Here is a 53,871-nt window from a genome sequence, read left to right as displayed (position 1 = left end):
TCCGGACAGTGACGGCCGGCTGAGCGGACAGTAGCCAGCGAGAGGGGCGCCCTACGGGGCGCCCTTCGTTGTTCCCTGGGCCTCTCGCGTCCCTGTGCACCCCTCTCTCCGCTCAGTTCATGCAGGGACGTGCATACCCGCGTTCTTGGGTAGACGGCCGTGGGTGGCGCTCGTACGGTCGTTGTCGATGGGCCCGACAGGGGCCGACAGACCAGGGGGTTACGCATGTCTGAGCGTGCAGGGCTTACCCGACTCACCGGCAACGGGAACGGCGAGTGCGGGCAGGGTGACTGCCCGAACGTCTACCGCACAGAGAGTGGGTCGTTCGTCATGCAAGGCGACGTGTCCAACGCCTTCACGCCGCCGCAGGGCGAAGGGCTCGTAGAGATCCCCGAGAGCGTTCTTCGGGAGGCTGTCCGTGCTCTTGGATGGTGACGACTGGCAAGCCAAGTTCCGCGACTTCCAGACGGAAGCGTGGCGACTGGAGACCCTTCCGCAGTACCTCGTACCGCAGGAGGCCGAGGAGTTCGAGGCGTTCAAGGCAGGGGCCCGGTTCCCTGGCCCTTACTCGGACTCCTGGACAGACATGGTCCGCACTCGGAACGTGGGGCGTGTCCACATCGTCCGGCGCCCGTTGAGCGACTACCTGCGCTTCGAGTTCGAGCGGTACTACCAGCACCAAGCACCGGCAGGAGAGGACATCCGCATTCTCGACCTGACGGACCGACCCAACCCACTGCCTGACGACGTCGGCGACTACTGGATGTTCGACCGCTCGACGGTCGTCCTGATGCGCTACGAGGACGACGGTAGGCAGATCGGCCGAGAGCTGTACGAGGGCGACCCCGCCCCGTTCATCGAGTACCAGCGTCTCGCCGTGGCCGCGTCGGTCCCCTTCCTGGAGTACGTGAAGAGCGAGTGACCTTCGAGCCCGAGGAGCTCGGCAAGTCCCGGCAAGAGCTGGGCTCCATGCTTCGAGAACTGCGCAAGGCGGCCGGTCTCTCCGGGGACCGGCTCGCCGCGCGTTGCGCCATGTCGCAGTCCAAGGTGAGCCGCATCGAGAACGGCCAGACACGGCCGACCCTCGTCGACATCGAGGCTCTCCTGACGGCCCTTGAAGCTCCGCCGGAAGTGGTGGCGGAAGTGACCGCCCTCGCCCGTACGGCGAACACCGAATGGCAGGACGCACGGGGGCTCCGCAGGAAAGGACTCGACAAGAAGCAACGGGAGTTGGCAGGGCTCGAAGCGTCGTCGGCAGAGTTCCGGTTCTTCCTGCTTTCGATGATCACCGGCCTACTCTCGACGCCGGAATACATCAGGGCGAGTCTGGCCCACATCCCCGGCGATCACAGCAAGGCCATCGCCCGGAAGCTGGAGCGACAGGAAGTCCTGTACGACCGCTCGAAGCGGTTCGCGTTCCTGTTGACCGAGCAAGCGGCACGGTCCCCGTTCCTGGCCCCTCACGCCATGGCCGTACAGCTTGACCGGCTCGCCTCGCTCACGCACATTCCGAACGTGCGCCTCGGCGTGATCCCCCTGGACACCCCGTTGCCGGGGTGCCCCTTGAACACCTTCACCATCTACGACGACCGATTGGCCACGGCGGAGATGTCCACGGGCGTGATGGTGTTCCGCGACCCGAGGGACGTACGGGCGTACGTCGAGGAGTTCGCCGGGTACGAGGGGTGCGCGCTCTTCGGCGAGGAGGCGAGAGCGAAGCTCGCCGAGTGGTCCGCCGCCTGCCGTGCGTGAGTTCATGCCACAACGCGACTGAACCGCCACCCCGCCCGGATCTCAGGCGATGCTCATCCCGAGACATGGAGTCGGGGAGGTCGCGCAGGATGAGCACACCGAAGACCACGATGGCCGGGCCGGTACACCTCTCGGCTCCGATCCAGGAGCCGGACCCCGTAGGGGGTTGCCGTGAGTGCCTCGGCATCGCCGTGACCCGAGCCAACGCCCGATCGGTCGGCGACCACTCGAAGGCGTCGGACGCGAACGTCGTACTCCGTACGCACCTGCGGGAAGGGCACGGGGCCGAGTGATGGTCCGCTCCGTCATGCGGTACGTGACTCACCGGATCACGCAGCATCCGGAGACTGACGTCACCTTCGAGGCCGAGTGCCTGAAGTGCGAATGGCAGGCAACGCCATCAACGGACGGCGGAGCGGTCGACATCGAGTGCATGAGCCACACCGGCCGGACGGGACACGCAGGGTTCCGGCGCCTGTGTACGTCCTTCGCCTTCGTTGTGCGAGCTGAGTAAGGCAGATCTCCGCCCAACCCCAGACCGAGCCCCTGTCAGTCGTTCCCTCGCGACTGGCGGGGGCTCATCATGTGACCTGCGCCTCACTTCCGCGATCGACCGCGACAAACCAAGATCGTTCTCCGTATCAGTAAGTGAGGGGTGTTCACTCCCCAACTGGCGGGTGACCGGCGTCACTGCCTGATCTCGTTCCGAGAAGGGCTGCTCATCCGGGACTTGTAGGTAGAGGGTTCATCGCCCCTGGCCCGAACGGGTGACCGGCGTCACGCCGAGGTGATCCTGACCGACGGCCCGCGCGCTGCATCCTTACAAGTGAGGGTGCTTCGCCCCGCCTCTTTTTTGGCTCGCGCCCCAACGACGGCGCAGTCTCTCGAACCATCACGGCAGGCCCTACCTCCTACCTGCCTCCTCGGGTCGAGCTCCGGTCCGCTCCACCGGGACGCTCCCCACCGGCTTCGCCCTCGCCCTCCAGCGTCACGGGACGGCGGGGGCGAAGCCATCTCTCAGACTTCCGCATCTCGCGCGTGGATGCGGGCAAGCCCCGGTCGCCTACTCACTCCGGTAGGTGGTCGGGGTCCTCTCTTTCGCAACCAAGACAACGGCGGCGCAGTCCGCCGAGAAAGGACGGTGACCCCGTGCCGTACGAGTTCCGAGCCGATGACTGGCTGACCACCGCGCAGGCCGCCGAGCTCCTTGGGCTGTCCGCCGGTTCACTCCGTGCCCGACGCTCCGAGGGGCGCGAGCGCCTGCCTCACATCCGAGTCGGTAACACCGTGCTCTACCAGCGCGCCCTGGTCGAGCGTGCCGCCGAGCGTGGCCAGTGAGCCGACGCGACAACGGCGGGATCTGGATCAACACCAACCATGCCGCCGACTGGCTGAAGGAGCCTCGCGGACAGGTCCGGGCGTTCGCCTTCCATCTGCGCATGGAGGGCAAGTTGCCGGAAGCCTGGGACTACGACCCGAGCATGAGACCCGCAACGGTGCTCGACCAACAGTTCATCTTCGACCACTGGCCCGAGTGGTCTGAAGCCTGGTCCGCCTGGCGCTCTCGCGTAGGCCAGTAACCCCCCTCCCCGAACCGCACACAGCCTCTCTCGCAGACGTTCCGAGCCTCATGGTCCCGATGACCGTGGGGCTCTTCCTGTGCCCACACAGCGGCACACGGAGCCTCGCCGACAGACGGCCGGCTCGCGCGCGTGCGCGCTACCACTTCCCCAGGAGGTAACCCCAGATGGCTACTGCCAAGACCAAGTCCCTGTCCTTCGCTGACATCGTCGCCGCCGAGGAGCTGAAGGCCGCCGAGAAGGCGGCCAAGGCCCGTGGCGACCTGGCCGAGCTCCGCGACAACATCGAGCGTTGGGAAGACGAGTACCAGGAAGCGGCTGGCCGTGTGGCCGGGATGCGCAACCGCTACGCCCGAGGCATCGAGACGGCGACGGCGGCCGAGTTCGCCGAGGCCCTGGCCGCCGAGGAGCGCGCCAAGCTGCTCGCCCACAAGCACATCGAGAACACCGCCCCGGACGGCAAGGACCCTCGCGTCAAGCGCGCCGAGCGCGCCCTTCCCGCCTCTGACAAGAAGGTCGCCAAGGCTGTCGCCGAGGCCCTGCTGAAGGCGAACGTCTTCCCCGCCGCTCAGGTGTTCTCGACCTACGCCGACCCTCGCGGCCTGGTCCCGACCGAGGGTGACGCCCCGGTCCTGATCGTCTCGCAGCCCGAGAGCTCGTACGACGGCACGTTCAACGATCGCCAGTACAAGCGGCACCCGTCCATCTCCGGTGTCACGCTCTCTGCCGATGTCGTGCTCACCCTGTACCGGCGCCCCGAGCACCGCGACATCGTGCCCGAGCGGATCGTCAAGGCCCTGAGCGAAGCCAAGGGCGAGATCCTGCACCCGAACGCGATCAACGTCCTGTCCACAGTCGTCGGCGATGGTCTGGAGAAGGACGAGGTTCGCTTCACCATGTCGAAGATCGACAACCCGGACGCCAGTCCGGAGCTGAAGGCGCGACGTGACGAGTGGTACGCCTCGCGTCGGACGACCCTGACGGAGTCCGCCCCGCAGTCCGGCATGGACCTGTGGATTGGCGGTCGGAGCAGCTACGCGGGCGGGCGCATCTGACGGACCGCTGAGTGTCCGCCCTGGCAAGGTCCGCTGCCGGGGTGGGTGCTGAGCGGTTCGGATCACGGACCGCCCGTACAAGGAGCACACCCCATGACCGTCGTCGCCGCCCTGCTCTTCGCCGCCTTCCTCGTCGAGTCCATGGCCCTCGCCTCCCTCGCGACCCGCGCCCTCCTTCCTGCCGAGCTCACCCCCGCGCAGATCCGAGCCAAGGCGAAGCGGGACCGTATCCGCGCCATGCGTCAGGCCGCCTGAGCACCCGCCTCCCGCCCGCTGGCAACCCCACCCGACCAACTCCCCGACGACGCCCCTACGGCCCGCACTTGGGCTGTGGGGGCGTTTGTCGTCGTACCCCAAGGAGGTACCTCACCCGTGCACAGCGCCACCCCGGCAGCCAAGAGAGCCGCTGTCGTCACCCTCGCCGTTGCCCTGACCGTCGTCATGAGCGCCGCGTTCGTCGCTTCGTTCTCCGCCACCGTGGGCGCGTTCTCCGCCCTCGGCCTCCCGCCCATCCCCGCGTACTGCGCCGCGATCCTGCCGGACGGCGCGACCGTCGTAGCGATGCTGGCCGTACTCACCCTGAAGGCGGACCCCGTGGCGCGTCGCCTGGCCGTGGCCTCCGTCGCCCTCTTCGCCTTGTCGTCCGGACTGAGCAACGCGTCCGGCGCCCTCGGCGTCACCCCGCATCACGTCGTACCTGAGCGCGTCGAGGGTGTTCCGGTGTGGCTGGCCCTGGCGTTCTCCGCGATCCCCGTTGCAGCCCTGGCCCTCTCCGCCGAACTGACCGGCCGTACCGTCGTCGCCCTCTTCCCCGCCGTCGAGAGCGTGGCGATACCCGAGGCGAAGCAGCCCACCACCGGCAAGGGGAAGCGCAGGAAGGGGAAGGGCCCGGCCCTCCCGCCCCGGCGCACCGATGACCAGGTGATCGAGCAAGCCCGTGCCGTCGCCGCAGACTTCCGCCGCACCGGTCGACGAGTCACCGCCTCCGGGCTGCAAGAGTCCCTGCGTCTGTCGTGGGAGCGTGCCGTACGTGTTCAGGCCGCCCTCGAAACCGAGGGGCTGGCGTGAGCAAGAGGCAGTACGTCGAGGCGTCCAAGCTCACCCCCGAAGAGCTCGGCTCTCTCCCTGTCGGCACGGTCGTACAGATCAGCCTCGGCCTCGGTCAACGGCTCCTGATGAGGCATACCGCAGATGGCCGGTACTGCCCCGTGAAGGGGTCCGGCCTGAGCGTCGGGGCGCTCGTCGAGGTCTCCGAGCTACTGGCGCCATGCTCACTCTCCGCTCAGCCGGCCGTCGACAACGAGTGACGAAGTTGACGGCTGAACACCCGATCATGTAGAACCCTCTTCCCGCCTCTTCGTGAGGCGGACCGTAGCTCCCGCCGTTCAGCGGCGGTTGAGCTGGCCACTCCGCGAGGGGCCGCCATCCCGAGGGGCTGGCAGGGGAAGCCAAGGGCACCCCGAGCGCGAACGGACGCGCGATCTCCCACCATCACGCCGAGGCGTAGCTCTGCGCTGCCCTCGGCCTCCCAAGGAGGTCGTACACCCATGCCCAAGACCAACAACCCCGCCGCCCCTTCCTGGGTCGGCTACGAGTCTCAGTACCTCACGCTCCCCGCGAGCGAGCCGTTCCGGCTCTCCCCTCGGAAGCTGGCCCGGAAGTGCTCCATCCCCTCGGCCGAGTTCGAGTCCGGACTCCGGTCCCTCCAAGAGGAGGGGTTCCTCCGGCGCCTCGGTTACGACACCTGGCAGCTCTCTCGGCCGGTGCGGTGACCCGTGCTTGAAGACCTGTTCCCCAAGGTTGAGGAGAACCGAATCAGGCTGCGGAAGCGTGGATACGCCCTGGCTGCCGAGCACTACCCGCCGACCGGGCAGGCTGCCCAGTGGTACGCCGACGTCATCCAGTGCGTACCGCGCAGCGGCCAACTGGTAGCGAAGCAACTCGCCCGGCTCTGTGGCGAGGACTCCCGCGTGACCGTGCCGTGGCGCTCACTGGCCGATGCCGTGGGCGTCCGGGACAGTGCCGGTCGAGAGCGCGCCTACACCGAGCGAGGCGTTCAGGTGCTCGTCGAGTCCGGGTGGCTGACGGTCGAGACGATCGGCGTCAAGCGCGGAGCGAAGACGACGTTCAGCCTGGAGCCCGGAGACCGGGCCACGGAGTGGCTGGGCTGGCTCGACGCTGACGACTGGCTCGACGACGTGGCCTGAGAACTTTTGGCCAGAGTAAGAGTCCCGGCTCGGACCCCGAGCCCGCTCCTGCTCGTCGAGAACTTTTGGCCAGAGTAAGAGAGCTCGGCGTCAGCCGGTCCACTCCGAAGTTTTGGCCAGAGTAAGAGCCCTCCGCCTGTCGAGAACTTTTGGCCAGAGTAAGAGCACTGTCGTGCTCGACTCCTGGCGGAGTCTCCGCGCGGACAGACGTAGTCCGTCTCGGGCAACGGCGAGAGCAAGCAGTAAGTAGCTCTGCGCTCTGGCCGGGCTCCCGCCCGGCACCATCCGAAGACGTCTTGCAGCTCTGCTCTGTGGCGCCCTACGGGCGCCCCTGACGTATGCCCGCTTACTCACTGGGGGCGCTACCGCGCCCCACTTCCCGAAGACCCTCACGGCAAGCGACTTCACCTTGCCGTTGCAGCTCTACCCAAGTGGCGCCCGACAGGGCGCCCCATCGCAAGGAGGACTTACACAGTGGCACCCCGCAAGCTCGACCTGACCGGCCACCGTTACGGCGCTCTCGCCGTCGTCGCCGAAGCTGAGCCCATCACCTACCCCAGCGGCTCGAAGGCTGCCCGCTGGCAGTGCGCCTGTGACTGCGGCGCAACGGTCACCATCGTTGGCGCCAAGCTCCGCTCTGGCTCGACCGTCACCTGTGGCGACCGAGCCGCCCACCGCTCCGGCAAGGCTCACCCGATGTTCGGCAAGCTCCGCGAGCAGTCCGGCAACTGGCGAGGCGACGCCATCACCTACACGTCCGCACACCAGCGCGTGAAGGCCGAGCACGGCCCCGCCTCGGACTGGCGCTGCGCCTGCGGCTGCGGCCGACAGGCCGAAGAGTGGGCGTACCTGGGCACCGACCCCGAGCCGAAGGTGTCGACGCACGCCGACTCCGAGGGCTCCCTGTACTCCACCGATCCCGAGCACTACGCCCCGCTCGCCAAGCCCTGTCACCGCAACTTCGACGTCTGGCAGGCACAGCGCCGTACCGGCCTCACCCTGGGTGCCGCCATCGTCGGGGCGGTGGCCGCGTGAGCGACAGCCTGTTCTGTGAGCACATCGAGGACTTCGAGAAGCCGATGTACCCGCACGGCGCCGACTGCGCCGAGTGCGCGCCGTACGCCCCGGCTCCTCCGTTCATGTACGAGAGCGATGCACAGTGGCGCCGTCGCCTCGGCCTGCGTCCGCTCTTCGGCCCCGGCTCCTACGACCACTACGACTACGGCGCCGAGGAGCAGTCCGAGCCCGAGGTGAACGCTTGCCCCGAGTGCGGAACGGTCCTGCCCGAGGACTCCCGAGCTACGTACTGCGGGGGCACCTGTCAGAAGCGTGCCGCTCGACGTCGAGCCCGCTCCTGATCCTGTCCCCTGTCCGGTCGACCCCCTGGCCTACCCCCGAATTCTCGGGGCGGCTGGGGGTCTCCCTGCACATGGGCCCGGATCAAACCCCCCACCCCTGGCAGTCGGCCGGCTCACCCTTCGACCCAGCGCCAATCCCGCGTCTGACCTGCGGCTCTCTCTGTCCGAGGCTCGATGTCCGAGCATGGTACAAACCGTGGCACAAGGGCGGGCGGTAAGACACGGCGGTGAGGAAGCGTGCACTCAGGGGGTCATCCCCCACCCCTCCGGCCCGAGTCGACGCACGTCGACAGCCACTCGACCGGCCAGGGACGCACCGCGCGCCACGCTCGCGAGCGATCACGCAGCGTCGGGCCCAACTCCTCGCCGACTCACTGACAGGCTGCGAGCGAGGCGCACAACGGCTCGACGGCTCAGCCGGACGGCTTGGCTCTCGGGCTCAGCCGGTACGCCGAGACCGTTGAATCACCGGCAAGGTAGAAGCGATGCGGCCAGTCATGGGCCCTGCTCACGCCTACCCGAGGACCAACCCGGATGAGCGCAGGAGGTACCCGCTCACCCCCGGACAGCGTGACCGAGGTACCCGTCAGGAGGTCTGCGCCGTTGTGCTCTGCCGTGATGCCGAGTGCCTGGCAGAAGTTCCCCGGACCTCGGGCAAGGCGTGGGCTCTCGATCTTCCCCCCTCGTCGCTTGCGTGCCAGGTCTTCCCCTTCGACGACTCTGCCTGCCCGAAGGAGGACGGCCGAGGCGATGCCGTCTGTCCCGGTGACGATGTTGGCGCACCAGTGGAGACCGTGGGAGCGGTAGACGTACAGGTGCCCTGCCGGGCCGAACATCACAGCGTTACGTTCGTTGCGTCCCCGGTAGGCGTGCGAGGCAGGATCAGCCTCCCCCTCGTACGCCTCTACCTCTGTGATGCGCGCCACAACTTCACCCTCGTCGGTCTGCGTACGGAGCAGGCATCCGAGCAGGTCAGGAGCCACTTCCTCCACAGGGCGACTCAGGTCGGGAAGGGGAAGGTTCATGCTGATCGACTTGACATGCCGTAGGTGAAGTAGACGTACGCATGGCCGGGCGGGCCGAACATCACCTCGTTGCGCGCGGTCCGACCGCGGTAGGCGTGCGAGCCGGGGTCGGACTCGCCCGCGTACGCCTCCACCTCGGTGAGGCGTAGCTCTATCGGGCCGTCTTCCGTCATGCGGACCAATGTGTGGCCGAGCAGTTCGGGTGCCACCTCCAGGACCGGGCGGTCGAAGAAGGCACGGGGCAGCGGCGTACGGTCGGAACTCTCGATCATCGCTTCGAGCGTACCGGGGAACCGACTACGGTCGTCGGGCGTATGTAGGGGTCAGGACCTAGAAGGAGTGGACATGGGCTTCAAGAAGCTGCTCGCAAGCCTCGGCGCCGGTGGTGCGTCCGTCGAGACGGTGCTCACCGAGGAGAACGTCGTTCCGGGTGGTGTCGTCCAGGGCGAGGTGCGGATCCAGGGCGGCTCGGTCGACCAGCAGATCGAGGGGCTGTCCGTCGGTCTCCAGGCACGCGTCGAGGTCGAGGGCGGCGACCAGGAGGTCAGGCAGGACATCGAGTTCACCAAGCAGCGGCTCGGTGGCGCCTTCGAGGTCAAGGCCGGCGCGGTGCACGTGGTGCCGTTCGGCCTCGAGATCCCGTGGGAGACGCCGGTCACGGCGATCGCCGGGCAGCATCTGCGCGGGATGAACATCGGTGTGACGACGGAGCTGGAGATCGCGCGTGCCGTGGACTCGGGCGACCTCGACCCGATCAACGTGCACCCGCTGCCGTCGCAGCAAGCCATCCTCGACGCGTTCATCCAGCTGGGCTTCCGCTTCAAGAGCGCGGACATGGAGCGCGGTCACATACGGGGCACGCGGCAGCGGCTGCCGTTCTACCAGGAGATCGAGTTCTTCCCGCCGCAGCAGTACCGCGGGCTGAACCAGGTCGAGCTGACCTTCGTCGCGGACGACCACGAGATGGACGTCGTCCTGGAGATGGACAAGAAGCCGGGCCTGTTCAGCGAGAGCAGTGATTCGTACAAGGCGTTCAAGGTCGGCCACCACGACTTCGCGTCGACCGACTGGGCGGCGTACCTCAACCAGTGGCTCGCCGACGTCGGTGGCCGTCGCAACTGGCTCTAGGCTCGGGTCACAGACGCAGGACAGCCGAACCGGAGGTTTTGACGTGACCCAGCTGAAGCGGGCGCCTCTTCCGCACGACTTCCATCCGCCGGTGCCGTCGTTCACGGTGGTGAGTGACGACATCGAGCCGGGAGCGGTGCTGAAGGACGCTCAGGTCTATGCGGCGGGCAACACGTCTCCGCATCTGCGCTGGGAGGGCTTCCCGGCGGAGACCCAGAGCTTCGCCGTAACGTGTTTCGACCCGGACGCTCCGACGGGCAGCGGCTTTTGGCACTGGGTCCTCTTCGACATCCCGGCGTCGGTGACCGAGCTTCCCGCGGGGGTGGGCACCGGGAAGTTCGAGGGGCTTCCCGAAGGGGCGGTCCAGGTCCGTAACGACTACGGATCGAAGGACTTCGGCGGCGCCGCTCCCCCGGCCGGTGAGAAGCACCGGTATGTGTTCACGGTGTATGCGGTGGACAGCGAGAAGCTGGGGCCGGACGCGGATGTCTCGCCGGCCGTGGTGGGCTTCAATCTGCGCTTCCACACGATCGCCCGTGCACAGCTGATCGCCGAGTACGAGGGTCCCGCCGAGAGCTGATTGTTCGTTTTTCGTTTGCCCTGCCCTGGTCTTGGAGAGATCAGGGCAGGGCAGTTTTGTTGCCGGGGGCCGGGGGTCCCGGCCAGCCCCGTGGATACCGACCACCGGCATGGACCATCAACGGCCCCTGCCCCGGTCAGCCACGGACCTGGCTGCACGTCTTCCCGGCAGGCACAGATATTGCGTTGTCCATCTCGGCGCGCCCGGCCAGAGTTGATCCGAGCCCGATGCCCGCCGAAAGGGCCGGGCCGGCGAACGGGAGGTGGGCGAGATGCGGGACACGCTGGTGCTGAATGCGAGCTTCGAGCCGCTGTCGACGGTGACGCTCAACCGTGCGGTGGTGCTGGTGCTCCAGGACAAGGCGGTCGTCGAGCAGGCCCACCCCGGTCTCCGTGTGCGCGCGGCCGCCGTCGACCTCCCGGTGCCCCGGGTCATCAGGTTGTGCAGATACGTACGGGTGCCGTTCCGAAGACAGGCGCCGTGGTCGCGGCGGGGTGTGCTGGTCAGGGACCAGCACCGGTGCGCGTACTGCGGCAGGCGGGCGACGACCGTTGACCACGTGGTGCCGAGGTCGCACGGTGGCGCGGACTCCTGGCTGAACACGGTGGCCTCGTGTGCCGAGGACAATCACCGCAAGGCGGACCGTACGCCGGAGCAGGCGGGTATGCCGCTGCTGCACGAGCCGTTCGTGCCGTCGCCGGCGGAGGCGATGCTGCTCGGTCTGAGGTCGGGCGAGCGGGCGGCGTTGCCGGACTGGCTGGCGGCGGACACGGCCGCGTAGTCCGCGGGCGTCCGGTCGGTGGCGGGCAGCGCGTGTTGGGCTCGGTCCCACGCCATGCGCCGTGGTGTTTCGTGAGGGAGCCCGTCCCCGTACGGATCGGGGGCGGGCTCTTGCTCGTCTCAGCGCACGAGCAGCTTCTCAGCGCAGGAGCAGCTGCACGATGGCGAAGCTGCCGACGACCACGATGAACGCGCGCAGTGCGGTGGGGTGGAGTCTGCGGCCGATCCTGGCTCCGAACTGGCCGCCGATCGCCGAGCCGACGGCGATGAGGAGCACTGCGGTCCAGTCGAAGTCGGCGACGAAGAGGAAGAAGAGTGCGGCGATGCTGTTCACGATGGCCGCGAGGACGTTCTTGACGGCGTTGAGGCGCTGGATGGTGTCGTCGAGCAGCATGCCCATGAGGGAGAGGTAGATGATCCCCTGGGCCGCGGTGAAGTAGCCGCCGTAGACGCTGGCGAGCAGCATTCCGCCGAAGAGGACGGGGCCGCCATCGGTCTTGGTGTCGGTGCCGTTGCGTGCACGGCGGCGCTGGACGGCCGTGGAGATGCGGGGCTGGAGCACGACGAGCACCAGGGCAAGCCCGACGAGGACGGGCACGATCGTCTCGAAGGCGGTGGAGGGCAGCATCAGCAGCAGGACGGCTCCGCCGAGACCCCCGACGGCGGCGGCGACGCCGAGGCGCATCACCAGGGAGCGCTGGCCCTTCAGTTCCGCCCGGTAGCCTATTGCGCCGCTGATGGAGCCGGGGATCAGGCCGAGGGCGTTCGAGACCGTGGCGGTGACCGGCGGCAGCCCGGTGGCGAGCAGTACGGGGAAGGTGATCAGGGTCCCCGAGCCCACGATGGTGTTGATGGTGCCGGCACCCATTCCGGCAGCGAAGATCGCCAGTGACTCCCAGATGGACAACGCCATCTCCTCCATGGTCGGTGAGACGCCTCCCCGCCATCAAGGTCGAGGGGCCTCACCGATCATGCACGAAGAAGTCCCGGCTTCAGTCGATGGGGGGCTGTTCGCGGCGCTCGGTACCGCTGCCGTTGTCCGCCTTGGCCGATCCGCCGCCCATGCCTGCCATCGGGTTGAAGTTGCCCATGGCTCCGGAGAGTCCCTTGAGCGCGTCGCCGATCTCGCTGGGCACGATCCAGAGCTTGTTGGCGTCGCCCTCGGCGATCTTCGGGAGCATCTGGAGGTACTGGTAGGCGAGGAGCTTCTGGTCGGCGTCGCCCGCGTGGATGGACTCGAACACCGTACGAATGGCCTGAGCTTCGCCCTCGGCGCGGAGGGCAGCCGCCTTGGCCTCACCCTCGGCGCGCAGGATCGCGGACTGCTTCTCACCTTCGGCAGTGAGGATCTGCGACTGGCGGATACCTTCGGCGGTGAGGATGGCGGCCCGCTTGTCGCGGTCGGCGCGCATCTGCTTCTCCATCGAGTCCTGGATGGAGGTGGGCGGCTCGATCGCCTTGAGTTCGACGCGGTTGACGCGGATGCCCCACTTGCCGGTGGCCTCGTCGAGGACTCCGCGGAGCGCGGCGTTGATCTCCTCACGGGAGGTCAGGGTCCGCTCCAGGTCCATGCCGCCGATGATGTTCCTCAGGGTGGTGACGGTGAGCTGCTCGATCGCCTGGATGTAGCTGGCGACTTCGTATGTCGCGGCGCGGGCGTCGGTCACCTGGTAGTAGATGACCGTGTCGATGTTGACGACCAGGTTGTCCTGGGTGATCACCGGCTGGGGCGGGAAGGGGACGACCTGCTCACGGAGGTCGATGCGGTTGCGGATGGAGTCGATGAAGGGGACGACGATGTTGAGGCCCGCGTTGAGAGTGCGGGTGTAGCGTCCGAACCGCTCCACGATGGCGGCGCTGGCCTGCGGGATGACCTGGATCGTCTTGATCAGGGCGATGAAGACCAGCACCACCAGAATGATCAGGACGATGATGATCGGTTGCATCGCGTTCCCTGTGTCCTTCGCTGCCGGATGATTCTGCGGATTGAGCTGACGACGGTCTGACGGCGGATCTGACGATGGATCTGACGGCTGTTGGGACGGTCGTGATGATCAGTTTCCCAGAACAGGTGCTGTGCTGTGGGCAGTTCGGTCCGTTCGGTCCGTTCGGCCGGTTCGCTCGCTTTCGGTCCGGTCGGCTCGGGGGGGTGCCGTGGCGGGCGCTCACATCACCACGGCGGTGGCTCCGTCGATCTCGACCACATCGACCTGCTGGCCCTGCTCGTAGGACATAGACGCGTCGAGGGCGCGGGCGGACCAGACCTCGCCGGCCAGCTTGATGCGGCCGCCGTTGCCGTCGACCCGTTCGACGACGATCGCCTGACGGCCTTTCAGCGCGTCGACGCCGCTGGCGAAGCGCGGCCCTTGCTGGGCTCTGTGACGGGCCGCGATGGGGCGTACGACGGCGATGAGCGCGACGGACACCGCGGCGAAGACGAGCACTTGAGCCACCGATCCGCCGCCGACCGCCGCGACGACGGCCGCGGCCACGGCTCCGGCGGAGAACATTCCGAATTCGGGCATCGCGGTCAGCACGAGCGGAATGCCCAGTCCGACCGCGCCGATCAGCCACCACACCCATGCGTCGATGTCCACGTGGTCATGGTAGGTCCGCCAGTCGCGGTCGGGACAGGGGGCGATGCCAGATGGGCCCCGCTTTCCGGGGAGTTCAGCCGAGCGGGAGACCCTGCGCGGTCCAGCGCTCGCCGTTGCGCTCGACGATGAGCGGGAGGCCGAAGCAGAGGGACAGGTTGCGGGAGGTCAGTTCCGTCTCCATCGGGCCCGCGGCGAGAACCTTGCCCTGGCGGATCATCAGGACGTGGGTGAAGCCGGGCGCGATCTCCTCGACATGGTGGGTCACCATGATCATCGACGGTGCGTAAGGGTCGCGGGCGAGCCGCCCGAGACGGCGCACCAGGTCCTCGCGGCCGCCGAGGTCGAGACCGGCGGCGGGCTCGTCGAGGAGAAGCAGCTCGGGGTCGGTCATCATGGCGCGGGCGATCAGGGTGCGCTTGCGCTCGCCCTCGGAGAGGGTGCCGAACCTGCGGTCGAGGTACTCGGTCATGCCGAGGCGGTCGAGGAAGGCGCGGGCGCGCTGCTCGTCGACCTCGTCGTAGTCCTCGTGCCAGGTGGCGGTCATGCCGTACGCGGCGGTGAGAACGGTCTGGAGGACGGTCTGGCGCTTGGGGAGCTTCTCCGCCATGGCGATGCCGGCCATGCCGATGCGGGGGCGGAGCTCGAAGACGTCGACGCCGCCGAGGCGCTCGCCGAGGACGTCGGCCCGGCCGGTGGTCGGGAAGAGGTAGCTGGACGCGATGTTGAGCAGGGTGGTCTTACCGGCGCCGTTCGGACCGAGGATGACCCAGCGCTCCCCCTCCTTGACCGACCAGGAGACGTCGTCCACCAGAGCGCGTCCGTCGCGGACCACGGATACGTCCACCAGCTCCAGTACATCGCTCATGAGCGCGTTGTCTCCCCATGCAATCGTCGAGGTCTTCGGGTGCGTGTGGGCGGTTTGTGCTCCTGTGGGCACAGCACCCAGGGAAAACCTACGCCACCTGCCCGGGGCGACGGTCGCCCGGCCCCGCGCTAGGGGGTGGGCGCCGGAATCAGGGCCGGACAGGTCACGGCGTCCGGTGCGTCGGGCCTGCCGGGGCCGCAGCGACGTCTCCCCTGGCCCCCAGGGCCGAGGAACCGGGCCACCCCGGACCACCAGGGCCGAGAGATCAGGGCTGGTGTGCCCACCAGGGCCGAGGAACCGGGTTTCCCCGGACCACCAGGAACCGAAGAAGAGACCACCCAAAGGCCCGCCAGGGCCCGAGAGATCGGGCCATCCCAGGGCAGCCAGGTGTCAGGGACGGGGCCCCAGGCCCGAAGGGACCGAGGGACGGGATCCCCTCAGGTCCGCCAGGGCCGAGAGACCCGCTCTCCCCAACCCGCCAGGACAGAGGCACGGTCCTCCCCCACGCCCGCCAGGACAGCGGAATGTGGCCTCCTCAGTCAGCCAGGGCCGAAGGAGGCCGTCTCCCCACGCCCCCAGGATCGAGGGGAAGCTCCGCAAGGCGCCGGGGTGCTCTGGACACGGAGCTGTCCGGGCAGCTCGGCAACGCGGCGTGGGGGCCCCGAAGGGCACGGGGCGGTGCCGTGGCAGCCCCAGGCGAAGCCCTGGGGAGCGTCGTGATCCCTGCCATGATCCGGCGGGTGCTCTGGGGACTGACCCCCGGACGCGCCTGACGCGCCTAGGGTATTGGCATGCTTTCGGAACCACGTTCAGGCCGCCTGGCGGCATGGGGAAACGCCCTCCTTGCCGGGCTCGTTTCGCCGGACGACGCGGTGCACGCGATCGTCGGCGACGATGCCGTGCACCGGGTGGAGGGGCTGCCGGGCGAGGCCGGTCCCGTCGGGCTCACGCTGGCGCTCGGGCGGCTGCGGACGCTGGGTGTGACCGGTTACCGGGTGGCTCTGCCCGCGCCGGGGCATCCGCTGGGTCTGAGCGGACCGCCCGAGTTCAACGCACGGGCGCTGGAGGCCGAGGAGGCCGTCGTGGCGACGGGGGCGGCGTACGGGCTGGTGCCGGAGATCCGCGAGGCGGGCCCGGCGGGGGACGTGCATGTGGAGGTGGTGTGGCACTGCCTTCCGGTGCGCCCGGCGCCGCCCGCGGACGTGCCCTCGCTCAGTGAGGCGGAGCGGGAGCTCGCGGAGGCGCTGCGGGATGCGACGGATGCGCTGACCCGGCTCGACGTGGCCGCGGCGGGGCCGGTGGCGGAGGCAGCGGTGGACGCGTACCGGGCGCGGGCGGAGCGCGGGGCGTCGCAGACGCTGGCGCCGGGGTATCCGTCGCGGGCGGCACGGGTGCTGGAGCTGGCGCAGCGGATCGGGGTGCTGATCTCGGTGGCGTACGAGAACGGGCACGGCGGCGCGGTGAGCGCGTCGGAGATGGCGGCCCGGGGCGAGGCGCTGCGCCCGGTGGAGCGGGTGGCGCGGCGGGCGCAGGTGGCGGCTTACAACGCCTATGTGGAGGAGCGGGAACGCGGGTGAGCGGGAACGCGGGTGAGCGGGAGCGGGCGGTGCGGTGTCCCTGCCGGGGCTGTGCGCCAGGACGCCTGCCGCCCGTCCGGGGCAGGCCGCGCTCGCGTCGGAGCCCCTGGGCACCTGACAGGTGCGGCCCGGGGGCCACGCCGCCACGGTCCGATCAGCCGGCCAGGCCGTGCCGTACCGCCCAGAGCGCCGCCTGGGTACGGTCCGAAAGGTCGAGCTTCATGAGGATGTTCGACACATGCGTCTTCACCGTCTTCTCGGAGAGCACCAGCGCCCTGGCGATCTCTCGGTTGGACCGGCCGTCCGCGATCAGCCCCAGCACCTCGCGCTCCCGCTCCGTGAGGTTGCCGCCGCGCCCAGTGCCGCTCGGCGCGTCGTCCTCGGACAGCAGCGCGCCCGCGACCTCCGGCTGCAACAGGACATGCCCCGCGTGGACCGAGCGAATGGCGCCGGCCAGTGCCTCCGGGTCGATGTCCTTGTACACGTACCCGGACGCGCCCGCACGCAGGGCGGGAACCACCGTGCGCTGCTCGGTGAAGCTGGTGACGATCAGCACCTTGGCCGGGTTGGCGAGCTCGCGCAGCTTGCGCAGGGCCTCGATGCCGTCCATGCCCGGCATCTTCACGTCCATCAGCACCACATGCGGCTTCAGCTCCTCGGCCCGCGCAACGCCCTCCGCGCCGTCGCCGGCCTCCCCCACCACCTCTATGTCGTCCTGGACCTCCAAGAACGTGCGCAGCCCGCGCCGCACCACCTGATGGTCGTCGACCAGCAGCACGCGGATCTTCCTGTCAGCCACCGGGGACCTCCATCTCGACCGTGGTGCCCTTGCCGGGCGCCGATTCGACGCTGAGTGTGCCGCCGACGCCACTCGCCCGGTCCCGCATCGACACAAGACCGAGGTGGCGCCCGGCCCTGCGCACGGTACGCGGCTCGAACCCCTTGCCGTCGTCGGTGACGCTGAGCAGGGCGCCCTGGCCGCGGCGGACGAGCACGACGTCGACCCGGTCCGCACCGGAGTGGCGCAGCGCATTGTGCAGGGCCTCCTGAGCGACCCGCAGCAGCGCTTCCTCCTGGGCTGCGGGCAGGGCCTTGATCCCGCAGGTGTCGAAGGTGACCTTGGCGGTGTGCGCGCGGTCGAGGACCTGGATCTGGGTGCGGAGGGTGTTGACGAGGCCGTCCTCGTCGAGCGCCGCCGGGCGCAGCTCGACAACGGCGGCGCGCAGCTCGTCGGCCGCCTCGGCGGCGAGCTCGGCGACCTGCTGGAGCTCCCCCTTCGCCCGGCCCGGGTCGCGGTCGACCAGGGCGGCCGCGGCCTGCGCGGTGAGCCGCAGCGAGAAGAGCTTCTGGCTCACGGCGTCGTGCAGCTCATGGGCGAGGCGGGAGCGCTCCTCGGCGATGGTGAGCTCGCGGCTGCGCTCGTACAGCCGGGCGTTGGTGAGGGCGATGGCCGCGTGCTGGGCGAGGATGCCGAGCAGCTCCTCGTCGTCCTCGGTGAATCCGCAGCCGCCGTCCTGGCGGGGGCAGCGCTTGTTGGCGAGGAAGAGGGCGCCCATGACCTCGTCGCCGTCCTTGATGGGCAGCCCCAGGAAGTCGGACATCTCGGGGTGGGCGGACGGCCAGCCCTCGAAGCGGGGGTCCTCGCGCACGTCCGCGAGCCGCTCCACCTTCGCCTCCCGCAGCATCGCGGCGAGGATGCCGTGCTGGCGCGGCAGAGGGCCGATGGCCTTCCACTGGGCGTCGCTGACGCCGTCGACGACGAACTGTGCGAAACCGCCGTGGTCGTCGGGCACGCCGAGCGCCGCGTACTCCGCGTCGAGGAGATCACGCGCGGAGGCCACGATCGTCTTCAGCACGTCGCGCACCTCGAGATGTCTGCTCATCGCGAGGAGGGCGGTGCTCACGGCGGCCAGGCCGGAGCTCGGTCGGTGACTCATGACCTCACCGTACCGGCGGGTTGTGACAGTCCGTATCGGACCGGGGACCGCCGCTGCCCGGGTCCGTGGTCGTAGGTCGAAGTGCCTTGCCGGGTGGGGTCCCTGGCACGAGGCGGCCAGGGTTTCCCCGTTCCTACGTTGGCTGCACCACACAGGACCGCGCAGAAGCGGTAGGGCGAAGGGGACGGTTCTCATGCCGGTAGCGGTGATCACAGGGGCGTCGAAGGGGCTGGGCCGCGCGCTCGCGGCCGCTCTCGCCGGACAGGGCTGGGACCTGGTGCTCGGCGCCCGCGGCGAGGGCGCACTGAAGGAAAGTGCCCGGCTCGCCGGTACGCACGGGACGCGTGTGGTGCCGGTGGCGGGGGACGTCACGGACGGCGCGCACCGCGCGGCGCTGGTGGCACAGGCCCGTGTGCTGGGCGGGCTCGATCTGCTGGTGAGCAACGCGAGCGCGCTGGGCGCGGAGCCGCTGGTGCGGCTGGACGCCCTGCCGCTGGAGGGTCTGCGGGCGGCGCTGGAGACGAATGTGGTGGCGGCGCTCGGTCTGGTGCAGGAGGCGCTGCCGCTGCTGCGGAGGTCGCCGGCCGGGGCGGTGGTGGCGGTCAGCTCGGACGCGGCGGCGGAGGCGTACGAGACGTGGGGCGGCTATGGCGCGTCCAAAGCGGCGCTCGACCAGCTGGCCGCGGTGCTCGCGGTGGAGGAGCCGGGTCTGCGGGTGTGGAGTGTCGATCCGGGCGACATGGCGACGGACCTCTATTCGGCAGCGGTGCCGGACGACGACGAGCCGCGGCCGTCGCCGGAGTCCGTCGTCCCCGGTTTCCTGCGGCTGCTCGCGCTGCGTCCGGTCAGCGGCCGGTATGCCGCCGCCGCGCTGCTGGAGGCCCGATGAGGACGATCGGGGAGGCAGGCGCCGCGCTGGAGGCGCTGAGGGTTCCCGAGGAGTTGTCGGCGCGGGTACCGGCGGAGGAGCGGGGCTCGGGGCGCGACGACGTACGGCTGCTGGTCTCGCGCGGGACGCGGGTGTCGCATCACGCGTTCGGTGCTCTTCCGGGGCAGCTGCGGGCCGGTGACGTGCTGGTCGTCAACACCTCCACGACGCTGGCGGCTGCCGTGGACGGCCGGGTCGGGGCCGAGCCGGTGGTGGTGCACTTCTCCACCCGGGGCGACGACGGGCGGTGGGCGGTGGAGCTGCGGCGCCCGGACGGCTTCGGCACTACGGTTCCGCGCCCGGGCGGGCCGCGGGGCACGGTGGTACGGATGCCAGGCGGTGCGCAGCTGGTGTTGGAGGAGCCGCTGGCGCCGGGCGCCCTGCGGCTGTGGTGGGCGTCGGTGCCGGTCGGTGTACCGGGTCTGCTGGCGCGGTACGGGCGGCCGATCCGCTACGGGTACACGACGAGGGACCAGCCGCCGTCCGCGTACCAGACGGTCTTCGCGCTGCCCTCCGCCGACGGTTCCGGCTCGGCGGAGATGCCGAGCGCGGGGCGGCCGTTCACGGCGCGGCTGGTGGCGGAGCTGGTGAGCCGGGGGGTGCAGTTCGCGCCGATCACGCTGCACACGGGGGTGGCGTCCGCGGAGGCGCACGAGCCGCCGTATCCGGAGCGCTTCGAGGTGCCGGCGACGACCGCGTGGCTGGTGAACGCGGCGCGGGCGGCGGGCGGGCGGGTCCTGGCGGTGGGTACGACGGCGGTACGGGCCCTGGAGTCGGCGGCGGATCCGGCGGGGATGGTGGCGCCCGCGGCGGGGTGGACCGATCTGGTGGTGACGCCGCGGCGGGGGGTGCGGGTGGTGGACGGTCTGCTGACCGGGCTGCACGAGCCGGCGGCGTCGCATCTGCTGATGCTCGCCGCGATCGCCGGCGAGGCGGCGCTGACCTGCGCATACTCCGAGGCGCTTGAGCACCGCTACCTCTGGCACGAGTTCGGCGACGTCCATCTCCTCCTCCCGGCGGGCGACCCTCACTCACTGGATTGCTGAAGCAACACATGGTGAGGACGCCACGGGCCCGATGTGAGCCCCGGCATAGGACGCAGGTCACTTACGAAGCTCGCTAGTGGATGCATAAGGGGCATCTGAGCATGGACAGCACGGGTGAATCGGACGTATGGGGCAACCGTGATCCACTATCCCGGATCGTACGTCACACCTTTGCCACAGGATTTTGCTGCCGCTAAGAATTGCCGACGTCGCTTCCGAACAGCGCAGAGCCGAACCGGCCTGGAGCGACTTTCCGCTATTCGAAGAGGTACGTCTGTATGTCCGCGTTCAGCACCGCAGCTATCCGTCGCCTTCGATCGCGCAAGGCCGCGGTCGCCGCCGCCGCCGTCGCCGCCTCCGCCGCCATGGCGCTCTCGCTCGCCCCGGCCGACGCGGAGGCCGGCACGACGACCGAGGTCGCCGCGGCCGCCCCGATCGCCTGGAAGGTCAACGAGAAGCAGGCCGCCGCGGTGCAGGAGAGCATCGCCAACCAGCAGACCGCCTTCGAGGCCCAGGTCAAGGCCGCGCAGGCGAAGAAGAAGGCAGAGGCCGAGGCCAAGAAGGCCGCCGAGGCCAAGAAGAAGGCTGAGGCCAAGAAGAAGGCCGAGGCCGCCGCGAAGAAGCGCGCCGCCGAGCAGGCCGCCAGCCGGTCAGCCGCCCGCAAGCCCGCGAAGGTGACCTACCCGAACAACCTGGACGGGTGGATCCGCGAGGCGCTGTCCATCATGAAGAAGCACGACATCCCCGGCACCTACGAGGGCATTCACCGCAACATCATGCGTGAGTCCAGCGGTAACCCGCGTGCCATCAACAACTGGGACATCAACGCGATCAACGGTGTCCCGTCGAAGGGCCTGCTGCAGGTCATCAAGCCCACCTTCGACGCCTACCACGTGCCGGGCACCAAGCACGACCAGTACGACCCGGTCGCCAACATCGTCGCCGCCTGCAACTACGCGGCCGACCGCTACGGCTCCATGGACAACGTGAACAGCGCCTACTGAGGCTCTGGCACGAACCGCACCGCGACGAAGCGGTAGCAGGACGTACGCCGAAGGGCGCACCCCACGTGGGGTGCGCCCTTCGGCGTCGTCGGCAGACTGTGCCATCACTTGCGCATGACCTCGGGTTCGTGGCGGCGCAGCAGGCGCTGGACCACGAAGCCACAGATCATGCCGATGGCGAGCAGGACGGTGATGTTCATGCCCCACTGGCCGGCCGTGTGCTCCCACAGCGGGTCGAGGTCGGTGGGGTTCTTCGGGTCCCACGGCGGCATGAGGTGCGCCAGGTCCAGCGTCGCACCGGCACCGGCGATGGCCCAGCGGGACGGCATCAGCCAGGCGAACTGCTCCAGCCCGGGCGAGCCGTAGACCTGGAAGAGGATGCCGGTGAAGACGACCTGGACGATGGCGAACATGACCAGCAGCGGCATGGTCTTCTCGGCGGTCTTCACCAGCGAGGAGATGACCAGTCCGAACATCATCGAGGTGAAGCCGAGCGCGATGACGACGAGGCAGATCTCGACGGCCGGCGGCATGATCAAGCCCTCTTCGGGCAGCTTGCGGGTCGCGAAGCCGATGCCGCAGATGATGACGCCCTGCAGCGCCGTGATCAGGCCGAGGACGATGACCTTGGACATCAGGTACGCCGAGCGGGACAGGCCGGTGGCCCGCTCCCGTTCGTAGATGACCCGTTCCTTGATCAGCTCTCGTACGGAGTTCGCGGCACCGGAGAAGCACATACCGACGGCGAGGATCAGCATGATCGTGCCCGCGTCGCCGTTGAACCGGGACCTGCCGTCGTCGGGAGCGGCCAGGCCGAAGTCGGCCGGGATGACGACGGAGACCAGGCCGAGGACGGCCGGCAGGATCACCATCAGGCCCATGAAGCCCTTGTCGGACGCGATCACCGAGGAGTAGCGGCGGATCAGGGTCCACAGCTGTGACCCCCAGCTCTGCGGCTTGGGCGGCCTGATCTGCTGCGGCGGCGGCATGTTGACCGCCTGCGGAGCGACGGCGTCGAGGTCGGCCGCGTACATCTGGTAGTGCTGCGAGCCGCGCCAGCGGCCGGCCCAGTCGTAGTCGCGGTAGTTCTCGAACGCGGAGAACACATCCGCCCACGTGCTGTAACCGAAGAAGTTGAGCGCCTCCTCCGGCGGGCCGAAGTAGGCGACGGAGCCGCCGGGCGCCATGACGAGGAGCTTGTCGCACAGCTGGAGTTCCGCCACGGAGTGGGTGACCACGAGGACGGTGCGGCCGTCGTCGGCGAGGCCGCGCAGCAGCTGCATGACGTCGCGGTCCATGCCCGGGTCGAGGCCGGAGGTCGGCTCGTCCAGGAAGATCAGCGACGGCTTGGTCAGCAGCTCCAGCGCGACGGAGACGCGCTTGCGCTGGCCACCGGACAGGGAGGTGACCTTCTTGTCCTTGTGGATGTCGAGCTTGAGCTCGCGCAGCACCTCGTCTATACGGGCCGCGCGCTCGGCCGGCGTGGTGTCCGCGGGGAAGCGGAGCTTGGCCGCGTACGTGAGCGCCTTCCGGACGGTCAGCTCCTTGTGCAGGATGTCGTCCTGCGGGACCAGACCGATGCGCTGGCGCAGCTCGGCGAACTGCTTGTAGAGACTGCGGTTGTCGTAGAGGACGTCGCCCTGGTTGGCGGGCCGGTAACCGGTCAGCGCCTTGAGCAGGGTGGACTTTCCGGAGCCGGACGGGCCGATGACGCCGATCAGGGACTTCTCGGGGACACCGAAGGAGACATCGCGCAGGATCTGCTTGCCGCCGTCGACCGTGACGGTCAGGTGACGAGCGGAGAAGGAGACCTCACCGGTGTCGACGAACTCCTCGAGGCGGTCACCGACGAGCCGGAACGTGGAGTGACCGACACCGACGATGTCGTTCGGGCCGATGAGGACCGAGGACGACTTGGCGATCGGCTGACCGTTGACGTACGTGCCGTTGTGGGAACCGAGGTCGCGGATCTCGAAGCGACCGTCGGGCGTCGCGACGAATTCGGCGTGGTGGCGCGAGACCTGCAGGTCGGAGACGACCAGCTCGTTCTCCAGGGCACGACCGATGCGCATGACGCGGCCGAGGGCCAGCTGGTGGAACGTCGTGGGACTGCGGTCGCCGTAGACCGGCGGGGCGTCCTGTGCCTTCTGCACGCCCTGCTGGTGCGGAACCTGGGGCGGCTGCTGTGCTTGTGGCTGCGGGGCCTGCGGGTGCTGCGGATGCGCCTGCTGCCATCCCTGCTGGGGCGCGGCCTGCTGGGGCGCCTGGGCCTGCGGCCAGCCCTGCTGCTGGGCCGGAGCCTGCTGGGCGGCGGCTTGCTGTGGGGCGGCGGCCTGGGCGCTGTAGGCACCGGCGGCGTTGAGGCTGACGCGGGGCCCGTCGGTCGCGTTCCCCAGGTGTACGGCGGAGCCGGGGCCGATCTCCATCTGATGGATCCGCTGGCCCTGCACGTACGTGCCGTTGGTGCTGCCATGATCCTCGATGACCCAGCCGTGCCCGCCCCAACTGATCGTGGCGTGCCGCCACGAGACCCTGGCGTCGTCGATCACCAGATCACCCTGCGGATCGCGGCCGAGGGTGTACGACCTGGACGGATCGAGGGTCCAGGTCCTTCCGTTCAATTCCAGTACGTGTTCCGGCACTCCATGCCCCACTAGTTGTCCCCCGAGCTACCCCCGTTGCCGGGAGCTTAGGGATGGCGAACATCGTGGGGAACTATTTCAGGCCGGGTCCCGTATCCGAAAGCCGGGCCCTGTGAAGACCTTGTTCGGTACGGAGTTGGGACGTTGGTGGCCACTTGGAGACGCGTCCCGGGACGGCACCGCACCACCACTGCTCATGGACGACCGTCAACAGTGTGTGACCGAGATGGGCCAGACCGTGAGCGGCCTGGTCGCACGAGTGTCCGGCAGACGGGACAGGACGTCGGATCGCGGCGGTCGCCGGATACGGTGGTAGCACCATGAGCGCATCGCAGCCCCCTCTCGGCACCGACGTCCCGACCCTTCTCGTCAAGATCTTCGGGAAGGACCGGCCCGGTATCACCGCCGGGCTCTTCGACACCCTCGCCGCGTACTCGGTCGACGTGGTCGACATCGAGCAGGTCGTCTCGCGAGGCCGCCTCGTGCTGTGCGCCCTCGTCACGGCGCCGACGGCCGGCGGCACCTCGGAGGGCGATCTGAGGGCGACCGTGCACAGCTGGGCCGAGTCCCTGAAGCTGCAGGCCGAGATCATCTCCGGCACGGGCGACAACCGGCCGCGCGGCAGCGGCCGTTCCCATGTGACCGTGCTCGGGCACCCACTGACCGCCGAGGCCACGGCGGCCATAGCGGGCCGGATCAGCGGTATGGGCGCCAACATCGACCGTATCTTCCGGCTGGCGAAGTACCCCGTGACGGCCGTGGAGTTCGCGGTGTCCGGCGTGGAGACGGAGCCGCTGCGCACCGCGCTGGCCACCGAGTCGCACGAGATCGGCGTCGACGTGGCCGTCGTGTCGGCGGGGCTGCACCGGCGGGCCCAGCGCCTGGTCGTGATGGACGTCGACTCCACGCTCATCCAGGACGAGGTCATCGAGCTGTTCGCGGCCCATGCGGGCTGCGAGGACGAGGTGGCCGCGGTGACGGCGGCGGCGATGCGGGGCGAGCTGGACTTCGAGCAGTCCCTGCACGCGCGGGTGGCGCTGCTGGAGGGACTGGACGCATCGGTCGTGGACAAGGTGCGTGAAGAGGTACGTCTCACCCCGGGCGCCCGGACCCTGATCCGTACGCTGAAGCGGCTGGGCTTCCAAGTGGGCGTCGTCTCGGGCGGTTTCACTCAGGTCACCGACGATCTCAAGGAGCGTCTCGGCCTCGATTTCGCCTCGGCGAACACCTTGGAGATCAAGGACGGCAAGCTGACCGGCCGGGTCGTCGGAGACATCGTGGACCGGGCGGGCAAGGCGCGGCTGCTGCGGAGCTTCGCGGCCGAGGCCGGGGTGCCGCTGTCGCAGACGGTCGCGATCGGCGACGGCGCAAATGATCTGGACATGCTGAACGCGGCGGGGCTGGGAGTGGCGTTCAACGCCAAGCCCGTGGTCCGCCGGGCCGCGCACACCGCGGTCAATGTGCCGTTCCTGGACACTGTGCTCTACCTGCTGGGTGTCACCCGCGAAGAGGTCGAGGCGGCCGACGACGGCACCGAGGAGCACTGAGCAGCACCGAGAAGTGACGAGGACGGATGCGGGAGGCCCCGGCGCACGGTGTGGGCGCCGGGGCCCTCCGGTTCCGCGGGTCGTGATGCCGGCCGCGGGTCGGTCGATGGTGACCGCGGCTCACTCGTGCGGGGTCCAGTAGTCGAGCAGCTTGCCCACGCCGTGCTCCAACGACTTCCATGAGCCGGTGAAGGAGACGACGGCGAACGCCGAGGTCGGAAAGCCGTCCTGGGTCATACGGGCCAGTGCGTCGCCCTCCGCGGTGCCCGCGAGCGCGTCGGCCAGCGCGTGCATGCCGGGGTTGTGGCCGATCACGAGCAGGTCGTTCACCTCGTCGGGGGTCTCGTTGAGCAGGGCGATCAGCTCACCGAGGGACGCCTCGTACAGCCGCTCCTCGTAGACCGTCTTCGGGCGGTGCGGCAGCTCGTGCACCGCGAGCTTCCATGTCTCGCGCGTTCTGGTGGCGGTGGAGCACAGGGCCAGGTCGAAGGAGATTCCCGTCTCGGCGATCCGGCGGCCGGCCACGGGGGCGTCCTTGCGGCCGCGCTCGGCGAGCGGGCGCTCGTGGTCGGACACCTGGGGCCAGTCGGCCTTCGCATGCCGGAGGAGGACGATCCTGCGGGACTCGGGAGGTCCAGGGGGTGTCCCCCCGGAAGACACAGCGGCGCTCATGCCCTCCAGCTTCGCATGAAATGAGCCAGTGGGCGCAGGGTGTTGACGGCCTCTCCCCCGAAGGGGGAACTCGTCAGCGGACCAGAATCCGCAGGATCTGACGCAGGGTGTCACCGGCCGCCGGGTCCCCCGCCGCCTGGGCCTCGCCGGGGGCGGCTATGAGCATCAGCAGTGCGGCGAAGGCGAGGACCGGCAGCGCGAGGGCCCACCAGGGCAGCGTGGCCGCGACGGCCCCGGTGGCCGCGGGCTGGGACCGGGTGTGCGTCTGGGCCGCCATGGCCGCCTCCGTGAGGTCTGAGGTCGAGTCCCTCAAACGTACGGATCACGAGGAGCGGGGCCCATCCGGTGACCCACCCACTTCACCCTGACCCTGGCCCCCTAGGGGACGGGGGTGCCGGCACCACCTCTTCTGGGGCCGGTCTCCCCCTGGCTGCGCCGGGGGACCCCCACCGGGCGCTCTCGACGTGTGTCGGCGGTCGATCGTGTCGATCCTCCCCCGGACCTCGTCCGGGGGTCCTCCCACGTTCCTCGGGATCTCCGCGCTCACCCAGCTACCGCTGGGAGGCTCCCCCACCCCCTTTCGACACCCGCGCGGCCCCTTCGGCTCACTCGCCCTCGTGCCGGGCCGGGCCGGGATCTGTCCGTCAGGGTGCCGCCACGGTGGCGATGATCGCGATCACCACGCCGATGAGAAGCATCGCGCCGAAGACTCCGAGGAGCTTCTTCTGGCCGTTCTGGGGGTTCGGGTCGAGCACAGGCATGGGATCAGTCTCGCACCCGCGGCTCGTCCTCGATCGTCCGGTCCCGTCCCGCCATCACACCCACGATCATCTGGGGCACCAGCAGACCCGCCATCAGTCCCAGCGGCAGCGTCCAGCCGCCGCTGTGCTGGTAGAGCACGCCGATCAGCAGCGGGCCGGGGATCGATATCAGATAGCCGGTGGACTGGGCGAACGCCGACAGCCGTACGACTCCGGCACCCGTACGCGACCGCATGCCGATCATGGTGAGGGCGAGTGGGAAAGCGCAGTTGGAGACGCCCAGCAGCAGCGCCCAGGCCCATGCGCCCGCCGCCGGTGCGAGGAGCAGGCCGAGGTAGCCGGTCAGTCCGCAGCCGCCCAGGGCGATGACGATGGGGCCCTGGTTCTTCATCCGGCTCGCGAGCCGCGGGATGACGAAGGCGAGCGGCACGCCCATCACCATGGTGACGGCGAGGAGCACCCCCGCGGTGGACGCGGAGACGCCCGCGTCGCGGAAGATCTGCGGCATCCACCCCATCGTGATGTAGGCACCGGTGGCCTGGAGCCCGAAGAAGCAGCCAAGGGCCCACGCCGTGGGACTGCGGGTGATACGCGGCGCGGGCACCCCCTCGGCGGCGGCCGCGCCTGCGCTGTCCGGGCGTGCGCGGTTCCGGTCGCGCACGAGGGCGATCCAGGGCAGTACGGCCATCACGGCGATCGACGCCCAGACCGCGAGCCCGACGCGCCAGCCGCCGCCCAGCATCTGGGTGACGGGCACGGTCGCTGCGGCGGCGAGCGAGGTGCCGAGGGCCAGTGCCATGGAGTAGAGGCCGGTCATCGAGCCGACCCGGTCGGGGAAGTACCGCTTGACGATCACCGGCATGAGGACGTTGCTGACGGCGATGCCCATGAGGGCGAGGGCGCTGGCGGCGAGGAAGCCGGCCGCGCCGCCCGCGAAGGGGCGGACCGCGAGCCCGACGGCGATGGCCGCCATGCCGGCGCACACGACGGCGCCGGGCCCGAAGCGGCGGGCCAGCCGGGGTGCTGCGACGCCGAAGACGGCGAAGCACAGCGGCGGTACGGAGGTGAGGAGTCCGGCGACGCTGCCGCTCATGTGCAGGCCGACGCGCGCCTCTTCGAGGAGGGCGCCGAGGCTGGTGATCGCGGGCCGCAGGTTGAGGGCCGCGAGGACGATGCCGACGACGACGAGCCGTGTGGTCCACACCGCACGCCGCGTCGCGCTCTGTGGGCCTGCGGAGTCCAGGGATGCGGCGGAGGAGGCCACCATGGCGGCGGGGCGGAGGGTCCGGGACTCGTCGTGCATGAGGCCCATCATAGAATCATGGGATGATTGGTTGTCCAATCCCGTGCAGGCTCCGCTTCCTCCCGGACGGGTCCGCGTACGAACATGAGTGGGCGACTTCCACGACAAGGAGCACCATGGCGCTGTCCTCCCCCCGGCGTTCCGCGCTCTCGGACCAGGTGATCGCACAGCTGCGGAACCAGATCACCTCGGGCGAGTGGCCGGTCGGCTCGCGGATCCCGACCGAACCGGAACTGGTCGAGCAACTGGGCGTCGCCCGCAACACCGTCCGTGAGGCGGTACGCGCGCTCGCCCACAACGGTCTCCTGGACATCCGGCAGGGCTCGGGGACGTATGTGGTCTCCACCAGTGAGCTGGCCGGCGTGATGCACCGCCGGTTCGCCGACGCCGATCCAGGCCATGTCGCCGAGCTGCGCTCCACGCTGGAGTCCTCGGCGGCCCGGCTCGCCGCCGAGCGGCGCACCGCCAAGGACCTCAAGCAGCTGGACACCCTGCTGGCCCGCCGCGAGGAGGCGTGGGCGTCCGGCGACGCCGAACGGTTCGTGGCAGCCGACGCGACGTTCCACCTGGCCGTGGTGGCGGCCTCGCACAACGAGGTGATGACCGAGCTGTACGCGGACCTGGCGGATCTGCTGCGCGACTGGCTGCGCGACGACATCGGTACGGAGCTGCGGCCGGAGCACCACATGGACCACGGACGCATGGTCGAGGCGATCCGCGCCGGGGACGGCGAGGCCGCTGCCGCGGAGGCGGCGGGCTATCCGTTCATGTGCCTGCGGCGGCCCGCTGCGGCTGGTGGCTGACCCACACGGCCCGGATCTCCTTCCAGCAGCGCTGGGTGAGCTCCGCGTAACCCGCGGGGTGCAGGTCGACCGGCGCCGAGTCGGCGTCGACGTCCCACCAGCGGGCGCACTCGACGTGCAGCTGTATGCGGTCGGTGGCGGGATAGGGGTTGTGGCAGTAGGCGGTGACCTTGGAGCCGTCGATCACCGTTCCGCAGTCGGCGCGGTAGTCGGGGGGCTGCTCCCGCGTGTGCTGCCGGGGGCTCCGCTGCTCGTGGCGACTGCCGGTCCGGGACGCCGTCGGTGTCGCCCACAGCAGGACCGTCACTGTGACGAGTACGCAGGCGGGACGCCAGTTCGTACGCACAAGCAGGACCCCCTCGGCCGAACTGCGGCGCCGGGCGCCGCAAAAGCACCACAAGGAAGAGTTGTCCCTCCAGCATCGCCGCCCCCCGTTCGTGCCGCTCACCCACAGGGCCGAACGGGCGACGCCCCGCCCCCCGCGCGCAGCGGGGAACGGGGCGTCGCTCTTCTACGTTCTGCCTGGTCAGGCACCCATGATGTGCACGCCGCCGTCGACGTGGACGATCTCACCGGTGGTCTTCGGGAAGAAGTCCGAGAGCAGGGCGACGACACCGCGGCCGGCCGGCTCCGGGTCGGCCATGTCCCACTGGAGCGGGGAGCGCTCGTCCCAGACCTTCGCGAGGTCCGAGAAGCCCGGGATGGACTTGGCGGCCATCGAGCCGAGCGGGCCCGCCGAGATCAGGTTGCAGCGCACGTTCTGCTTGCCCAGGTCACGGGCGAGGTAGCGGCTGGTGGCCTCCAGCGCGGCCTTGGCCGGACCCATCCAGTCGTACTGCGGCCAGGCGAACTGCGCGTCGAAGGTCAGGCCGACGACCGAGCCGCCGTTCTGCATGAGCGGCAGGCAGGCCATGGTGAGCGACTTCAGCGAGAACGCCGATACGTGCATCGCGGTCGCCACGGACTCGAACGGCGTGTTGAGGAAGTTGCCGCCGAGCGCGTCCTGCGGGGCGAAGCCGATGGAGTGGACGACGCCGTCGAGGCCGCCGAGCTCCTCGCGCACCACGTCCTCGACGCGGGCCAGGTGCTCGTCGTTGGTGACGTCGAGCTCGATGACCTTGGCCGGCTTCGGCAGCTTCTTGGCGATGCGCTCGGTCAGGGTGGGCCGCGGGAAGGCCGTGAGGATGATCTCGGCGCCCTGCTCCTGGGCCACCTTCGCGGTGTGGAAGGCGATGGAGGACTCCATCAGCACACCGGTGATCAGGACGCGCTTGCCCTCGAGAATTCCGCTCATGTGATCAGTGACCCATGCCCAATCCGCCGTCGACGGGAATGACGGCTCCAGTGATGTACGAGGCGTCGTCGGAGGCGAGGAAGCGCACGGTGGCGGCGATCTCCTCCGGCTGCGCGTAACGGCCGAGGGGTACCTGGGAGACGATCCCGGCGCGCTGCTCGTCCGTGAGCGCCTGGGTCATGTCGGTGTCGACAAAGCCGGGCGCGACGACGTTGAACGTGATGTTGCGCGAGCCGAGCTCACGCGCGAGCGAGCGGGCGAAGCCCACCAGACCGGCCTTGGAGGCCGCGTAGTTCGCCTGCCCCGCGGAGCCCAGCAGCCCCACGACGGAGGAGATCAGCACGACGCGGCCCTTCTTGGCGCGCAGCATGCCGCGGTTGGCGCGCTTGACGACCCGGAAGGTGCCGGTGAGGTTGGTGTCGAGGACGGAGGTGAAGTCCTCCTCCGACATGCGCATCAGCAGCTGGTCCTTGGTGACGCCGGCGTTGGCCACCAGCACCTCGACGGGACCGTGCTTCTCCTCGATCTCCTTGTACGCCTGCTCCACCTGCTCGGCGTCGGTGATGTCGCACTTGACCGCCAGGCAGCCCAGCTCCGCCAGGACGGCCGGGGGTTCCCCCGACCGGTAGGTGATCGCGACGTTGTCGCCGTTCGCGGCGAACGCGCGGGCGATGGCGAGGCCGATGCCCCGGTTTCCTCCGGTGACGAGAACCGAGCGGCTCAACGGATCACCCTTTCCCTATGCGGTCTGGTACGTCTGCAAACTATCGGTACGGCACTGCGTACGGAGAATCGGGCCCTGACAGCGCCTCGTGTCCACCACTGTCGGGTCCCTACAGAAAGCCCGTGGCCACCGACCCCGGGAACCCGCTGGCGACGGCCCCGTCCGCCGCGACATGATCGGGGCGACCCGTCTCGACGACAGGAGACATCCGTGCCTCATTCCCTCGACGAAGCCTTCACGGCGCTGCCGCTGCGGGCGCTCGCCGACGCGGCACTCGCCCGGGCGCGTGCGCTCGGCGCCGAGCATGCCGACTTCCGCCTGGAGCGCGTACGCAGCGCCTCGTGGCGGTTGCGTGACGCCAAGCCCGCCGGCTCGTCCGACTCCACGGACCTCGGATACGCGGTGCGGGTGGTGCACGGCGGCGCCTGGGGGTTCGCCTCCGGGGTCGACATGACCATGGACGCCGCGGCCAGGGTGGCCGGTCAGGCGGTGGCCATGGCGAAGCTGTCCGCGAAGGTGATCGCGGCGGCGGGCTCGGACGTGGGGGCACCCCCTGGACGAAGTCCTTGGGGGAGGGTGGAGCTGGCGGACGAGCCCGTGCACGCCGAGAAGACCTGGATCTCCTCGTACGGGATCAACCCCTTCGAGGTGCCCGACGAGGACAAGACCGCGCTGCTCGCCGACTGGAGCTCCCGGCTGCTGCGGGCCTCCGGCGTGGCGCACGTGGACGCCTCGCTGCTGACCGTCCACGAGAACAAGTTCTACGCGGACACCGCGGGGACGGTCACCACGCAGCAGCGCGTACGGCTGCACCCGCAGCTCACGGCGGTCGCCGTCGACGAGACGTCCGGCGAGTTCGAGTCCATGCGCACCATCGCGCCCCCGGCGGGGCGCGGCTGGGAGTACCTGACCGGCACCGGCTGGGACTGGGACGCGGAGCTGGAGCAGATCCCGGAGCTGCTCGCGGAGAAGATGCGCGCGCCGGGCGTCGAGGCCGGGCGCTACGACCTGGTGGTCGACCCCTCGAACCTGTGGCTGACGATCCACGAGTCGATCGGCCACGCCACGGAACTGGACCGTGCGCTCGGCTACGAGGCCGCGTACGCGGGGACGTCGTTCGCGACCTTCGACCAGCTGGGGAAGCTGGTGTACGGATCGTCGGTGATGAACGTGACCGGCGACCGGACCGCCGAGCACGGGCTGGCGACGATCGGGTACGACGACGAGGGCGTCGAGGCGCAGAGCTGGGACCTGGTCAAGGACGGCACGCTGGTGGGCTACCAGCTGGACCGGCGGATCGCGAAGCTGACGGGCCTCGGCCGCTCCAACGGCTGCGCCTACGCCGACTCCCCCGGCCATGTGCCGGTGCAGCGGATGGCGAACGTGTCGCTGCGGCCGGACCCGGGCGGTCTGTCCACGGAGGACCTGATCGGCGGGGTGGAGCACGGCATCTATGTGGTCGGCGACCGGTCGTGGTCGATCGACATGCAGCGCTACAACTTCCAGTTCACCGGACAGCGGTTCTTCCGCATCGAGAACGGCCGGCTGGCAGGTCAGCTGAGGGACGTCGCGTACCAGGCGACGACGACGGAGTTCTGGGGCTCGATGGAGCAGGTGGGCGGCCCGCAGACATATGTGCTGGGCGGCGCCTTCAACTGTGGCAAGGCCCAGCCGGGCCAGGTCGCGGCGGTCTCCCACGGCTGCCCCTCCGCCCTCTTCCGCGGAGTCAACATCCTCAACACGACGCAGGAGGCGGGCCGATGAGCCGCGTGAGCAAGCCGCACGAGATCGTCGAGCGGGCGCTCGAGCTGTCCACGGCGGACGGCTGCGTCGTCATCGCCGACGAGCACTCCTCGGCCAATCTGCGCTGGGCCGGCAATGCGCTGACCACCAACGGCGTGACCCGCGGCCGCACCCTCACCGTGATCGCCACGGTGGACGGGTCCGAGGGCACCGCGTCGGGCGTGGTCTCGCAGTCCGCCGTGACCGCCGCCGACCTGGAGCCGCTGGTGCGCGCCGCCGAGGCCGCCGCCCGGTCCGCGGGACCGGCCGAGGACGCGCAGCCCCTGGTCACCGGGACCGAGGCGTCCCCCGACTTCGCCGACGGGCCCGCCGAGACGTCGTCGGCCGTGTTCGCCGACTTCGCGCCCGCGCTCGGCGAGGCCTTCGCCCGGGCCCGAGCCGGCGGCCGTGAGCTGTACGGCTTCGCCAATCACGAGCTGACCTCGACGTACCTCGGTACGTCGACGGGGCTGCGGCTGCGCCACGACCAGCCGACCGGCACGCTCGAACTCAACGCCAAGTCGCCCGACCGGACGCGCTCGGCCTGGGCGGGCCGCTCCACGCGGGACTTCAAGGACGTGGACCCGGCCGCGCTCGACGCCGGTCTTGCGGAGCGGCTCGGCTGGGCGGAGCGCCGCATCGAACTGCCGGCCGGCCGGTACGAGACGCTGCTGCCGCCGACCGCCGTGGCCGATCTGCTGATCTACCAGATGTGGTCGTCGGCGGCCCGGGACGCGGCGGAGGGCCGTACGGTCTTCTCCAAGCCCGGCGGCGGCACCCGTATCGGCGAGGCGCTGTCCTCGCTGCCGCTGACGCTGCGCAGCGATCCGCACGAGCCCGGCCTCGAGTCGGCCCCGTTCGTGATCGCGCACTCCTCCGGCGACGACGCCTCGGTGTTCGACAACGGTCTGCCGCTGGCGCCCACGGACTGGGTGCGTGACGGAAAGCTGGAGCACCTGGTCACGACCCGGCACAGCGCCGGTCTGACGGGGCTGCCGGTCGCACCGGGTACGGACAACCTGATCCTGGACGCGGGCGGCGAGCGCTCCTTGGCGGAGATGGTCTCGGCCACCGAGCGGGGGCTGCTGCTGACCTGCCTCTGGTACATCCGCGAGGTCGACCCCGCCACACTGCTGCTGACCGGGCTGACCAGGGACGGCGTGTACCTGGTGGAGAACGGCGAGGTCGTCGGCGAGGTGACCAACTTCCGCTTCAACGAGTCGCCGGTCGACCTGCTCGGCCGGGCGACGGAGGCGAGCCGGACCGAGAAGACGCTGCCGCGCGAGTGGGGTGACTGGTTCACCCGCGCCGCCATGCCCGCGCTGCGGGTGCCCGACTTCAACATGAGCTCGGTCAGCCGGGGCGTGTGACCGGCCTAGACTGGCTCCCACCGATCCATTGACGTACGAGGAGACGGAAGAACCGTGACGGACATCGTCGACGAGCTGAAGTGGCGCGGGCTGATCGCCCAGTCCACCGACGAGGACGCTTTGCGCAAGGCGCTCGCGGACGGTCCCGTCACGTTCTATTGCGGCTTCGACCCGACGGCGCCGAGCCTGCACGTCGGGCACCTGGTGCAGGTGCTGACCGTGCGCCGGCTCCAGCAGGCCGGGCACCGGCCGCTGGCGCTGGTGGGCGGGGCCACGGGCCAGATCGGCGACCCGCGGCCGACCGCCGAGCGCACGCTGAACGATCCGGAGACGATCGCGCAGTGGGTGGCCCGGCTGCGCTCGCAGATCGAGCCGTACCTCTCCTTCGAGGGCGACAACGCCGCGATCATGGTGAACAACCTGGACTGGACCGCGGGCATGTCCGCGATCGAGTTCCTGCGGGACATCGGCAAGCACTTCCGCGTCAACAAGATGCTCACCAAGGACTCCGTCGCCCGGCGTCTGGAGTCCGAACAGGGCATCAGTTACACGGAGTTCAGCTACCAGCTGCTGCAGGGGATGGACTTCCTGGAGCTGTACCGGCGCTACGGCTGCACCCTGCAGCAGGGCGGCAGCGACCAGTGGGGCAACCTCACCGCGGGGCTGGACCTGATCCACCGCCTGGAGCCGGACGCCGAGGTCCACGCCCTGGCCACCCCGCTGATGACCAAGGCGGACGGCACCAAGTTCGGCAAGTCCGAGACCGGCACGCTCTGGCTCGACCCCGAGATGACCACGCCGTACGCGTTCTACCAGTACTGGCTGAACACGGACGACCGGGACATCAACCGGTACCTGCGCATCCTCAGTTTCAAGAGCCGCGATGAGCTGGAGGAGCTGGAGAAGCAGACCGCCGAGCGTCCTCAGGGCCGTGCCGCGCAGCGCGCGCTGGCCGAGGAGCTGACCACCCTGGTGCACGGCGCCGACCAGTGCGCAGCCGTGATCAACGCCTCCAAGGCACTGTTCGGGCAGGGCGAGCTGGCCGAGCTCGACGAGCCGACGCTGCATGCGGCGCTCTCCGAGCTGCCGCATGCCCGGGTCAGCGAGCTCGCGCAGGTCGTCGACCTGTTCGCCGAGGTCGGCCTGGTGGCCAGCAAGTCTGCCGCCCGGCGCACGGTGAAGGAGGGCGGCGCGTACGTGAACAACGTGAAGGTGACCGCCGAGGACGCCGTGGCGACGCGGGACGACCTGCTCCACGGGCGCTGGCTGGTGCTGCGCCGCGGCAAGAAGAACCTGGCGGCGGTCGAGGTGACGGCCGGCTGACCGGGCAGAACGGACGACGGCGGCGGCCGGGGGGGCATGGCGGCCCGCCCGGCCGCCGCCGCCGCCGCCGTATGTCGTCCGCCGTCCGTCGTCGCTCTACGCGCGCCGCTTCTTCCCGCCGCGCACCGACGTGTACGCCATGTCACCGAGGAACACGATGACGATGGCCGCCGCGAGCTGGAGTACGTGCCTGCCCCAGTCGATGCCGCTGGTCTCCGCGATGCCGAAGCCCCGCGCCACCGCGTTGCCGATGACGGCCCCGATGATGCCGAAGATGGTGGTCAGCCACAGGGGACTGTGCTGCTTTCCCGGAATGACGGCTTTCGCGATCAGACCGAGCACGAATCCCACGATGATCGCCCACAACCAGCCCATGGCTGCCTCCTTGTTCGGCTCCGCGTGAGGAGTTACGCCTGTCAGTCTCGGCCCCTGGGCCGTACGGCGCATGTCGGAGCCACCCATACGTGTCCCGGCGCACTCAGGGCCCGCACAGCGTCGACCCGCTCTCGTGGACGGCGCAGGGGCGGCGTACGGTGGATGTGGCCGGGGCGGGGATGTCCGGGAACGTCCGGGGCGGGGAATCGGGTGGTGGAGATGCACAGGCACGGCGGGACCGAAGTCTTCCGGATCACCGGGGCCCGGCAGGGGCTCGCTGACGATGTCCGCGGCCGGCAGCGCCGCTATGTGATCTCGATGTCCGTGCGCACGGTGGCGGTGATCCTCGCCGCGGTCCTGTGGAACGTGGAACGTCACGTGGCCGTCGTCGCGCTGGTGCTCGGCATTCTCCTGCCGTACATCTCCGTGGTCATCGCCAACGCCGGCCGCGAGAGCGCGCCGACGCCTCCTGCGACGTTCGTCCCCACGCCGTCGCGGCCCATGATCGAGGCGGGTTCCGACGACTCCCCGACGGCCGACGGATCTTTCACGGAGGAGCGCTCCGTGTCCGAACAGGGCTGATGACGACCGTCTGCGACGGGCTGCGCGAACCTCAGGAAAACCTCAGATCAATCATGAAGTTCCTGTGCACTCGGGCCCGTTGCCCATGACATACTGCGTACGCGCTCCGCATCCCCCGTCGGAGCGACGGACCGACGCCGGGCAGCTCCCCCCGTGGCTGCTCGGCGTCGCCATGTTGCGACAATGACCAGGTGAGTGACGAAACCCCGATCTGTTCCGCCAAGGGCTGCCGCACCGACGCCGTGTGGGTCCTCGCCTGGAACAACCCGAAGCTGCACACTCCCGAGCGCCGCAAGACCTGGCTGGCCTGCGAGGAGCACCGGGAGCACCTGTCACAGTTCCTCGGCGTACGCGGGTTCCTCAAGGACGTCATGACCCTGGAGGAGTGGGAGCTGCGGCGGCCCGGGGACGGATCAGCCGCCGATCGCTGACATGGGGCGCTCGGGCTGAAGGAAGGACGGGTCGTCGAGTCCTGATCCGGCTTTCTTCCCCCACATGGCCAGCCGCCATATACGGGCGACCTCCTCGTCCGGCGCGTCCGAGCGCAGCGCCGCCCGCAGGTCGGTCTCCTCCGTCGCGAAGAGGCAGGTGCGCACCTGGCCGTCGGCGGTGAGGCGGGTGCGGTCGCAGGCCCGGCAGAAGGGGCGGGTGACGGAGGCGATGACGCCGACGCGACGCGGTCCGCCGTCGACGACCCACCGCTCCGCGGGGGCGGAGCCGCGCGCGGCGTCGCCCTCGGCGGTGAGTGTGAAGCGGGTGCGCAGGGAGACCAGGATGTCACCCGCGGTGATCATTCCGTCACGCTTCCAGCCGTGCTGGGCGTCCAGGGGCATCTGCTCGATGAACCGCAGCTCGTAGTCGTGGGCGACGGCCCAGGCGAGCAGGTCGGGGGCCTCGTCGTCGTTCAGCCCCGGCATGAGGACCGCGTTGACCTTGACGGGGGTGAGGCCGGCGGCGCGGGCGGCCTTCAGGCCGTCGAGCACGTCGTGGTGGCGGTCGCGGCGGGTGAGCGTCTTGAAGACGTCGGGGCGCAGGGTGTCCAGGGAGACGTTGACCCGGTCGAGGCCGGCGTCCTTGAGAGCGGCGGCCGTGCGCCCCAGCCCTATGCCGTTCGTCGTCAGGGACATCTTGGGGCGCGGCTCGAGGGCGGCGACACGCTCGACGATGCCGACGAGGCCGGGGCGCAGCAGGGGCTCCCCGCCGGTGAAGCGGACCTCGGTGATGCCGAGGTCGGTGACGGCGATGCGGATCAGGCGGATGATTTCGTCGTCGGTGAGCAGATCGGGCTTCTTCAGCCATTGCATGCCCTCTTCGGGCATGCAGTACGTACACCGCAGATTGCAGCGGTCAGTCAGGGAAACCCGCAGGTCAGTAGCCACTCGGCCATAGGTGTCGATGAGCACTGTGGGCCCCCTCCCCGGTTCAGCGGATGTGACTCTTCCGAGCCTACGTCAGGCCACCGACAGTACTAGTGGCCCATTTGGCACGAGGCGCGGCACGGCCGCGTCGTAGGACCCTACGACGCGGCCGCTACGGCCGGGTGTCGGTCGGCTCACTCAGTGGGCCCCGACACCGGTGAGGGACTTGACCTCCAGCTCCGCGTACTTGCCCTTGTCGGGCTCCTCCTTCGACAGCAGGGAGCCGATCCAGCCGAGCAGGAAACCGACGGGGATCGAGATCAGGCCGGGGTTCTCCAGCGGGAACCAGGCGAAGTCGGCGTCGGGGAACATCGAGGTGGCCTTGCCGGAGACGACCGGCGAGAAGAGCACCAGGACGACCGACGACGCCAGACCGCCGTAGATGGACCACAGGGCGCCCTGGGTGGTGAATTTCTTCCAGAACAGGCTGTAGAGGATCGTCGGCAGGTTCGCGGACGCGGCGACCGCGAAGGCGAGGGCGACCAGGCCGGCGACGTTCAGGTCGCGGGCGAGGGCCCCGAGCGCGATGGACACGATGCCGATGGCGACGGTCGCCCAGCGGGCCGCCCGGACCTCCTCCTTCTCGGTGGCCCGTCCCTTGCGGATGACATTGGCGTAGATGTCGTGCGCGAAGGACGACGAGGAGGCGAGGGTGAGGCCCGCGACCACGGCCAGGATGGTGGCGAAGGCGACGGCGGAGATCACGGCCAGGAGGATCGCGCCGCCCGCGGAGTCGACGCCGCCGATGTGCAGGGCCAGCAGGGGGGCCGCCGTGTTGCCCGCCTTGTTGGAAGCGGTGATCTCCGTCGGCCCGACGAGCGCCGCCGCGCCGAAGCCGAGCGCGATGGTCATGAGGTAGAAGGCGCCGATGATGCCGATGGCCCAGTTGACGGACTTACGGGCGGCCTTGGCGGTGGGCACGGTGTAGAAGCGGATCAGGATGTGCGGCAGGCCAGCGGTGCCGAGGACGAGCGCGATGCCGAGGGAGATGAAGTCCAGCTTGGACGTCCCGGTGGCGCCGTACTTGAGGCCGGGCTCCAGGAACGCGGCGCCCTTGCCGCTCTTCTCGGCGGCCTGGCCGAGCAGCTCGGAGATGTTGAAGTTGAACTTCAGCAGCACCAGGAAGGTGATGAGCACGGTGCCCGCGATGAGCAGGACGGCCTTGACCATCTGCACCCAGGTGGTGCCCTTCATGCCGCCGATGGTGACGTACACGATCATCAGCAGGCCGACGAGGGCCACGATGGCGACCTTCCCGCCGTCGCTGGTGATGCCGAGCAGCAGGGAGACGAGGACGCCGGCGCCCGCCATCTGGGCCAGCAGGTAGAAGATCGAGACGACGATGGTGGAGGTGCCGGCCGCGGTGCGCACGGGGCGCTGGCGCATGCGGTAGGCGAGGACGTCACCCATCGTGTAGCGGCCGGAGTTGCGCAGCGGCTCGGCGACGAGAAGCAGGGCGACGAGCCAGGCGACCAGGAAGCCGATCGAGTAGAGGAAGCCGTCGTAGCCGAACAGGGCGATGGCGCCGGCGATCCCGAGGAACGATGCGGCCGACATGTAGTCGCCGGAAATGGCGAGGCCGTTCTGGAAGCCGGTGAACTGGCGGCCGCCCGCGTAGAAGTCGGAGGCGTCCTTCGTCTGCCGTCCCGCCCATACGGTGATGAAAAGGGTGGCGACGACGAAGGCCGCGAACAGGGTGATGATGAGCGGCCGGTGCTCGGTGGTCGCGCTCGACGCGGCGAGCTGGAGCGTGGGGCTCATACGTCGGCCTCCATACGGGACTTGATGGCTTCCGCCTTCGGGTCGAGCTTCACCGCGGCGTGCCGCGAGTAGAACCAGGCGATGAGGAACGTGGTCGCGAACTGTGCGAGGCCGAAGACCAGGGCGACGTTGATGTTGCCGAAGACCTTCGTGCCCATGAAGCCGCCCGCGTAGTTGGAGAGCAGGACGTAGAGCAGGTACCAGGCGATGAACGCGACGGTCAGGGGGAAGGCGAAGGAGCGGTAGGTGCGGCGCAGTTCGCCGAATTCCGTACTCTCCTGCACCTGAACGAACGACTCTGTCGTGGGCTGGGCGGGGCTGGTGCCCGTACCGCCCGGGGGCGGCGGTGCATCGGTGGCCACGGAGACTCCTCGCGACGCGGGTGCGGTGGTGGTCATGGGGATGGTGCCTGTGGGGGCGGTTTGATGTTGCTCCACTCCCTGACAACGGCACGGAGCACACACCGAACCGGTTCACCTCCGGGCTTTTCCTCCGCACTCCTTGTCCTACTTGTTGCCGTACATCTGCACGAATCCATTGAAGAGCCGCCTTGATCAGCGATAGCTTCGCCCGGCATGAACCCGCCCATTCGCAAGGGGTGTTTGGGCGGTTTGTCACGGATGATGTGGAGAACCCATGGCTCATCTGGGATCCAGACGTCGGCGCGCACTCGCGCTGCCCGTCGGTCTGGCGCTCACGGCCTCACTCGGATTCCTGCCGACGGGTACGGCGTCGGCAGCAATCACCGACGACGTCCCGGCAGCGGTCTCGACCGACGGCCCGAAGCTGTCGTACGTGGTCAATGTGAACGGCGGTCACGGCACCGCGAAGGCCGTCAAGAAGGCGATAGCCAAGGCCGGCGGGACGGTCGTCCATTCGTACGACCAGATAGGCGTCATCGTCGTCCACTCGCAGAATCCTGCGTTCGCGGAGACGATCCGTCAGGTCCGCGGTGTCCAGTCGGCCGGTGCCACGCGCACCGCCCCGCTGGCGCCCGTGACGGACACGGCCATCGAGTCGGAGCGTCCGCTGACCGCCGAGGAGGCCGAGGCGGCGGCGGGCCAGGCGACGGCGGGCCAGGACGCCCTCGAGCCTCTTCAGTGGGACCTGCCCGCCATCAAGGCGGACAAGGCGCACGAGAAGACGCTCGGCAGCAAGAAGGTGACGGTCGCCGTCATCGACACGGGTGTCGACGACACGCACCCGGACCTCGCGCCGAACTTCGACCGGGAAGCCTCCGTCAGCTGTGTCGGCGGTGTGCCCGACACGGCGGACGGCGCCTGGCGTCCGGGCCCGACGGAGAGCGACCACGGCACCCACGTCGCGGGAACCATCGCGGCGGCGAAGAACGGCACCGGCATCACGGGTGTCGCGCCGGGTGTGAAGGTCTCCGGCATCAAGGTCTCGCAGCCGGACGGCTTCTTCTACACGGAGGCCGTCGTCTGCGGCTTCGTGTGGGCCGCCGAGCACGGCGTCGATGTGACCAACAACAGCTACTACACCGACCCGTGGCTGTTCAACTGCAAGAATGATGCCGACCAGCAGGCTCTGATCGAGTCGCACAGGCGCGCCATCCGGTACGCGGAGAGCAAGGGCGCGGTGCACGTGGCCGCCGCAGGCAACTCGCGGATGGACCTCGCCTCCGACGAGCTCACCGACACCACGAGCCCGAACGACACCACGCCGGTCGAGCGGAAGATCAACCCGAGCGAGTGCCTGGACATCCCGACGCAGATCCCGGGCGTCGTCACGGTTTCCGCGTTGGGCGCGAAGAACCTGAAGTCCTCGTACTCCAACTATGGCAACGGCGTCATCGACATCTCCGCCCCCGGCGGCGACGCCACCCGCTTCCAGGCGCCCAACGCGCCGGCCGTCGACGGCCGGATCCTGTCGACCCTGCCGGGCGGTGGCTTCGGCTACAAGGCCGGCACGTCGATGGCGTCACCGCACGTCGCGGGTGTCGCCGCGCTGATCAAGTCGACGCACCCGTACGCGTCGCCGGCGATGGTGAAGGCCCTGCTCTCCGTGCAGGCCGACGACACCGCGTGCACCAACCCGTACGACATCGACAACAACGGGACGGTCGACGCGGTCTGCGAGGGCGACGAGGACGAGAACGGCTTCTACGGTGAGGGTGTCGCGGACGCTCTCGACGCCGTTCGCCGGTAATCACCTCTGATCCACCGCTTTTCCGGGGCCCGGTGCGGATGTCCGACGGATGTCCGTACCGGGCCCCTTCGCATGGCACTCGGTGCCATAGTGGCTGTATGGGTCAGACATCTTCGAGCGGTACGGCCGACGCCTGGGCCGCCCTGGGCGGCGATCCCGCCCTGGTAGACCGCGTGACGTACGAGGGCCGGGGCGCGCTGCCCGCCCGCCTGCCGGTCATGGAGCTGGCGCGTTCCACCGTGGCGGTGTGCTCGCTGGCCGCCGCGGAGCTCGCCGCCCGCCGCACCGGCGGCGGCATCCCCGCGGTGCGCGTGGACGACGGGGCGGTGACGACGGCGTTCCTGAGCGACCGGCTGGTGCGGGTGGACGGGGTGGCACCGACGACGTTCGCGCCACTGTCGCGCTTCTGGCCCGCCGCCGACGGCTGGGTGCGGACGCACGCCAACTACCCGCACCACCGGCCCCGGTTGCTCGCCGCACTCGGTCTGCCCGGCGACGCGGGCGTGGACGCCGTCGCGGCCGCCGTGCGCGAGCGGCGGGCGCTGGAGGTCGAGGAGAGCGTGTACGCCGCCGGCGGCCTGGCCGTCGCCGCGCGCGACCCGAAGGAGTGGGCCGGGCATCCTCAGGGCGCCGCCGCGGCCGCGCAACCGCTGCTGGTCATGGAGCGCATCGGGAACGGCCCCGCACCGAGGGCGGCCGGCGGTTCGGCGGCGCTGCCCTGCGCGGGGCTGCGGGTGCTCGACCTGACCAGGGTGCTGGCCGGCCCGGTCGCCACCCGCACGCTCGCCCTCCTCGGCGCGGACGTCCTGCGGATCGACGCCCCAGGTCTGCCGGAGAGTCAGGAGGCCCACAACGACACCGGTATGGGCAAGCGGTCCACCCGGCTCGATCTGGCGGCCGCCGCGGACCGCGCCGCGTTCGAGGAACTGCTCGCCTCCGCCGACGTGGTGGTGACCGGCTACCGGCCGGGCGCCCTGGACCGGTTCGGTCTCGCACCGGAGGAGTTGGTGGAGCGGCGCCCGGGCCTGGTGGTGGCCCGGCTCTCGGCGTGGGGCCGGCACGGGCCGTGGGCGGCGCGACGCGGTTTCGACAGTCTGGTGCAGGCCGCGTCCGGCATCGCGGAGATCGAGGGCGACGGGGAGCGGCCGGGCGTGCTGCCGGCACAGGCCCTGGACCACGGCACCGGCTACCTGCTCGCCGCCGGTGTCCTGCGCGCGCTGACCGAACAGTACGGGACGGGCGGCGCCAGGCTGGTGGAGCTCGCCCTCGCCCGCACGGCCGCCTGGCTGGTCAACGACCTGCACAAGACGCCGGACACAGCCGCCGGGGAGTACGACGCCGAGCGATGGCTCACCGAGGCGGACAGCCCCATGGGCCGCCTGCGCCATGCCCTGCCCCCGGTCTCGTTCGACGGCGGCCCGGCCAACTGGGCCTTTCCGGCGGGTCTTTGGGGCACGGACGCGCCGGAGTGGCGCGGCTGACGCGCACGGCGTGAGGCCTCGGCCGTCGCCTGGTGCCGCCGGGCACGCCGTCGCCGCCTTGGGACGGCAGCCCCGTCGGCGAGCGGTCGGCAGGGCGTAGTCCCATCGGCGGGCGGACCACGGCAGCCCCGTCGGCGAGCGGTCGGAAGTACGGGCGGACGCGGCAGGGCGCTCCCCCGCGGAGGAGACGGACGGCGGAGGAACGGGCCCCGCCAGGACACCGACCGCTTGAAGAACGGGCCCCACCAGGAGACGGACTGCGGAAGGGCGGTCCCCGCCAGGGGCGGCCCGCAGACGAACGATGCCCGCCAGGGGCGGCCCGCAAAGCCGGGCGGTGCGGGCCGCACCGGTGGTGCGTGCTCAGACGCCCGCCGCGCCCAGCAGCGTTCCCGCCGCGTGCGTGACCGCCATGGCCAGCGCTCCACCGCCGGTGTTGCGCAGCACCGCCGGGACCGGGTCCGCCGCGCCCAGGCGGGCGCTCCACCAGCCGGTGAGCGCCAGGGCCGCCAGCACCGACACAACGGTGACGTAGAGGCGGACCGACGAGGGCGGCAGGACGATCGCGAGCAGGGGCAGCAGCGCGCCCGCCGTGAAGGCGAGGAAGCTCGCACCGGCCGCATGCCAGGGGTTGGTCAGCTCGTCGGGGTTGATACCGAGCTCCACGCGCGCGTGGGCGCGCAGGGCGTCCCGCTCGGTGAGCTGTTCGGCGGCTTTGCGGGCCACGTCCCGGGACAGGCCGCGTTCGGTCAACAGGCGGGTGAGCTCCTCCAGTTCCTCCTCTGGCTGCTCGCGCAGCTCGCGCTTCTCGACGGCGAGGGCCGCCTTCTCCGAGTCGCGCTGGGTGGACACGGACACGTACTCCCCGGCGGCCATGGACATGGAGCCGGCGAGCAGTCCGGCGAGGCCCGCGGTGAGCAGGGTGCCGCGCTCGTCGGTCGCTCCGGCGACCCCGACGACGAGGCCGGCGGTGGACACGACCCCGTCGTTGGCGCCGAGGACCGCGGCGCGCAGCCAGTTGAGGCGCGTGCCGAGTCCGCCGCCGTGCGGTTCGTCGTGCGCTGCGCCCGTGGTCTCGTCACTCATCCCGGGAGGGTCTCACCGGTCCGTGCGGTGGGCGCGGACAACCCGCCGGACGACAGGTGGAGAGCCTGTGGACCAGGGCCCGTTGGCCGCTGCGATCCGGAACGGACCACGGCCGGGCACCCGGTCGCGGCGTCGTACCGGACGGCCGGGGGACGGGGCGCTCCGCCACTGTCGGTCCCGGCCCGTATTCTCTGTGACCATGCTCGACGACCGTACGACCGCAGCGACGACGTGGCCGGCCGCCTACCCGCAGGGGTACGCGGTCGTCGACGTGGAGACCACCGGACTGTTCAACCACGACCGGATAGTGTCCGCTGCCGTCTTCCGCCTCGACGGCCGGGGCAACATCGAGGACCACTGGTACACGCTCGTCAATCCCGAGCGCGACCCCGGCCCGGTGGAGATCCACGGTCTGACGGGCGAGATGCTCCGGGACGCGCCGCTGTTCGGCGACATCACGGCCGAGCTCACCGCGCGACTGGAGGGCCGCGTCCTGGTCGCGCACAACGCCGGCTTCGACTGGGGCATGATCGCGCGGGAGTACGCACGCGCGCGGCGGACCGCGCCGACCCGGCAGCGCCTGTGCACCATCGCGCTCGCCAGGGAGCTGGGGCTGCCGCTGCGCAACTTCAAGCTGGAGACGCTCGCGGCGCACTACGGCGTGGTGCAGCAGCGGGCCCACCACGCGCTGGACGACGCCCGGGTGCTGGCCGAGGCGTTCCGGCCGAGCCTGCACTCGGCCGCCCGCGACGGGGTACGGCTGCCGCTGCTTGAGTGCCTGCCGCTGAACGAGTGGTCCGACGCCCCGCCCGCCCCGCGCATCGGGTACCAGCCGTCGTACGGGCAGAGCAGCTGGCGGCCGTCGCGCAAGCGGCCCCCATGCCCCTTTCCCAACCCGGGCAGGTACCGGCCGGGCGGGCAGCTGATGCAGGGCATGCGGGTGGCGTTCTCCGGCGACACCTCCATTGAGCGGGAGTTGCTGGAGGACCGGGCGACCGAGGCGGGCCTGCACGTCGCCACGAGTGTGTCGCGGCTGACGAGTCTGCTGGTGACCAACGACCCGCGCGCGACGACGTCGAAGACGGTCAAGGCCGCGTCGTACGGCACACCGGTCGTCGACGAGGCGGCGTTCACCCAGCTGTTGGGGCATGTGATCCCGGCCGCGGGCACGACCGGGGAGACGGCAGGCGTTCCGGTGCGGGCAAGCGCGCCGGCAAGCGAAGGATCGCCGGTGAACGCGCGGGAGAGCGAAGACCCACCCGTGACTGCGCCGGAGAGCGAAGGCCCACCGGAGACGGGACGTGCGGGTCTCTCGCCGGAGCAGGGAATCCTCCCGGGGGCGGTAAGTGCGGAGCAGGGAATGCTGCCGGGCATGGCACCCGCATCGGAGTGAACCCGGCGCGACTCGCCCGCCGTCCGCTCGCCCCCGCCCGCCTCGCGTCCCACCCTGTGGCGCATGGCACGTTGCGAGGTTTGCGGAAACGACTACGGCATGTCCTTCGAGGTGCACGCGCAGGGCGCGGTGCACGTCTTCGACTGCTTCTCCTGCGCCATTCACCGCATGGCGCCCATCTGTGAGCACTGCCGGGTGCAGATCATCGGCCAGGGCGTCGAGGCCGAGGGCCACTGGTACTGCGGCGCCCACTGCGCCCGCGCCGAGGGGAGGGCCGGCATCATCGACAGGGTGTGACCGCGTGGTGCCACCGGCCCGGGGACGGGTGCCATCGGGACCCCCCGTCCCGGCCCGGGGGCACTGCAGGTACGGTCGAAGCCGTGTACCGCTTCCTGTTGTCCCGGCAGTGGGTGATCCTCACCCTCATCGCCCTCGTTCTCATCCCCACGATGGTCGAGCTGGGCTTCTGGCAGCTGCACCGCCACGAGCGCCGCGTCGCGCAGAACGCCCTCATCGCCCGGAACCTCGACGCGAAGCCGGTGCCGGTGGGCGAGCTCACCTCCCCCGGCCACACCGTCCCGCGCGGCGACTACTGGCGGCAGGTCACCGCGACGGGCTCGTTCGACACCGTCCATGAGGTCGTCGTACGCCGCCGCACCAACGCCGACGACCGCGTCGGCTTCCACGTACTGACCCCCCTGGTCCTGACCGACGGCACGGCCGTGCTCGTCAACCGCGGCTGGGTCCCGGCGGCCGCCGACCAGAAGGCGTTCCCCGAGGTCCCGAAGGCCACCGCCGGCACGGTCACCGTCACCGGCCGGCTCAAGGCCGATGAGACGACCGGCGCCAGCGGGATCAAGGACCTGGCCGGTCTGCCCCCGCGCCAGGTGATGCTGATCAACAGCGAGCAGCAGGCGAAGCTGCTGGACCGCCCGGTGCTCGGCGGCTATCTGGAGCAGACGGAGCCGAAGCCGGCCGCCGGCCCTGAGCAGATCCCCGACCCCGACCACGACTCCATCGGCGCGCACATGGCGTACGCCGTCCAGTGGTGGCTGTTCGCCGGCGCGGTGCCCGTCGGCTGGGTGATTCTGGTGCGCCGGGAGAAGCGGGACAGAGTGACGGCGGCGCTCAACAGCGTGCCGGATCCGGTCCACGCGCCTGCTTAGGGGCCAAGCGGGCCGGGAACACGCCAGAGCGTGAGCCAACGTATCGAGGACTACGCCCTCATCGGCGATCTCCAGACCGCTGCACTCGTCGGTGCGGACGGTTCCATCGACTGGCTGTGCCTGCCCCGCTTCGACTCGGCGGCCTGCTTCGCGGCGCTCGTGGGCGATGAGGAGAACGGTCACTGGCGGATCGCGCCCGAGGGCGCCGGACGGTGCACGAGTCGTCGCTATGTCGATGAATCGCTGGTGCTGGAGACGTTGTGGCATACCCGCACCGGCACGGTCAAAGTCCTTGATTTCATGCCGCAACGGGACGAAGCGCCCGATGTGATCCGCATCGTCGAGGGCGTCGTCGGCACCGTGGAGATGGCCGCCACCCTCCGGCTGCGCTTCGACTACGGCAGCGTCGTGCCCTGGATGCGGCGTGCGAACGGCCACCGGGTCGCGGTCGCGGGCCCCGACTCCGTCTGGCTGCGCTGCGAGCCGCCGGTGCACACCTGGGGCCAGCAGTTCAGTACCTGCTCGTCGTTCAAGGTCGCGGCGGGCGAGAAGGTCGCCTTCGTCCTCACGTGGCACCCCTCGCACAGGCCGCGCCCCAAGCTGGTCGACCCCTATGTGTCACTGCGCCACTGCCTGGAGGACTGGGCGCAGTGGTCGTCCCACTGCCGGTACCAGGGGCCCTACCGCGAGGCGGTCCTGCGTTCTCTGATCACCCTGAAGGCGCTCACCTACGCGCCGACGGGCGGGATCGTCGCCGCCCCGACGACGTCCCTGCCCGAGGAGATCGGCGGCGTACGCAACTGGGACTACCGGTTCTGCTGGCTGCGCGACTCCACCCTGACGCTCGGCGCCCTGCTCGCGGCCGGCTACCTCGACGAGGCCGCGGCCTGGCGCGACTGGCTGCTGCGCGCGGTGGCCGGCGACCCGGCCGACCTGCAGATCATGTACGGACTCGCGGGCGAACGCCGGCTGGCCGAGATGGAGCTGGGCTGGCTCGGCGGCTACGCGGGATCCGTACCGGTCCGGGTCGGCAACGACGCGGCGTACCAGCTCCAGCTCGACGTCTACGGCGAGGTCATCGACTCCCTGTTCCTCGCCAGGACGATGGGGCTGAAGACCGAGCGGCACGCGTGGAACATTCAGTTGAGCCTCCTCGGCTTCCTGGAGTCGAAGTGGCGCGAACCGGACCAGGGGCTGTGGGAAGTACGCGGACCGCGCCGCCACTTCGTGCACTCCAAGGTGATGGCGTGGGTCGCGGCCGACCGTGCCGTACGCAGTCTGGAGGCCGACCCGACACTGCGCGGGAACGCGGCGCGCTGGCGCGCCATGCGTGACGAGGTGCACCGGGAGGTGTGCGAGAAGGGCTTCGACCCGGTACGGAACACCTTCACGCAGTCGTACGGCTCGACGGATCTGGACGCGGCGGTGCTCCTGATTCCGCACGTCGGCTTCCTGCCCCCGGACGATCCCCGGGTCCTCGGCACGGTCAAAGCGGTGCAGGCCGAGCTGGGCAGCGGCCCGCTGGTGCGGCGCTACAGCACCGCGGGCGTCTCCGTCGACGGGCTGCCGGGCGACGAGGGCGCGTTCCTGGCGTGCTCGTTCTGGATGACGGACGCGCTGTGCATGACGGGCCGTGAGGACGAGGCCAGGGAGCTGTTCGAACGGCTGCTGGCGCTCCGCAACGACGTGGGTCTGCTCTCCGAGGAGTACGACCTGGTGGCCGGCCGCCAGCTCGGCAACTTCCCTCAGGCATTCAGCCATATCGGGCTGGTGAACACCGCCCTCGCGCTGGGGCGGCACGAGGCGGCAGGATAGGGCCATGGATCTTGGACTCAAAGACCGCGTCTACATCGTCACCGGCGCCTCCAGGGGCCTGGGCAACGCCTCCGCGCGGGCGCTGGCGGCCGACGGTGCGAAGCTCGTCATCACGGGGCGGGACGAGCAGACGGTCAAGGACGCGGCGGCCGAACTGGGCCCGAACACGGTGGGCCTGGCGGCGGACAACGCGGACCCGGCGGGCGCGGAGCGTCTGGTCGCCGCGGCCCGGGCACACTTCGGCCGCGTCGACGGCGTCCTCATCAGCGTGGGCGGCCCGGCGCCGGGCTTCGTCGCGGACAACACCGACGAGCAGTGGCAGTCGGCGTTCGAGTCGGTGTTCCTGGGCGCGGTGAGGCTGGCACGGACCGCGGCGGCGGAGCTGTCCGAGGGCGGGGTGATCGGTTTCGTCCTGTCCGGCTCGGTCCATGAACCGATCCCCGGCCTGACGATCTCCAACGGCCTGCGCCCGGGCCTCGCGGGCTTCGCCAAGTCACTGGCCGACGAGCTGGGCCCACGCGGCATCCGCGTCGTCGGCCTGCTGCCGGCGCGCATCGACACCGACCGGGTACGGGAACTCGACGCGCTGTCGGGCGACGCGGAGGCGGCGCGCGCGGGGAACGAGTCCCGCATTCCGCTGCGGCGCTACGGTACGCCGGAGGAGTTCGGCAGGGTCGCGGCGTTCCTCCTGTCGCCCGCGGCGTCGTACCTGACGGGCGTGATGCTCCCGGTCGACGGCGGCGCACGCCACGGTTTCTGACGGCTGCCATGTTTGCGCCGGGCCTCGGCGCCTTGCCTTTGACGCCGACGGGCGAAGCCCGGCGAGTCCGGCCCGTCCGGCGTCACGCCACCCGTTCCGCCCGGTGCTTCGACTCGCGCAGTCGCACCTCCACCGGGAGCTCCTGCAGGCCGGCGGACTCGCGCGCATGCGCCACCGCCTCGTCCACCAGCCGGGCCAGCGTCCCGGCCGGTTCGGCGTGCGGCTCCAGCTGCAACTGGACCCGCGCGGCCGGAGCACTGCGACTACGACCCGTCAGCATGACGTGGGCGTGGGACACGCCGTCCAGCGACTCCGCCTCCCCGGCCATCACGGTCTCCAGCGCCCGGCCCCGCACCAGCGCGCCCTCGCCGTCCCCGGTGTCCACCAGGACCTCTGCGAGGCGGGCGCGGCGCAGCTGAGCGAGCAGCCACCACAGCGCGAGGAGCACCAGCACCGCGAGGACCGCGATGACGACCGGCCACCACCAGCCCTCGTCCCGCCACCTCATGCGGTCCGCCGCACTGAGCAGCACGTCGCGCCGCCCGCTGTAGGGCCACCAGGAGGGCACGGACAGCCCTGCCCCGGCCGCGAGGACGGCACCGCCTGCGCACAGCAGCGCCAGCCCGGCGAGACCGAGCAGGACCCGGTTGACCGCTCTGAGCATCCCTGTCACCCCTTGTCCCTCACCGCTTGCCCGCCGGCGGCCGGCCGACCTGCACGGCCAGCGCCGGGGGTCTGGCGAGGCCCAGTTCCCTGATGCCCGCCCCGAGCGCGGCGTCCAGATCGGCGCGTACGTCGTCCAGTTCGCGGAAGTGCGAGCGGGCCCGCACCCGGGCCTTGGAACGTGTCATCCGTACCCGTACCGACTGCACTCCCGAGACTTCCATCGCGCGGTCGCGCAGCACGAGCGCCGCCGCCTGACGGCTGAGGCCGGCCCTCACGTGCGCGCGGTCGCGGTGCATGGGCAGCACCGTGCGCAGCCCCGGCGTCACCGCGAGAACGATCAGCCAAATGCCGATGAGGGCCACGGCCCCCGCGACAGTGAGCACCGCCGCCTCGTCCAGGCGCCACCGGTCAAGATAGTCCGCCAGCGCGCGCCGCCAGTGCATGGCCTGCCGGCCGGCGCGTACCGCGGCGATGTCGTAGAGCAGGAGCCCGGATCCGGCGAGGATCACCAGGGCGACCAGCGCGGCGGGAACGCGGCGCGCCGACCAGAAGCGCCCTGCCTTGCCGTGCTTCCCTTTCGCGGGGGCGGGCGCGGGGTCGTAGTCCGCCGCGGATGTGGACTGGTCCAGTTCCAGAACGGGCCGGTCGCTGTGCTCAGGCTCGGTCATCGGATCCTCCCCTGCGCCCCGTGACGGGAGTGGACGGAGTGCAGGCGCTCGACCTGGACCGCCACCTCGGGCACCTCCATCCCTGCCAATGCCCTTACCCTCTTGGCCACTTGACGACGCACCGCGCCGCACTGGCGGCCGATGTCGCCGGGGTAGTCGAGTTCCAGGCTGACGCTGACGCGCGCGGTGTCATGGTGCACGACGACCATCGCGTGCGGAGGCGCGCCCACGGGCACGCCCTCGAGCGCCTCGCGTGCCGCCTTCGCGGCGATCTTCGCAACGACGCGGTCGGCGATGGTGGTCGCCCCGCGTTCGGCGGCGGCGACGCGTTCGGCGGCCACCGTGCGTCACCGCCGCCCGTCGCCGCGATCGCGGGCCCGGAAGAAGTCGCCGACCTCCAGGTCGCCCTCGAGGAACCTGCCCACCACGAAACCGACCGCTCCCAATGCGGCGACCAGAAGAAACGCCCCGAACCCACCGAAGTAGCCGGCGAATCCGAGCGCCATGCCGGCCAACAGGCCGACCACGGCCATGCTCATGCTGAGCTCCTCACCGGAGACGCTGCTCCGACTCGTCCTCTTCCTCGTCGGGCAGCTTGACGTCGGTCACGGCGATGTTGACCTCCACGACCTCCAGGCCGGTCATCCGCTCGACTGCGGCGACGACGTTCTCCCGGACGTCGCGGGCGACATCGGAGATGGCGACGCCGTAGTCGACGACGATCTCCAGGTCCAGGGCCGTCTGCACCTCACCGACCTCGGCCTTGACGCCCCGGGTCACACTGGACCGGCCGCCTCCGCCCGGCACACGGTCGCGGACTGCGCCCAAGGTGCGGGAGATGCCGCTGCCCATCGCGTGGACGCCGACGACGTCCCGTGCGGCGAGTCCGGCGATCTTCTCCACGACGCCGTCCGCGATCGTGGTGCGTCCGCGGATTCCCGCGTCCACGCGCTTGCCGATGGAGGTCCTGCGGGCCGACGGCTCGCCGGGTTCGTTCCCCGAGCTCTGGGGCCTGTTGCGCTCACCTGTCTCGGTCATCGCGTTGTCCTTTCGGGTGGTGATGACCTCCCTTTGCCCACATTAGGTGCGTTTTACCGATTTTGCGCCAGAGATACGGCAGGCTGGAGGAATGACCACTGCGGGAGCGATGGGGCGGATGCGGCGGGCGCTGGGGCTCGGCCGGCTGGTGGCGCTGGGCGGGCCGGAGGACGGCACGTGGCTCGCGGAACGCGCGGCCGGATCGGTACTCGCGAGAGCAGCCGCGAACGCGGTGCGCGGAGCTGCGGTCACCCGCCTCAACGTGATGCTCGCGGACCCCGAGACGGCCGCGGAGCCCATGCTTCCGCCGCCGCCGAGCGCGCTTTGGCCAGGGTCGTACCGGCTTTCGGCGCAGGTCGCGGTGTGGAGCGGTGAGCCGCTGCCCGCGGTGACGGCGGCGCTTCGGTCGGCGCTGTCCCGGGCGGCGGCGGACCGGCTGGGCCTGGTGGTCGGCGAGGTGGATCTTCGGGTGGCGGACCTCCCGGACAGTCCGCTACGGCCCGCCCCCGCCCCTGTCCCCACGCCGGTGGCGCCCTCGGACGCGGCCGGTGAGGCGGCGGCAGCGACGGCGGGCGTGGCGGGCCTGACGGCGGAGCTGAGTGGCCGTGCCGTGCACCTGGCCGACGACCACGTACGGATCGAACTGGCCACGGCCGAGGGGTTCCGGGCGCTGGACGTGGCCCGGGCGGTGCGCGCGTCGGTGTCGGACGCAATGGCGGACGGCCGCCCTGTCACGGTCCTGATCTCATCGGTCGCCTGACCTCGCCTTCGCAGGGCGCGCACCAGGACCGGTGGGCGCCCTGCTCAAGGGCCGGCGGTCAGTCGCCGAGGCCCGCGAGGTCCCTGAGCCGGCGGGCCTGGGCGGCGCGCTCGGCCGCGCACTGCTCCTCGTAGGAGCGGCCCGCCGCACCTTGCAGCAGCGCCTTGGTCTCGATCACGGCGTCACGGGGCGCGGCGACGAGCGCCGCGGCGAGGTCCCGTACGGCTGCGTCCAGCTCGGTCCCGGGCACGACGAGGTTGGCCAGGCCGGTGCGCTCGGCCTCCTCCGCATGGACGAACCGGCCGGTCGCGCAGATCTCGAGCGCGCGGGCGTAGCCGACGAGCGACACCAGGGGGTGGGTACCGGTGAGGTCGGGGACAAGCCCGAGGGCGGTCTCCCGCATGGCGAACTGCACGTCGTCCGCCACGACCCGCAGGTCGCAGGCGAGGGCGAGCTGGAAGCCCGCGCCGATCGCATGGCCCTGCACGGCCGCGATGGTGACGATGTCGCTGCGACGCCACCAGGTGAAGGCTTCCTGGAACTCGGCGATGGCCGCGTCGACCTCCGCGTCACTGCCGCGCGCCAGGTCGATGAACGACGGCTCGCCTTCGAAGCCTTCGGGCGTGAAGGCCTGCCGGTCGAGCCCGGCGGAGAAGGACTTGCCCTCACCGCGCAGCACCACGACACGCACATCACCCGGCAGTGACCGGCCGGCCTGCGTCAATGCCCGCCACAGCGCGAAGTCCTGGGCGTTGCGCTTGTCCGGCTTGGTCAGGGTCACCGTGGCAACGGCGCCGTCGACGGTGAGTCGCACACCGTCCTTGTCGAGCACGGGGTCGAGCGAGGTCATGGGACGCCTCCGGTTCGGTGCAGTGATGCCTACGAAGATAAGCAACTGCACAGTAACCACCCGGACCGGTCGGACGACCGCCCGGGTGGCCACCGCGAAACCGATGGGCCGAAGGAGTCCTTACGACGGGCCGGTCAGGCCGAGGTGGCCTTCTTGCCCCTCGTCGCTCCGCCACGTCCACGCAAAACGACTCCGGACTCACTGAGCATCCGATGGACGAATCCATAAGAGCGACCGGTCTCTTCG

At 70.3% G+C, this 53,871-nt stretch carries 63 protein-coding genes and 2 pseudogenes (2 of these 65 running past the window's edge); 37 read left to right on the top strand and 28 right to left on the bottom strand.

All coding sequences use genetic code 11. The features are described from left to right. From ACH5AF_RS33215 to ACH5AF_RS33145, 15 genes are all read left to right on the top strand, one after another. Positions 1-23: the end of a recombinase family protein gene (locus tag ACH5AF_RS33215; RefSeq protein ID WP_398906971.1), read on the top strand. It extends 1,423 nt beyond the left edge of the window; the window shows 23 of its 1,446 coding nt (coding positions 1,424-1,446); its start codon lies beyond the left edge, outside the window; the stop codon is at positions 21-23. Positions 24-225: 202 nt separating this feature from the next. After that, positions 226-435 carry a hypothetical protein gene (locus ACH5AF_RS33210; protein WP_398906970.1) on the top strand — a complete coding sequence of 70 codons (210 nt, stop codon included), beginning with the start codon at positions 226-228 and terminating at the stop codon, positions 433-435. Next, on the top strand, positions 419-922 hold the full coding sequence (locus tag ACH5AF_RS33205; RefSeq protein ID WP_398906969.1) for a DUF6879 family protein: 504 nt from the start codon (positions 419-421) through the stop codon (positions 920-922). The genes ACH5AF_RS33210 and ACH5AF_RS33205 overlap by 17 nt, the downstream gene beginning before the upstream one ends. Continuing rightward, on the top strand, positions 919-1,752 hold the full coding sequence (locus ACH5AF_RS33200; RefSeq protein ID WP_398906967.1) for a helix-turn-helix domain-containing protein: 834 nt from the start codon (positions 919-921) through the stop codon (positions 1,750-1,752). Before ACH5AF_RS33205 ends, ACH5AF_RS33200 begins: the two co-directional genes overlap by 4 nt. Before the next feature lie 89 nt (positions 1,753-1,841). Next, the gene (locus ACH5AF_RS33195) at positions 1,842-2,045 is read left to right on the top strand and encodes a hypothetical protein (RefSeq protein WP_398906965.1); all 204 of its coding nucleotides are present in this window, start codon (positions 1,842-1,844) and stop codon (positions 2,043-2,045) included. A gap of 856 nt (positions 2,046-2,901) precedes the next feature. Beyond that, positions 2,902-3,090 (top strand): helix-turn-helix domain-containing protein, encoded by a 189-nt coding sequence (locus tag ACH5AF_RS33190; RefSeq protein WP_398906963.1) that lies wholly within the window; start codon positions 2,902-2,904, stop codon positions 3,088-3,090. Then, positions 3,087-3,332 carry a hypothetical protein gene (locus ACH5AF_RS33185; RefSeq protein ID WP_398906962.1) on the top strand — a complete coding sequence of 82 codons (246 nt, stop codon included), beginning with the start codon at positions 3,087-3,089 and terminating at the stop codon, positions 3,330-3,332. Before ACH5AF_RS33190 ends, ACH5AF_RS33185 begins: the two co-directional genes overlap by 4 nt. A gap of 167 nt (positions 3,333-3,499) precedes the next feature. Continuing rightward, the gene (locus tag ACH5AF_RS33180; protein ID WP_398906960.1) at positions 3,500-4,387 is read left to right on the top strand and encodes a hypothetical protein; all 888 of its coding nucleotides are present in this window, start codon (positions 3,500-3,502) and stop codon (positions 4,385-4,387) included. Positions 4,388-4,480: 93 nt separating this feature from the next. Further along, positions 4,481-4,642 (top strand): hypothetical protein, encoded by a 162-nt coding sequence (locus ACH5AF_RS33175; protein ID WP_398906958.1) that lies wholly within the window; start codon positions 4,481-4,483, stop codon positions 4,640-4,642. Between the two features lie 117 nt (positions 4,643-4,759). After that, positions 4,760-5,455, top strand: a complete 696-nt coding sequence (locus ACH5AF_RS33170) for a hypothetical protein (protein WP_398906956.1) — start codon at positions 4,760-4,762, stop codon at positions 5,453-5,455. Continuing rightward, positions 5,452-5,694 (top strand): hypothetical protein, encoded by a 243-nt coding sequence (locus tag ACH5AF_RS33165; protein ID WP_398906954.1) that lies wholly within the window; start codon positions 5,452-5,454, stop codon positions 5,692-5,694. Before ACH5AF_RS33170 ends, ACH5AF_RS33165 begins: the two co-directional genes overlap by 4 nt. Before the next feature lie 240 nt (positions 5,695-5,934). Further along, positions 5,935-6,159: a hypothetical protein gene (locus ACH5AF_RS33160; RefSeq protein ID WP_398906952.1), complete on the top strand. Its 225-nt coding sequence runs from the start codon at positions 5,935-5,937 to the stop codon at positions 6,157-6,159. Between the two features lie 3 nt (positions 6,160-6,162). After that, positions 6,163-6,594, top strand: a complete 432-nt coding sequence (locus ACH5AF_RS33155; protein ID WP_398906950.1) for a hypothetical protein — start codon at positions 6,163-6,165, stop codon at positions 6,592-6,594. 474 nt (positions 6,595-7,068) lie between these two features. Then, on the top strand, positions 7,069-7,629 hold the full coding sequence (locus ACH5AF_RS33150; protein ID WP_398906948.1) for a hypothetical protein: 561 nt from the start codon (positions 7,069-7,071) through the stop codon (positions 7,627-7,629). Continuing rightward, on the top strand, positions 7,626-7,952 hold the full coding sequence (locus tag ACH5AF_RS33145; protein ID WP_398906946.1) for a hypothetical protein: 327 nt from the start codon (positions 7,626-7,628) through the stop codon (positions 7,950-7,952). Before ACH5AF_RS33150 ends, ACH5AF_RS33145 begins: the two co-directional genes overlap by 4 nt. 413 nt (positions 7,953-8,365) lie before the next feature. Here ACH5AF_RS33145 and ACH5AF_RS33140 read toward each other — a convergent pair whose 3' ends face one another. Continuing rightward, positions 8,366-8,977: a DNA-3-methyladenine glycosylase gene (locus ACH5AF_RS33140; RefSeq protein ID WP_398906944.1), complete on the bottom strand. Its 612-nt coding sequence runs from the start codon at positions 8,975-8,977 to the stop codon at positions 8,366-8,368. Between the two features lie 14 nt (positions 8,978-8,991). Then, positions 8,992-9,249: pseudogene (locus ACH5AF_RS33135) on the bottom strand (DNA-3-methyladenine glycosylase); the annotation flags it as partial. Between the two features lie 73 nt (positions 9,250-9,322). Here ACH5AF_RS33135 and ACH5AF_RS33130 point away from each other — a divergent pair. The 3 genes from ACH5AF_RS33130 (at position 9,323) to ACH5AF_RS33120 (ending at position 11,466) form a co-directional block, all read left to right on the top strand. Continuing rightward, positions 9,323-10,105, top strand: a complete 783-nt coding sequence (locus ACH5AF_RS33130; RefSeq protein ID WP_398906942.1) for a sporulation protein — start codon at positions 9,323-9,325, stop codon at positions 10,103-10,105. A 43-nt stretch (positions 10,106-10,148) separates the two neighbouring features. Beyond that, the gene (locus ACH5AF_RS33125; protein ID WP_398906940.1) at positions 10,149-10,685 is read left to right on the top strand and encodes a YbhB/YbcL family Raf kinase inhibitor-like protein; all 537 of its coding nucleotides are present in this window, start codon (positions 10,149-10,151) and stop codon (positions 10,683-10,685) included. A 271-nt stretch (positions 10,686-10,956) separates the two neighbouring features. Further along, on the top strand, positions 10,957-11,466 hold the full coding sequence (locus ACH5AF_RS33120; RefSeq protein ID WP_398906938.1) for an HNH endonuclease: 510 nt from the start codon (positions 10,957-10,959) through the stop codon (positions 11,464-11,466). Between the two features lie 138 nt (positions 11,467-11,604). Here ACH5AF_RS33120 and ACH5AF_RS33115 read toward each other — a convergent pair whose 3' ends face one another. The 4 genes from ACH5AF_RS33115 to ACH5AF_RS33100 all read right to left on the bottom strand — a co-directional run bounded on the left by ACH5AF_RS33115 (position 11,605) and on the right by ACH5AF_RS33100 (position 14,927). After that, complete coding sequence (locus ACH5AF_RS33115; RefSeq protein WP_398906936.1) at positions 11,605-12,378, bottom strand: sulfite exporter TauE/SafE family protein; 774 nt, start codon at positions 12,376-12,378, stop codon at positions 11,605-11,607. A gap of 79 nt (positions 12,379-12,457) precedes the next feature. After that, the gene (locus tag ACH5AF_RS33110; RefSeq protein WP_398906935.1) at positions 12,458-13,411 is read right to left on the bottom strand and encodes an SPFH domain-containing protein; all 954 of its coding nucleotides are present in this window, start codon (positions 13,409-13,411) and stop codon (positions 12,458-12,460) included. A 219-nt stretch (positions 13,412-13,630) separates the two neighbouring features. Beyond that, complete coding sequence (locus tag ACH5AF_RS33105; RefSeq protein WP_398906934.1) at positions 13,631-14,062, bottom strand: NfeD family protein; 432 nt, start codon at positions 14,060-14,062, stop codon at positions 13,631-13,633. Positions 14,063-14,135: 73 nt separating this feature from the next. Next, positions 14,136-14,927 (bottom strand): ABC transporter ATP-binding protein, encoded by a 792-nt coding sequence (locus ACH5AF_RS33100; RefSeq protein WP_398906932.1) that lies wholly within the window; start codon positions 14,925-14,927, stop codon positions 14,136-14,138. A gap of 791 nt (positions 14,928-15,718) precedes the next feature. Here ACH5AF_RS33100 and ACH5AF_RS33095 point away from each other — a divergent pair. Further along, positions 15,719-16,504 carry a hypothetical protein gene (locus ACH5AF_RS33095; protein WP_398906931.1) on the top strand — a complete coding sequence of 262 codons (786 nt, stop codon included), beginning with the start codon at positions 15,719-15,721 and terminating at the stop codon, positions 16,502-16,504. A gap of 154 nt (positions 16,505-16,658) precedes the next feature. On the opposite strand, the gene ACH5AF_RS33090 is transcribed toward ACH5AF_RS33095, so the two are convergent. Both ACH5AF_RS33090 and ACH5AF_RS33085 read right to left on the bottom strand, forming a co-directional pair. Next, the gene (locus ACH5AF_RS33090) at positions 16,659-17,303 is read right to left on the bottom strand and encodes a response regulator (RefSeq protein WP_398906929.1); all 645 of its coding nucleotides are present in this window, start codon (positions 17,301-17,303) and stop codon (positions 16,659-16,661) included. Continuing rightward, positions 17,296-18,441, bottom strand: a complete 1,146-nt coding sequence (locus tag ACH5AF_RS33085) for a GAF domain-containing sensor histidine kinase (RefSeq protein WP_398906927.1) — start codon at positions 18,439-18,441, stop codon at positions 17,296-17,298. The genes ACH5AF_RS33090 and ACH5AF_RS33085 overlap by 8 nt, the downstream gene beginning before the upstream one ends. Positions 18,442-18,634: 193 nt before the next feature. Here ACH5AF_RS33085 and ACH5AF_RS33080 point away from each other — a divergent pair, with 193 nt between their 5' ends. The 3 genes from ACH5AF_RS33080 (at position 18,635) to ACH5AF_RS33070 (ending at position 21,419) form a co-directional block, all read left to right on the top strand. Then, positions 18,635-19,330 carry an SDR family NAD(P)-dependent oxidoreductase gene (locus ACH5AF_RS33080; RefSeq protein WP_398906925.1) on the top strand — a complete coding sequence of 232 codons (696 nt, stop codon included), beginning with the start codon at positions 18,635-18,637 and terminating at the stop codon, positions 19,328-19,330. Continuing rightward, entirely contained in the window at positions 19,327-20,415 is a 1,089-nt protein-coding gene (locus tag ACH5AF_RS33075) for an S-adenosylmethionine:tRNA ribosyltransferase-isomerase (protein ID WP_398906923.1), read from the top strand. The genes ACH5AF_RS33080 and ACH5AF_RS33075 overlap by 4 nt, the downstream gene beginning before the upstream one ends. 278 nt (positions 20,416-20,693) lie before the next feature. Further along, entirely contained in the window at positions 20,694-21,419 is a 726-nt protein-coding gene (locus tag ACH5AF_RS33070) for a transglycosylase SLT domain-containing protein (RefSeq protein WP_398906921.1), read from the top strand. Between the two features lie 104 nt (positions 21,420-21,523). Here the strand turns inward: ACH5AF_RS33070 and ACH5AF_RS33065 are convergent, their stop codons facing one another. Next, the gene (locus tag ACH5AF_RS33065; protein WP_398906919.1) at positions 21,524-24,073 is read right to left on the bottom strand and encodes an FHA domain-containing protein; all 2,550 of its coding nucleotides are present in this window, start codon (positions 24,071-24,073) and stop codon (positions 21,524-21,526) included. 308 nt (positions 24,074-24,381) lie between these two features. Between ACH5AF_RS33065 and serB the strand changes: the two genes are divergently transcribed. Next, positions 24,382-25,608, top strand: coding sequence for a phosphoserine phosphatase SerB (gene serB, locus ACH5AF_RS33060; RefSeq protein WP_398906918.1), 1,227 nt, complete (start codon positions 24,382-24,384; stop codon positions 25,606-25,608). A 120-nt stretch (positions 25,609-25,728) separates the two neighbouring features. Here the strand turns inward: serB and ACH5AF_RS33055 are convergent, their stop codons facing one another. The 4 genes from ACH5AF_RS33055 to ACH5AF_RS33040 form a co-directional block, all read right to left on the bottom strand. Continuing rightward, on the bottom strand, positions 25,729-26,280 hold the full coding sequence (locus ACH5AF_RS33055; protein ID WP_398906916.1) for a SixA phosphatase family protein: 552 nt from the start codon (positions 26,278-26,280) through the stop codon (positions 25,729-25,731). Positions 26,281-26,353: 73 nt separating this feature from the next. Further along, the gene (locus ACH5AF_RS33050; RefSeq protein ID WP_398906914.1) at positions 26,354-26,557 is read right to left on the bottom strand and encodes a hypothetical protein; all 204 of its coding nucleotides are present in this window, start codon (positions 26,555-26,557) and stop codon (positions 26,354-26,356) included. A gap of 367 nt (positions 26,558-26,924) precedes the next feature. Beyond that, positions 26,925-27,041, bottom strand: coding sequence for an SGM_5486 family transporter-associated protein (locus ACH5AF_RS33045; RefSeq protein ID WP_256355980.1), 117 nt, complete (start codon positions 27,039-27,041; stop codon positions 26,925-26,927). Between the two features lie 4 nt (positions 27,042-27,045). After that, a complete protein-coding gene (locus ACH5AF_RS33040) occupies positions 27,046-28,344 on the bottom strand; it encodes a CynX/NimT family MFS transporter (RefSeq protein WP_398906913.1) in 1,299 nt (432 codons plus the stop codon). Positions 28,345-28,460: 116 nt separating this feature from the next. Between ACH5AF_RS33040 and ACH5AF_RS33035 the strand changes: the two genes are divergently transcribed. Beyond that, positions 28,461-29,147 (top strand): FadR/GntR family transcriptional regulator, encoded by a 687-nt coding sequence (locus tag ACH5AF_RS33035; RefSeq protein ID WP_398906912.1) that lies wholly within the window; start codon positions 28,461-28,463, stop codon positions 29,145-29,147. Here ACH5AF_RS33035 and ACH5AF_RS33030 read toward each other — a convergent pair. The 3 genes from ACH5AF_RS33030 to fabG all read right to left on the bottom strand — a co-directional run bounded on the left by ACH5AF_RS33030 (position 29,110) and on the right by fabG (position 31,165). Beyond that, positions 29,110-29,493, bottom strand: a complete 384-nt coding sequence (locus ACH5AF_RS33030; protein WP_398906911.1) for a hypothetical protein — start codon at positions 29,491-29,493, stop codon at positions 29,110-29,112. The genes ACH5AF_RS33035 and ACH5AF_RS33030 overlap by 38 nt on opposite strands. A gap of 180 nt (positions 29,494-29,673) precedes the next feature. Then, on the bottom strand, positions 29,674-30,441 hold the full coding sequence (fabI, locus tag ACH5AF_RS33025; RefSeq protein ID WP_398906909.1) for an enoyl-ACP reductase FabI: 768 nt from the start codon (positions 30,439-30,441) through the stop codon (positions 29,674-29,676). A 4-nt stretch (positions 30,442-30,445) separates the two neighbouring features. Continuing rightward, entirely contained in the window at positions 30,446-31,165 is a 720-nt protein-coding gene (fabG, locus tag ACH5AF_RS33020; protein WP_398906907.1) for a 3-oxoacyl-[acyl-carrier-protein] reductase, read from the bottom strand. Between the two features lie 210 nt (positions 31,166-31,375). On the opposite strand from fabG, the gene ACH5AF_RS33015 reads away from it, so the two are divergent. From ACH5AF_RS33015 to tyrS, 3 genes are read left to right on the top strand one after another with little or no spacing between them, the layout of a single operon-like run. Further along, positions 31,376-32,929: a TldD/PmbA family protein gene (locus ACH5AF_RS33015; protein ID WP_398906906.1), complete on the top strand. Its 1,554-nt coding sequence runs from the start codon at positions 31,376-31,378 to the stop codon at positions 32,927-32,929. Next, positions 32,926-34,317, top strand: coding sequence for a metallopeptidase TldD-related protein (locus tag ACH5AF_RS33010; protein ID WP_398906904.1), 1,392 nt, complete (start codon positions 32,926-32,928; stop codon positions 34,315-34,317). Before ACH5AF_RS33015 ends, ACH5AF_RS33010 begins: the two co-directional genes overlap by 4 nt. Positions 34,318-34,371: 54 nt before the next feature. After that, entirely contained in the window at positions 34,372-35,640 is a 1,269-nt protein-coding gene (tyrS, locus tag ACH5AF_RS33005; protein ID WP_398906903.1) for a tyrosine--tRNA ligase, read from the top strand. 96 nt (positions 35,641-35,736) lie between these two features. On the opposite strand, the gene ACH5AF_RS33000 is transcribed toward tyrS, so the two are convergent. Further along, entirely contained in the window at positions 35,737-36,015 is a 279-nt protein-coding gene (locus ACH5AF_RS33000) for a GlsB/YeaQ/YmgE family stress response membrane protein (RefSeq protein ID WP_398906901.1), read from the bottom strand. Between the two features lie 219 nt (positions 36,016-36,234). Between ACH5AF_RS33000 and ACH5AF_RS32995 the strand changes: the two genes are divergently transcribed. Together ACH5AF_RS32995 and ACH5AF_RS32990 are read left to right on the top strand one after the other, a co-directional pair. Continuing rightward, the gene (locus tag ACH5AF_RS32995; protein WP_398906983.1) at positions 36,235-36,597 is read left to right on the top strand and encodes a DUF3099 domain-containing protein; all 363 of its coding nucleotides are present in this window, start codon (positions 36,235-36,237) and stop codon (positions 36,595-36,597) included. Between the two features lie 191 nt (positions 36,598-36,788). Then, positions 36,789-37,028 (top strand): hypothetical protein, encoded by a 240-nt coding sequence (locus ACH5AF_RS32990; protein WP_398906900.1) that lies wholly within the window; start codon positions 36,789-36,791, stop codon positions 37,026-37,028. Here the strand turns inward: ACH5AF_RS32990 and moaA are convergent. The 3 genes from moaA to ACH5AF_RS32975 form a co-directional block, all read right to left on the bottom strand. After that, positions 37,011-38,000, bottom strand: coding sequence for a GTP 3',8-cyclase MoaA (gene moaA, locus ACH5AF_RS32985; RefSeq protein WP_398906898.1), 990 nt, complete (start codon positions 37,998-38,000; stop codon positions 37,011-37,013). The genes ACH5AF_RS32990 and moaA overlap by 18 nt on opposite strands. A 153-nt stretch (positions 38,001-38,153) precedes the next feature. Beyond that, positions 38,154-39,776, bottom strand: a complete 1,623-nt coding sequence (locus tag ACH5AF_RS32980) for a cation acetate symporter (RefSeq protein WP_398906896.1) — start codon at positions 39,774-39,776, stop codon at positions 38,154-38,156. After that, positions 39,773-40,138, bottom strand: a complete 366-nt coding sequence (locus ACH5AF_RS32975; protein WP_398906894.1) for a DUF485 domain-containing protein — start codon at positions 40,136-40,138, stop codon at positions 39,773-39,775. The genes ACH5AF_RS32980 and ACH5AF_RS32975 overlap by 4 nt, the downstream gene beginning before the upstream one ends. Before the next feature lie 274 nt (positions 40,139-40,412). Between ACH5AF_RS32975 and ACH5AF_RS32970 the strand changes: the two genes are divergently transcribed. Beyond that, positions 40,413-41,945 carry a S8 family peptidase gene (locus tag ACH5AF_RS32970; RefSeq protein WP_398906893.1) on the top strand — a complete coding sequence of 511 codons (1,533 nt, stop codon included), beginning with the start codon at positions 40,413-40,415 and terminating at the stop codon, positions 41,943-41,945. 98 nt (positions 41,946-42,043) lie between these two features. Continuing rightward, on the top strand, positions 42,044-43,426 hold the full coding sequence (locus ACH5AF_RS32965) for a CoA transferase (protein WP_398906892.1): 1,383 nt from the start codon (positions 42,044-42,046) through the stop codon (positions 43,424-43,426). Between the two features lie 360 nt (positions 43,427-43,786). Here ACH5AF_RS32965 and ACH5AF_RS32960 read toward each other — a convergent pair whose 3' ends face one another. Then, positions 43,787-44,509: a VIT family protein gene (locus ACH5AF_RS32960; protein WP_398906890.1), complete on the bottom strand. Its 723-nt coding sequence runs from the start codon at positions 44,507-44,509 to the stop codon at positions 43,787-43,789. A gap of 193 nt (positions 44,510-44,702) precedes the next feature. Between ACH5AF_RS32960 and ACH5AF_RS32955 the strand changes: the two are divergent. The 5 genes and pseudogenes from ACH5AF_RS32955 to ACH5AF_RS32935 form a co-directional block, all read left to right on the top strand. After that, positions 44,703-45,731, top strand: a pseudogene (locus ACH5AF_RS32955) (DEDDh family exonuclease); the annotation flags it as partial. 234 nt (positions 45,732-45,965) lie between these two features. Continuing rightward, positions 45,966-46,199: a hypothetical protein gene (locus tag ACH5AF_RS32950; protein ID WP_215181405.1), complete on the top strand. Its 234-nt coding sequence runs from the start codon at positions 45,966-45,968 to the stop codon at positions 46,197-46,199. A gap of 83 nt (positions 46,200-46,282) precedes the next feature. Then, a complete protein-coding gene (locus ACH5AF_RS32945; protein ID WP_398906889.1) occupies positions 46,283-47,068 on the top strand; it encodes an SURF1 family protein in 786 nt (261 codons plus the stop codon). Positions 47,069-47,098: 30 nt separating this feature from the next. Next, complete coding sequence (locus tag ACH5AF_RS32940) at positions 47,099-48,883, top strand: glycoside hydrolase family 15 protein (RefSeq protein WP_398906887.1); 1,785 nt, start codon at positions 47,099-47,101, stop codon at positions 48,881-48,883. 4 nt (positions 48,884-48,887) lie between these two features. After that, the gene (locus ACH5AF_RS32935; RefSeq protein ID WP_398906886.1) at positions 48,888-49,643 is read left to right on the top strand and encodes an SDR family oxidoreductase; all 756 of its coding nucleotides are present in this window, start codon (positions 48,888-48,890) and stop codon (positions 49,641-49,643) included. Positions 49,644-49,725: 82 nt separating this feature from the next. Here the strand turns inward: ACH5AF_RS32935 and amaP are convergent, their stop codons facing one another. Genes amaP through ACH5AF_RS32910 form a run of 5 tightly spaced genes read right to left on the bottom strand, consistent with a single transcriptional unit; the run spans position 49,726 to position 52,015 of the window. Next, entirely contained in the window at positions 49,726-50,307 is a 582-nt protein-coding gene (gene amaP / locus ACH5AF_RS32930) for an alkaline shock response membrane anchor protein AmaP (RefSeq protein ID WP_398906884.1), read from the bottom strand. A gap of 19 nt (positions 50,308-50,326) precedes the next feature. Then, on the bottom strand, positions 50,327-50,977 hold the full coding sequence (locus ACH5AF_RS32925) for a DUF6286 domain-containing protein (RefSeq protein ID WP_398906883.1): 651 nt from the start codon (positions 50,975-50,977) through the stop codon (positions 50,327-50,329). Then, positions 50,974-51,318: a hypothetical protein gene (locus ACH5AF_RS32920; RefSeq protein ID WP_398906882.1), complete on the bottom strand. Its 345-nt coding sequence runs from the start codon at positions 51,316-51,318 to the stop codon at positions 50,974-50,976. Before ACH5AF_RS32920 ends, ACH5AF_RS32925 begins: the two co-directional genes overlap by 4 nt. A gap of 6 nt (positions 51,319-51,324) precedes the next feature. Continuing rightward, positions 51,325-51,516 carry a hypothetical protein gene (locus ACH5AF_RS32915; RefSeq protein ID WP_398906881.1) on the bottom strand — a complete coding sequence of 64 codons (192 nt, stop codon included), beginning with the start codon at positions 51,514-51,516 and terminating at the stop codon, positions 51,325-51,327. 10 nt (positions 51,517-51,526) lie between these two features. After that, on the bottom strand, positions 51,527-52,015 hold the full coding sequence (locus ACH5AF_RS32910) for an Asp23/Gls24 family envelope stress response protein (protein WP_398906880.1): 489 nt from the start codon (positions 52,013-52,015) through the stop codon (positions 51,527-51,529). Between the two features lie 91 nt (positions 52,016-52,106). Between ACH5AF_RS32910 and ACH5AF_RS32905 the strand changes: the two genes are divergently transcribed. Further along, positions 52,107-52,775 carry a hypothetical protein gene (locus ACH5AF_RS32905; RefSeq protein ID WP_398906879.1) on the top strand — a complete coding sequence of 223 codons (669 nt, stop codon included), beginning with the start codon at positions 52,107-52,109 and terminating at the stop codon, positions 52,773-52,775. Positions 52,776-52,833: 58 nt separating this feature from the next. Here the strand turns inward: ACH5AF_RS32905 and ACH5AF_RS32900 are convergent, their stop codons facing one another. Both ACH5AF_RS32900 and ACH5AF_RS32895 read right to left on the bottom strand, forming a co-directional pair. Continuing rightward, positions 52,834-53,625, bottom strand: coding sequence for an enoyl-CoA hydratase/isomerase family protein (locus ACH5AF_RS32900; protein ID WP_398906877.1), 792 nt, complete (start codon positions 53,623-53,625; stop codon positions 52,834-52,836). 134 nt (positions 53,626-53,759) lie between these two features. Next, positions 53,760-53,871 carry the 3' portion of a helix-turn-helix domain-containing protein gene (locus tag ACH5AF_RS32895; RefSeq protein ID WP_398906876.1) on the bottom strand. The gene runs 110 nt beyond the window's last position, so only the last 112 of its 222 coding nucleotides appear in the window; its start codon lies off the right edge, out of view; its stop codon occupies positions 53,760-53,762.

It is taken from the genome of Streptomyces sp. NPDC018833 (genome assembly GCF_044390825.1).
In the GTDB taxonomy this organism is placed as follows: domain Bacteria; phylum Actinomycetota; class Actinomycetes; order Streptomycetales; family Streptomycetaceae; genus Streptomyces.
The sequence above is the reverse complement of the archived record's forward strand: the minus strand, read 5'-3'. Positions and strand labels throughout refer to the sequence as shown.

Excerpts from the sequence above, each read along its gene's own strand:
- ACH5AF_RS32970 (WP_398906893.1), top strand. The coding sequence starts at position 40,413 with ATGGCTCATCTGGGATCCAGACGTCGGCGCGCACTCGCGCTGCCCGTC.
- ACH5AF_RS32910 (WP_398906880.1), bottom strand. The coding sequence starts at position 52,015 with ATGACCGAGACAGGTGAGCGCAACAGGCCCCAGAGCTCGGGGAACGAA.
- ACH5AF_RS33095 (WP_398906931.1), top strand. The coding sequence starts at position 15,719 with ATGCTTTCGGAACCACGTTCAGGCCGCCTGGCGGCATGGGGAAACGCC.
- ACH5AF_RS33045 (WP_256355980.1), bottom strand. The coding sequence starts at position 27,041 with ATGCCTGTGCTCGACCCGAACCCCCAGAACGGCCAGAAGAAGCTCCTC.
- ACH5AF_RS33195 (WP_398906965.1), top strand. The coding sequence starts at position 1,842 with ATGAGCACACCGAAGACCACGATGGCCGGGCCGGTACACCTCTCGGCT.
- ACH5AF_RS33100 (WP_398906932.1), bottom strand. The coding sequence starts at position 14,927 with ATGAGCGATGTACTGGAGCTGGTGGACGTATCCGTGGTCCGCGACGGA.
- ACH5AF_RS33180 (WP_398906960.1), top strand. The coding sequence starts at position 3,500 with ATGGCTACTGCCAAGACCAAGTCCCTGTCCTTCGCTGACATCGTCGCC.
- ACH5AF_RS33085 (WP_398906927.1), bottom strand. The coding sequence starts at position 18,441 with ATGAGTCACCGACCGAGCTCCGGCCTGGCCGCCGTGAGCACCGCCCTC.
- ACH5AF_RS32960 (WP_398906890.1), bottom strand. The coding sequence starts at position 44,509 with ATGAGTGACGAGACCACGGGCGCAGCGCACGACGAACCGCACGGCGGC.
- ACH5AF_RS33115 (WP_398906936.1), bottom strand. The coding sequence starts at position 12,378 with ATGGCGTTGTCCATCTGGGAGTCACTGGCGATCTTCGCTGCCGGAATG.
- ACH5AF_RS32995 (WP_398906983.1), top strand. The coding sequence starts at position 36,235 with ATGCACAGGCACGGCGGGACCGAAGTCTTCCGGATCACCGGGGCCCGG.
- ACH5AF_RS33035 (WP_398906912.1), top strand. The coding sequence starts at position 28,461 with ATGGCGCTGTCCTCCCCCCGGCGTTCCGCGCTCTCGGACCAGGTGATC.
- ACH5AF_RS32965 (WP_398906892.1), top strand. The coding sequence starts at position 42,044 with ATGGGTCAGACATCTTCGAGCGGTACGGCCGACGCCTGGGCCGCCCTG.
- serB (WP_398906918.1), top strand. The coding sequence starts at position 24,382 with ATGAGCGCATCGCAGCCCCCTCTCGGCACCGACGTCCCGACCCTTCTC.
- ACH5AF_RS33130 (WP_398906942.1), top strand. The coding sequence starts at position 9,323 with ATGGGCTTCAAGAAGCTGCTCGCAAGCCTCGGCGCCGGTGGTGCGTCC.
- ACH5AF_RS33210 (WP_398906970.1), top strand. The coding sequence starts at position 226 with ATGTCTGAGCGTGCAGGGCTTACCCGACTCACCGGCAACGGGAACGGC.
- ACH5AF_RS33175 (WP_398906958.1), top strand. The coding sequence starts at position 4,481 with ATGACCGTCGTCGCCGCCCTGCTCTTCGCCGCCTTCCTCGTCGAGTCC.
- ACH5AF_RS33055 (WP_398906916.1), bottom strand. The coding sequence starts at position 26,280 with ATGAGCGCCGCTGTGTCTTCCGGGGGGACACCCCCTGGACCTCCCGAG.
- ACH5AF_RS33160 (WP_398906952.1), top strand. The coding sequence starts at position 5,935 with ATGCCCAAGACCAACAACCCCGCCGCCCCTTCCTGGGTCGGCTACGAG.
- ACH5AF_RS32905 (WP_398906879.1), top strand. The coding sequence starts at position 52,107 with ATGACCACTGCGGGAGCGATGGGGCGGATGCGGCGGGCGCTGGGGCTC.
- ACH5AF_RS33010 (WP_398906904.1), top strand. The coding sequence starts at position 32,926 with ATGAGCCGCGTGAGCAAGCCGCACGAGATCGTCGAGCGGGCGCTCGAG.
- ACH5AF_RS33040 (WP_398906913.1), bottom strand. The coding sequence starts at position 28,344 with ATGCACGACGAGTCCCGGACCCTCCGCCCCGCCGCCATGGTGGCCTCC.
- amaP (WP_398906884.1), bottom strand. The coding sequence starts at position 50,307 with ATGCTCAGAGCGGTCAACCGGGTCCTGCTCGGTCTCGCCGGGCTGGCG.
- ACH5AF_RS32900 (WP_398906877.1), bottom strand. The coding sequence starts at position 53,625 with ATGACCTCGCTCGACCCCGTGCTCGACAAGGACGGTGTGCGACTCACC.
- ACH5AF_RS33000 (WP_398906901.1), bottom strand. The coding sequence starts at position 36,015 with ATGGGCTGGTTGTGGGCGATCATCGTGGGATTCGTGCTCGGTCTGATC.
- ACH5AF_RS33120 (WP_398906938.1), top strand. The coding sequence starts at position 10,957 with ATGCGGGACACGCTGGTGCTGAATGCGAGCTTCGAGCCGCTGTCGACG.
- ACH5AF_RS32935 (WP_398906886.1), top strand. The coding sequence starts at position 48,888 with ATGGATCTTGGACTCAAAGACCGCGTCTACATCGTCACCGGCGCCTCC.
- ACH5AF_RS33110 (WP_398906935.1), bottom strand. The coding sequence starts at position 13,411 with ATGCAACCGATCATCATCGTCCTGATCATTCTGGTGGTGCTGGTCTTC.
- ACH5AF_RS33070 (WP_398906921.1), top strand. The coding sequence starts at position 20,694 with ATGTCCGCGTTCAGCACCGCAGCTATCCGTCGCCTTCGATCGCGCAAG.
- ACH5AF_RS32925 (WP_398906883.1), bottom strand. The coding sequence starts at position 50,977 with ATGACCGAGCCTGAGCACAGCGACCGGCCCGTTCTGGAACTGGACCAG.
- ACH5AF_RS33080 (WP_398906925.1), top strand. The coding sequence starts at position 18,635 with ATGCCGGTAGCGGTGATCACAGGGGCGTCGAAGGGGCTGGGCCGCGCG.
- ACH5AF_RS33075 (WP_398906923.1), top strand. The coding sequence starts at position 19,327 with ATGAGGACGATCGGGGAGGCAGGCGCCGCGCTGGAGGCGCTGAGGGTT.
- ACH5AF_RS32950 (WP_215181405.1), top strand. The coding sequence starts at position 45,966 with ATGGCACGTTGCGAGGTTTGCGGAAACGACTACGGCATGTCCTTCGAG.
- ACH5AF_RS32980 (WP_398906896.1), bottom strand. The coding sequence starts at position 39,776 with ATGAGCCCCACGCTCCAGCTCGCCGCGTCGAGCGCGACCACCGAGCAC.
- ACH5AF_RS33140 (WP_398906944.1), bottom strand. The coding sequence starts at position 8,977 with ATGAACCTTCCCCTTCCCGACCTGAGTCGCCCTGTGGAGGAAGTGGCT.
- ACH5AF_RS33050 (WP_398906914.1), bottom strand. The coding sequence starts at position 26,557 with ATGGCGGCCCAGACGCACACCCGGTCCCAGCCCGCGGCCACCGGGGCC.
- fabI (WP_398906909.1), bottom strand. The coding sequence starts at position 30,441 with ATGAGCGGAATTCTCGAGGGCAAGCGCGTCCTGATCACCGGTGTGCTG.
- ACH5AF_RS32915 (WP_398906881.1), bottom strand. The coding sequence starts at position 51,516 with ATGAGCATGGCCGTGGTCGGCCTGTTGGCCGGCATGGCGCTCGGATTC.